Here is a 57,671-nt window from a genome sequence, read left to right on the forward strand (position 1 = left end):
CTTGGTGAAACACTGGCAACTGGGCTTTTTGCTGAAGAAGAGCATACCTTCACTTATGGCGCAGATTATGTGAAGCACGATACTCAGTACGATCTAGCTATTGCGTCAGGTGGTTCAAAGCACTCTGAAGAAAGTGCGAAAAATCTAGCCTTTTTCATTCAGGACAAAATTGATTTTGGTAATGGTTTGGCGGTTATTCCTGGTGTTAGGCACGATAGCTACGATATAGATTCAGGCACAGTGAACAATGATTATTCGGAATTTTCTTTATCATTGGCTGCTGAGTATCAATTTAATGAAAATTTAATGGTGAAGTTAAGTTCGACTGAGCTATTTAAAGGCCCAGAAATAAGTGAGGTATTTGTTGGTGCTGGTTTAGGTGATAACCGCAATCAAGACATTGAAGCGGAAACGGGCATTAATACCGAGTTTTCGATTGCTTATGATGGTGAAGTTGGGACCAACAAGACACTCCGTTTAGGCGCAACGATATTCAGAACGCAAATTGACGACTATATTTTTGATAATGCAGCATTACCTGGCGGTGCACCTCGTGAAACGTGGAAAGACAACGTCGGTGATATGACTGTAGATGGGTTTGAAGCTTATGCTGGTTTTGCGCTTGATGCGTTTTCTTTTCAGTTAACTTACTCTAACTCTGAGAGTGAACTTGATGCATTTACACAGTATGCCTCGTTAGATGGCGCGCGTTTAGAGCGAGAGCAGGGTGATACTATTTCAGCTGACTTTACTTACCAAATTACGGCGTATAACTTGACGCTGAATTGGGATTTTATGGTTGTTGATGATGTGGCACAAGGTACCGATCTCTATGGCGCCGATTTAGACAACAGTAAAGATGGCTTCACCGTGCATAATATCAGCGCACACTGGCAGCCTGAATCAGTACCTAGTTTGCATGTTCGTCTAGGTGTAGATAATTTGTTTGATGAGTTTTATTCTTCACAATCTTCTAAAAACGGGGTTTCTTTTCACCCAGTATTTGGTGAATTATTCTTAATGGACTATGAACCAGGAAGAAACATTAAAGCAAGTGTATCTTACCAGTTTTAACTGGGTTAGCACCTGCTGTTATAAACGTGTAATACCGCAGGTAAGTTAATTCCGAAAATTAAAATGCCCAGTAAAATGCTGGGCATTTTTATCGTTTTGCAGTTAAGCAGTTGCGCGCATCTTGATTTGGCTAAGTTGATGGTAAGCCTGATTGGATTCAAGCGCATTTAGCATAGTTGAAAGTTTTGCTTCGGTTTCTAGCCATTCGGCAGTCGGATCAGAAGCTGCGACAATACCAGCTCCCGCAAATAGTCTGGCATGATTCGCACTTATCTCACCACTGCGGATAACCACCACCCATTCACCATTTCCATGTTTGTCACACCAACCAACGATCCCTGAGAAAAAGTCACGACTTTCTCCCTCTAGTGAGTGGATCCAAGGATAGGCATCGGCAGTCGGTTTACCGCATAGTGCAGGCGTAGGGTGTAGACGATTGGCTAGTGCTAATACATGAGTGTTAGCGTCGGCGAGTTGACCTTCAACCTCTGTGGACAAGTGCCACATCGTTGCTGTGCTCAGCAATGAGGGCGAGCAGGGTATGGTAAGCTTTTGACACCAAGGTTGTAAAACCTGTGACATTTCTACCAATACAACAGCATGTTCATACCGATCTTTCTTTGATGCCATTAATGCTTGTTTGAGTTTAAACTCCATAGCCTTATCATTTGAACGTTTAGCTGAGCCAGCAAGGGGATTACTGAGAACCGCTTGCCCATGTTTGCGTAAGAGTAATTCTGGACTCACGCCCATCAAGGTGGAGTTTTGTTCCGTTGGAAAGGAGAAGTGAAAACCGCTAGGGCTTTGGGTTAATAGATTTGTCAGAATGGTTTCCGGTGAAAGTGGTGCATCAAAATAGAGGTCTACTTGTTTGCCAAGAACAATTTTTTCTAATTGTTCGTTGGCAAATAGCTTTTTGGCTTCACGTATCGCACTCTCATAGTGATGCTGTGATTGTCTATGCGAGATACGTTCAAGCGATGGCATAGTGTCCTGCTTAAGCGTGCCTTTGGCGGTTATCCATTGCTTGAAAGTTTCTTTATCATATTGGTGCGCTTGCTCAGTTACAATAAATTGAGCTTGTTGAGTTTTGCAAAATGGTAGCACACCGAATGCTATCGCATCATTGCTGCTGCACTTTGCTAGCTCTCGTTTTAACTGGCTCACTAATACATCGTGATCTTTTATCTGAGTGGTGAACCTATGATGTGGCCGTTGAGTTAAGAAGCACCGTGTGCCCGAAACAAAAAAAGCTTGTTGTGATAAGTCAATGGACTCAAGCGTTGTATTGGTGGATTGCAAAGCAGATATTTCACTCAACATGGTTTGTCCTCATTTCCCAGCGCTGCGGCGCAATTTTAGATACCTAGTTGACGAAGCTTGGCTGTAAATATTTAGTAAAAATGCAATAAGATGGTGCGTATTTTTAGCCTACGATTCAAAGGTAATTTGCGCTAAAAACCTCACATCCAACCCCGAGATCAGTTACTCTGTAGGGAATGCAAATCGGACGTATATACGAGCATGAAAGTATTCGAAAAAATTTATCATAGGGCTGCCGAGCGTAAAGGCTCTGAGGCGGCGCTAAAAGCTAAGCTTAGTCAACCATTGAGTACCGAATCGCTATTGGCATTAAGTGATGATCAATGGTTAGAAGAATTTACGCGCAAGATATTTCAAAGTGGGTTTTATTGGGCGGTGGTTGATAATAAATGGGACGGCTTTAGAGAAGTGTTTTGGCAATTCTCAATCGAGAAGTTGTTAATGATGTCTCCTGAAATGTACGAGCAACGTAGTCAGGATGAACGGATCATTCGTAATGCTAAAAAGGTAAAAAGTATCGCTGATAATTGCCATATGATTTTTGAAGTGCAACAACAGCATGGCCGCTTTAGTGAATTCGTCGCAAACTGGCCGGAAGACAATATTGTTGGTTTGTGGCTGTACTTGAAAAAGCATGGCTCGAGACTTGGGGGAATACTGGCCCTTACGCGCTTCGTGTGTTAGGTAAAGATACGTTTTTACTGAGTAAAGATGTCGAAACAGTACTACGTGCTGAGGAGATCATCGATGGTGGCTTGCAAAGTCAGAAGTCACTGCAAGCGGCGCAGCAATTTTTCAATGAAATGCGTCAATATAGCGGGCTTAGCTTACAAGAGTTAAGCCAAATTGTGTCAATGAGTGTTGGTGATAATATTCGCTAAAAATGGAGATGACTGCATGGTATTTTTTCAGCCCTATCAAGGCTCTGCTCTGCTCTTTAAGGAGCAACCAGCAAGATTTAATCAGCCCACATTACTATTATCCAATACGCAGTTGCTAGTTAAGCTTGAGCTAGAGAAATACGACACCACTGCGCTTGCTGAACTGTTAAGTGGTCAGCGCCCTTTAGACAATATTGAGCCTACGAGCTTAGCCTACAGTGGTCATCAGTTTGGGCAATTTAACCCGTTACTTGGTGATGGCCGAGCGCATTTAATTGGTGGAGTGAAACTTGATGACGGACGTCAATACGACCTGCACTTGAAAGGCTCTGGAGCGACGCGATTTTCTCGAGGCGGTGATGGTTTTTGTGCGCTAGGACCTGCGGTACGTGAGTTCATCATGAGCCAAGCTATGGTTGGCTTGGGTGTTCCAACTACGGAATGCCTGGCTGTTGTAACCACTGGACACCATGTTTATCGTCAAGGTGAAGTACCTGGCGCGGTTGTATGTCGTGTGGCAAAAAGTCATATCCGCATCGGCACCTTACAATATCTGGCTACTCAGCAAAATAAAGATGAGCTATGGAGCCTACTTAACTTGCTGGGCGAGCAATTATTTGAGGGATTTAAAGTTAAGACCGAACAGGATGTACTCGAATTGTTTCGTGAAGTGTGTGAACAGTTGGTTGACTTAGTCGTCGAGTGGATGCGGGTAGGCTTTATTCATGGCGTGATGAATACCGACAATATTTTGCTCAGTGGCGAAACGATAGACTTTGGCCCTTGTGCAATGATGGAAAAGTTTGATTTTAACGCCGTGTTTAGCTCTATCGACCGCCAAGGCCGTTATGCGTTTGGTAACCAGCCAAACATCATGAATTGGAACTGTGCTCGACTTGCCGAGGCCTTATTGGTGTTATGGCAGGATGAGCAAGCGGGAATTGAAGCGTTTAGTCAAATTTTGGCGGAGTTTTCTGAATCGTTTAATCGCAAGTACAAAGATATGTGGGCGGCCAAGCTTGGTATTGATGAATGGTGCGACGCAGACGACATTCTCCTTAGTGACTTACTCAAGTTGATGACGGAGCATGAACTAGACTTTACCAATACCTTTGCGGCACTCACCAATAGCTTGCTTGGTCATCCAAACAAAGCTTTATCCGTGCCAACGGAGTTGGAGAGCTGGCAGCGACAATGGGCGCAAAGGCGTGCTGCCGATGACGTTGCGGCTAACTTGATGAGTCAAGCTAATCCGATACTTATCCCCCGTAATGCGTTGGTGGAGGCTGAGATTGCACTATTTAATCGCCAAGGCATGAGTCAAACGCTAGAGGATTGGCTAACTGCGTTGACGTCGCCCTATGATTACAAAGACTATCCTGAATCGTGGACCAGCGCGTCTACACCGGCCCACTATCAAACTTTTTGTGGAACCTAAATGGCAGAACAGCAGCTTTCTTGGCAAGAAATTAAACGTAAAGTCCTTGAACACAAACGGCCACTTATTAAGGCGCATATCATCGCCCTGTTTGCCGCGTTGGTGAGTGTCCCTATCCCTTTGATGATGCCGTTGCTGGTCGATGAAGTCTTACTAGACACACCAGGCAGAGCAGTGGCTTGGATGAACTCAGTATTGCCCGAGCAATGGCATGGCCCCAGTGGCTATATCGTGGTTATTTTGTTGGCTGTAATAACCATGCGCTTGGCCAGTTTGGTGTTAGGGGTGATGCAGTCACGCCAGTTTACTATTATTGGCAAGGACATTAGTTATCAAATCCGTGAGCGCTTACTTACGCATTTACCTAAAGTTCAACTGAAGGAGTACGAAAGCCAAGGCGGTGCAGCAATTAGTTCTCGTTGTATTACCGATGTAGAAACCTTGGATAAATTTATCAGCCAAACCTTGTCACGCTTTTTAATCGGTTTACTCACAATCATTGGCACTGCGGCGATTTTGCTTTGGATTGATTGGATGTTGGGGCTGGTGATCTTGTTGCTCAATCCGGCGGTCATTTATTTTTCTCGGCAGTTTGGCAAACATGTTAAAGAGCTGAAAAAGGAAGAGAATGCTGCATTTGAGGCACTGCAAACTTCACTAGTCGAGACGCTAGATGCTATTTCTCAACTAAAAGCCGTTCGTCGAGAGGGTAACTACTTTGCACAAGTTAAAGTAGCCGCCAAAGATCTCAAACATTACGCGGTGCAGTCACAATGGAAAACGGATGCCGTTAACCGCTTAAGCTTTACCGTGTTTTTGGTCGGGTTCGAGTTTTTCCGTGCTGTCGCTATGTTTATGGTGGTGTTTTCTGATTTAACGGTCGGCCAGATATTTGCGGTATTTGGTTACCTTTGGTTCATGATGGGGCCTGTACAGGAAATTCTTGGTATTCAATATGCGTACTATGGTGCCTCGGCGGCGCTTAGTAGGTTAAATCAGGTTTTTAATTTTGCGACAGAAGCACAATATCCCGCTACGAAAACCGTCTTTGATTCATCTCAGGTTGATATCAAATTTGCCAATATAGACTTCGCTTACGTTGCAGAGCAACCCGTGCTCAAGCAGGTATCTTTGCATATTCCAGCAGGGAAAAAAGTAGCGTTAGTAGCGGTGTCTGGAGGTGGTAAATCTACTTTGGTGCAATTGCTTTTGGGATTGTATGAAAAGCAAAGTGGCGAGATTCATATAAATGACACGCCAGTAGAGCAAATTGGTTACGAAGCAGTGCGAGATAATATAGTGACCGTATTGCAGCAGCCGATACTCTTTAATACCAGCATCCGTGAAAATCTAGCAATGGGACGAGAGGTATCTGACCAAGTGCTGTGGCAGGCACTCCGAGTTGCAGAGCTAGCTGATACCGTACTTGCTCTGGCTGACAAATTAGATGCGCAAGTTGGTCGCAACGGGATTAAATTGTCCGGAGGACAGAAGCAAAGGTTAGCCATTGCTAGAATGGTTGTTGCCGATCCTAAAGTGGTGGTGCTGGATGAAGCAACCTCGGCACTTGATATTGAGACTGAGGCAAAAATTCATCGCAATTTGCAAGCGTTTTTGGCTGATAGAACGACTTTGATTATTGCGCATCGACTGAGCGCAATAAAACAAGCCGACTTAATTTATGTTTTAGATGATGGTGAAGTGTCCCAGTATGGAGAACATAAGGATTTGTTAAAGGAACAAGGCCTGTATCAAATCCTATTTGGTCATCAAAATTAATTCATAAATAGCAAAAATTCCTTATGTAACGTTAAGTAAACATTAATAGACGAGCTAATATTATCTATGCAACGTAATCGGTAGACGCATTTTTTGATAGACTATCCGAGTCGATACTCAATGCGTAAACTAACAGAGATGGGAAGGAATGATGAAAATTAAAACTTTGAGCTTACTAGTTGCGATGGCAGTGACAGCCAATGCAAATGCAAACACTACTGAGCCTACAGAAGGTGTATATCTTGGTGTGTTTGGTGATTACTATGATGCTGATTGGCAGAATCACCGTGATATGGCTGGTCTAGACGTAGAAGACTCTACAGGCTGGGGTGCTGAAATTGGCTACCGATTTGACAAGTTTTGGAGTGGTCGTATCGAATATGCAGATATGGACTTTGACCTTGGTGGTATCAGCAATGGTTCAATGGACGCCGAGCGTTACGGCATCGACGGTTTGTACCACTTTGATGGTGGTCCATTCTACGGTCTAGTGGGTATCAAAAAGATGAACCTAGATGTGATCTCAGATAACACCTTTGCTAACGTAGGTGCTGGTGTTCGTCATTACTTCACCGATCACTTATTTGTGAATGCAGAAGCGGCAGTTTATCAAGGTCTAGAAGCTGGCTTTACTGATGTTGGTGGTAAAATCGGTATCAACTACTCGTTCGGTAGCGCTGGTAAATCGGAAGAGATTGCGCCAGCCCCTGCTCCTGTAGTTGCAGAAGCACCGCAAGATAGTGACAAAGATGGTGTTGTGGATAGCGAAGACAAATGTGCTAACACACCAATGACGGATGCTGTTGATGCGTCTGGCTGTACTTTGTACGAGACGAAAGAAGACAAAGTAAGCCTGTTAGTCCGCTTCCCGCATGACGATGCAACTTTCTCACAGCAATATGTTGATGATATCAACGCGGTTGCTAAGTTCTTGAAAGAGCATAAAAATGCAGATGTTGTGATTGAAGGCCACGCGTCAGCTGTGGGTGATGCTGATTACAACCAAAAGCTTTCTGAGCGCCGCGCGAAAAACGTTGCTGAGAAACTCGTTGATATGGGTGTAGATTCAATGCGTATTACCACGGTTGGTTACGGTGAAGAGCGTTTGAAAAATCCAGCAAATACGCTGGAAGCACATGCTGAAAACCGTCGTGTAGAAGCGCACGTTTCTTCTAAAGAGAAAGTAAAAGTTAAGCGTTAATTTTCACTTAGCTTATGCAAAAAGGCTCCTGAAGGAGCCTTTTTTGATCCCTCCAAGCATACCTTCTCGCAAAATTAAAATGATTCTCGTTTGACTAATATTCATCAAAATATACTTGTTTCGGTATGCTTATTCATTGTATTTATAGTGACTATAAGGCGAGGTATCGCATGCAAGATTTTCATCTATACTCAAAGACCTTATAATTGTTCATTATATTTTATGGTCAAGGGAATGGTTCAGCCGATTGCATCAATAATCGCAGCCAGATCATTTACTTGTCTGTCCACGTCACCAAGAGGGCAATATTGTGCTTCAAGAATATCGTAAACACGTAGAAGAGCGTGCCGCGCAAGGTATCGTGCCTAAGCCGTTAGACGCGCAGCAAACTGCTGACCTTATCGAATTATTAAAAACTCCACCTGCAGGTGAAGAAGAGTTCATCGTTGATCTATTTATCAACCGTGTACCGCCAGGTGTAGATGATGCCGCTTACGTAAAAGCAGGCTTTTTGGCTGCAGTAGCGAAAGGCGAAGCGGAATCACCGCTTATTTCAAGAGAGTATGCAGCTGAACTACTTGGCACTATGCTTGGTGGTTACAACATCGCGCCGATGATCGACCTACTAGACGACGCAGCTCTTGCACCTATCGTTGCTAAAGGTTTGTCTCACACGCTACTGATGTTTGACGCATTCTACGATGTAGAAGAAAAAGCAAAAGCGGGCAATGAGTTTGCTAAGCAAGTGATTGAGTCATGGGCAAATGCAGAATGGTTCCTTGAGAAGCCAGCTGTTGCAGACAAGATTTCAGTGACTGTGTTTAAAGTAACTGGCGAAACAAATACAGACGACTTGTCTCCTGCACCAGATGCTTGGTCTCGTCCTGATATCCCATTACACGCGCTGGCTATGCTTAAAAACGAGCGTGATGGTATCAACCCTGATAAGCCAGGTGAAGTAGGTCCAATTGCACAACTTGAAGCGCTTAATGGTAAAGGTTTACCGCTAGCGTACGTAGGTGACGTTGTTGGTACAGGCTCATCTCGTAAATCTGCGACTAACTCTGTACTTTGGTTCATGGGTGATGACATTCCATTCGTACCAAACAAGCGCGTTGGTGGTGTGTGTCTAGGTGGCAAGATTGCGCCTATCTTCTTCAACACCATGGAAGATTCTGGTGCACTACCGATTGAGCTTCCAGTTGACGAACTAAACATGGGCGACCAAATCGACATCTTCCCTTACGAAGGTGTGGTTAAGCGTCACGGTACTGACGAAGTTATCTCAACGTTCTCACTGAAATCAGACGTAATTCTTGATGAAGTACGTGCAGGCGGCCGTATTCCTCTGATCATCGGTCGTGGCCTTACGGACAAAGCTCGTACGTCTCTTGGTCTTGAAGCTGAAGACATCTTCCGTAAGCCTAAGTTAGTGGCTGATTCTGGTAAAGGCTTTACGCTTGCACAGAAGATGGTTGGTAAAGCATGTAACATGACAGGTGTACGCCCAGGTCAATACTGTGAGCCAACAATGACAACGGTAGGTTCTCAGGATACTACGGGTCCAATGACGCGTGATGAGCTTAAAGACCTTGCTTGTCTAGGCTTCTCTGCTGACCTTACGATGCAGTCATTCTGTCATACCTCAGCTTATCCTAAGCCTATCGATGTAAACACACACCACACACTTCCTGATTTCATCATGAACCGTGGCGGTGTATCGCTACGCCCTGGTGACGGTGTTATCCACTCATGGCTAAACCGTATGCTACTGCCTGATACGGTAGGTACAGGTGGTGACTCGCATACTCGTTTCCCACTAGGTATTTCATTCCCAGCAGGTTCAGGTGCGGTAGCATTCGCAGCTGCAACGGGTGTAATGCCGTTGGATATGCCTGAGTCAATCCTTGTTCGTTTTAAAGGTGAAATGCAGCCGGGTATCACATTACGTGACCTAGTACACGCTATCCCTTACTATGCAATCCAGCAAGGCCTATTGACGGTTGAGAAAAAAGGTAAGATCAACGAATTCTCTGGCCGTATCCTTGAAATCGAAGGTGTTGAGCACCTAACGGTTGAGCAAGCGTTCGAACTATCTGACGCATCTGCAGAGCGTAGTGCGGCAGGTTGTACCGTTAAGCTTTCACAAGCGTCCATCGAAGAGTACCTAAACTCTAACATCGTGATGCTTAAGTGGATGATCTCTGAAGGCTATGGTGATGTACGTACTATTGAGCGTCGTATCACTAAGATGGAAGAGTGGCTAGCAAACCCTGAGCTAATGACTGCTGACGCGGATGCAGAATACGCGCACACCATTGAGATTGATCTTGCTGATATCAAAGAGCCAATCCTTTGTGCACCGAATGACCCTGATGACGCACGTCTACTTTCAGCGGTAACAGGTGAAAAGATCGATGAAGTATTCATTGGTTCTTGTATGACTAACATCGGTCACTTCCGTGCAGCTGGTAAACTACTGGATAACTTCGGTGGTCGTCTACCAACGCAACTATGGGTTGCTCCACCAACGAAGATGGACCGCGATCAGTTAACCGACGAAGGTTACTATGGTATTTACGGTCGTGTAGGTGCACGTATCGAAACTCCAGGATGTTCACTATGTATGGGTAACCAGGCACGTGTTGCTGATAAAGCAACGGTTGTTTCTACCTCGACTCGTAACTTCCCTAACCGTTTAGGTACAGGTGCAAACGTATTCCTTGCCTCAGCAGAGCTTGCAGCGGTAGCTGCTATTCTTGGCAAACTACCAACGCCTGCTGAATATCAAGAGTATGCAGAGAAGATCAATGCAACGGCTGCAGACACCTACCGTTACTTGAACTTCCACAAGATGCCTCAGTACACTAAAAAAGCAGACTCAGTGATCATTCAACAAGCGGTCTAATTACTCGCTCTAGAATTCATTGAAAGAAAAAAGCCAGCGCATGTTGGCTTTTTTTATGCACATAAAACGCTCATCTTAAATGGTGTTATCAAGCATTATTTTAAATCTAGATAAGTAATCCATTAAAGTGGTTTTAAGTGGGTTTTTATTGCGTTTTAGTTGTTAAAATCCCGTTTTTTTAAACAGTAATTTTCTCTGGTTTTATTAGAATTGTCGGCAAATTCTCATCAATGGGCGAGAGGATCATGACAACAGTAAACAACCAGAATTTATTACAACTACGCTTTTTACCGCAGTCACATATCGACGCAGTTAAGCCTTTTTTCAATCAACTTCCAGATAACCCTTATGCCGATGGTGCATTCAGAAAGCGCCGTTATTCTGTGGTTAAATTCACTGGCGGCGAAGTGACATTGCAGCCGACTAAGGCTTTCGTTCAAGACGATTCAATTAATACTTTCCAAGGTAATATTGAGCGTGTTTACGAAAACCTTGAGCTGGACATGTTAAACACCGATGGCTTTAAGCATATGCTTGCTGAATTTAAAGCCATGACGGGAATTGCAGACGATACCAGCATAGAAGTGCATCAGTTTCGCATGTTAGCGATTGAAAGCGATACCCCTCCTGCGCCAGAAGGTGTGCACCAAGATGGCTTTGACCATGTCTGTGTTTGTGGTGTTTCTCACGAAAATATCGCTGGCGGTGAGCTATTGGTATATGAGCACAAAGAAGCCGAACCTTGCTTCAAAATGGAAATCAAAGATGGTTTATTTGCATTGGTGAATGACCGTGAAGTGTGGCATAACGCAACACCGATGAACAAGCTAGATGCCGAGCAAGTCGGTTACCTAGACTGCTTCGTATTTACAGCCTAAGAGGGTAGTATGGATTTAAATCAAGTGCGTCGTCAGTTCCCTGCGCTTATGCAAAGTATCGGTGGAACCGCGCCAATTTTCCTTGATGGCCCGGGTGGCTCTCAAGTACCGCAATCCGTATTGAGCGCGATGTCTGCTTACCTTGGTTATTTTAACTCTAACTTAGGTGGTGCATTTTTCTCGAGCGATAAGACCGTCAGTTTGATGAGTGAAGCGCGCCAAGCGGTTGCGGACTTACTCAATGCGCCAAGTGCAGATCAAATTGTATTTGGTGCCAACATGACCAGCTTAACCTTTAGCTTTAGCCGTGCACTATCTCGCGAATGGCAAGCGGGTGATGAAGTCATTGTGACTAATGCCGATCACTATTCAAACGTTTCTTCATGGCGTCAAGCCGCTGAAGATAAAGGTGCGACGGTGCATGCGGTGCGTATTAATGAAACCGATTGCACGCTTGATCTTGCGCATTTTGAATCATTACTAAACGCCAATACTAAGTTGGTTGCGGTGACGTATGCTTCAAATACAACGGGTTCAATCAACGATATCAAACGCATTGTGGAGCTTGCGCACCAAGTTGGTGCATTGGTATATGTTGATGCTGTGCATTATGCACCTCATGAGCTAATCGATGTACAAGGTTTGGATTGCGACTTCCTTGCGTGCTCTGCTTATAAGTTCTTTGGTCCGCATGTCGGCATTGTGTATGGTAAGCGTGAGCATTTAGAAGGTTTTACTCCGTACAAGGTGGAGCCGGCAAAAGACATTATCCCAGGCCGCTGGGAAACTGGTACGCAGAGTTTCGAAGGGCTAGCGGGTGTTGTTGCAGCGATTGACTACATTGCTTCACTAAGCGAGATGAGTTCAGATACACCACGCCGTGAGAAACTGATTGAGGCATTTTCACGCACAAAAGCGCATGAGATGCAGCTTAGCCAGCACTTCTTAACGCGTTTAGCCGAATTTAAAAAGATTAAACTTTTTGGTATCGAGTCACGTGAGCGACTTGCTGAGCGTACACCAACTTTTGCTTTGACATTTGATGGCATCGAGCCACGTACCGTGTCGGAATTCTTAGGTAAAAAGCACATGTGCGTGTGGGATGGCAATTTCTACGCCCAAGGGCTTTGCGAGCAGCTAGGGGTGATGGATAAAGGTGGGGTTGTTCGCATCGGTTGTATGCATTACAACACCATAGAAGAACTAGATAGCTTGTTTGATGCATTCAGTGAGTTGTTAGCATAATACAAAGTGGGAGCTACGGCTCCCACTGCTCATTTAGGTTTCTTGCCCTTCAATAAATGCATTGAGCTTTGCAATGCGATGGCTCATACCTTCAATAAGCTTGTCTTTGATTTTTTCCCGGATCACATTGGGCAAGCGTGTTAGTGCATCTGGGGTTATTGCCAAGATGATGCTGTCTTTTAACGCTTGTGCGCTAGTACTGCGTTCTCGGTTAGTGATAAATGCGCCTTCACCTAAAAATTCACCAGGACCAACCTTACCTAAATCATGGGCCGCATCTTGTTTAAAAATCAAAAATTCACCGCTTAACACAATATACAAGCGATTGTCTTTTTCAAAACGTTTGAAGGCGTGACGCTCTTGCTGCACCAGATATAAGTGACCAAAAGACTCGAGTAACACCTGGCGCTCGGCAAGCGTAAACTCTTTAAAAAACGCTAAGCGATTGATGATCTCTAGTTGTTTAAACAGTGGGACATTTTCAAGCAGTTTCACAGGCTTACATAAGTTAGTACATTGTCTTTATTAAATAGTGGCGACTTTTTTTGATTAGAGCAATGATTTTTTATTGTCGCTTACACCAATCTACTTGATTATGTCGCCAACTATTTATGTGGATTGGTATATAACGATAAGCGACATGAGTTAAATCATTCTAGCAAGCAGAGTCGTACGGCGAAGTAGGGCACGTCATCCCCTGATAGCTGATACAGCCTTTATTGTGTGGGGAGGTAACATCATAACCACCAGCAGCTTGCGGTGTAAGCTCATTTGCTAGCTTCTTGCTGTTAGATAAATGTTTTAGTGGTTTTTTATTCAATGTAATTTTCATAGCGATTCCTTTACAAAATGTAAGTTATACCAGTTGTATTAAGTAAATGATCTATCTTGAAGCGGGAAAATAGCTTTAGTAGCAAGGCAAAAATTTTGCTATTTAGTTGTTCTAAATGAGAAATTTTTAACGAAGCTAATATACTATTTCACCCTTCAAATTGATTAGAGAATTAATTCAATTGGTATTATGCCGAGTAACAAGATACGGCATAGTCCAAGCTACTGGTTGTTTGTGTGATTTTCAATCAGATATTATTCATTTTGGGAACTGAAGTGGTGAGGAAAAAGCTGAGTCATAATACTCAGCTTGTCGTCTAATCTTGAATATTTCTCTCTTTTAGCTTTCTGGTCAACGTATTGCGTCCCCAACCTATCTTTAACGCCGCATCTTGCTTATGACCATGACAGGCATTGAGTGCGGATTTGATCAGTCGTGTTTCTAATTGTGCCTGTACATCGGGCCAAATATGGTCTTTTCCTTTACGTAACTCTGAGTCTAACCAAGTTTGGAATGCGTCCAGCCAATTGCCATGCTCTAAGGCGTCAATCTGTTGTGGCTTTTCTAGCTCTTCGGGAAGATCCGCAGGGGTGACAAGTTCACCCGGGGCCATTACCGTTAACCAACGGCAGGTGTTTTCCAATTGCCTCACGTTGCCAGGCCAATGATAGGCTTGCATTTTTTGCAGAGCATGTTTGGAGATGATTTTTGGCTCGGCTTTTAGTTCCTTTGCGCTTTTTGCAAGAAAGTGATCGCACAGGGCGGCGATATCTTCAGGGCGTTCACGTAAGGCTGGTAGTTTTAACCTGACGACATTTAGACGGTGAAACAAGTCTTCACGGAATTTACCTTGCTTGACCAGTGTCTCTAAGTCTTGATGGGTAGCCGCGACGATACGGACATCGACTTTCACGCTGTTATGGCCACCAACCCGATAAAACTCACCATCGGCGAGTACGCGCAATAGCCGAGTTTGTACGTCCAGTGGCATATCACCGATCTCATCTAAAAATAGGGTGCCGCCATCGGCTTGTTCAAAGCGACCACGGCGCATGCTGTCAGCACCGGTAAAAGCGCCTTTTTCATGGCCGAACAACTCAGACTCGACGAGATCTTTGGGGATGGCGGCCATATTGAGCGCGATAAAAGAAGCGTCTTTGCGCGGGCTGTGATTGTGCAGCGCGCCTGCCACAAGCTCTTTACCCGTACCAGATTCGCCGTTAATCAATACACTCATGCTTGAAGCGGAAAGTTTACCGATGGCGCGGAACACTTCCTGCATAGCTGGGGCTTCACCAATAATGTCGGGGCTATTGGCTTTTTCACTGTGGCGCTTTTGCTTTTTAGTTTGCTGGCCTGCGCGAAATGCACGTTGCACAAGGGAAACGGCCTCGTTTAAGTCGAAAGGTTTGGCGAGATATTCAAACGCCCCTTTTTTAAATGCGTTGACCGCAGAGTCTAAGTCCGAGTGGGCGGTCATAATGATCACTGGCAGGTTTGGGTAGAGCCCTGCAATTTTATCTAACAAGGCCATGCCATCGATACCTGGCATACGTACATCTGAGATCAGCACTGCGGGTTGCTCATATTCAAGCGCGGTCAATACATCTTGACCACTGGCGAAGCTCTCGGTTTCAAACTCAGCTCGCTTTAATGCCTTTTCTAAAACAAATCGGATTGAAGCGTCATCATCGACTAACCAAACTGATTTCATTGCACGTTTCCTGTTTCGGTGTTGTCAAAGGGAAGGTAGATACTGAACTCTGTGTGTCCTGGCCAACTATCGCATTCGATAAATCCTTGGTGTTGCTCTACCAAAGTTTGCGCGATAGAGAGCCCAAGTCCAGAGCCTCCTTCTTTATTCGTGATCATCGGAAAGAACAATGTCTCTTTTACCTCATCAGCGATCCCCGGACCGTTGTCGCTGATACGGATGAGCAATGCTTTTTTCAATAGTCGCTCACCATGATGAAGACGGTGTTTAATGCGCGTTGTGATGGTGATCGTACCGTCATGCTGTAGTGCTTGTTGAGCATTGCGCAGCATATTCAGCAGAACTTGCTGAATTTTGGCTTGATCTATCACGATAGCCGGAATACTGGGATCATAATCTTTTATCAAGGTGATATCGGCATCGCGCTCCAAGGTGGTTAACTTAATCACCGATTCTAACGCCTGATGGATATTACACGGCTCTTTTTGTGGTAACTGATTGGGTCCAAGCAATCTATCTACCAACTCGCGCAATCTATCTGCTTGCTCAATAATGAGTGTGGCACATTCTTCCCGTTCTTGTTGATCAGTTTCGTACTGCAATAATTGCGCCGCACCGCGGATCCCACCAAGTGGATTTTTTATTTCATGGGCAAGACCGCGAATGAGGTTTCGAGCTGCCTGAAATTGGTGCATTTGATTGGATGCTTGGTCATAACGCAGGGCATCATCAACACGGCGACATTCCACTAAAATATACGCCTTGTCTGCAAGATAAACTCGTCTGGCATGTATACTTAGTGTCGCAACTCGATTATCTACAAATACCACGTCTACCCTGTGTTGCTGGCAGTCTACGCCATCTTGTAGCACGTATTTAGAGAGCCGTGGCAGGTCTATATGATGATGATTAAACACACTATCAATCGCCAGTCCGACAAGCCGTTTTGTGCTGAGTCCCAGTAGTTCACTACTGCTGTAATTGGCATAGTGGATCATTAAATTTTGATCGAGCACTAAAATCGCGGTTGAGAGAGATTGCCAAACTTTATCCAAGTCAATCGAGTTATGTTGATCCATATATGTTCACCGTGCACCAATGTGGTGCAATGAGAATAGCATAGCTTTGCATCCATTGAAGTAAATTATTACCTAAGCTCAGAAACTAGGGGTTTTCGAACTCGTATCCTAAACTTGTTATTAATAAAGCATGCCAACTTTAAGGTGCTGAGATTATTAGTGCTTTGTGTCAAAAAATACATCTAGCTCGTGTTTGTGGGGGGAGCCTTTTTGTCACGTTCTGTATGAGCGGGTGTGACTTTCAAAGCGCTAAGTATGTTACCGAACAGATTAACTGCTTTCCTCCTCAAACCGCTAATTTACATCGGGCTACGAATGGCGAGAAAACCACCCTTACAGGTGTGGTGCGGGTCGTCCAACCTAACTGGCGAGATAAATATTTATTGCGAACAAAGGCTGAGGTCTACTATCAAGTTCAAGTTGGTGAGCAAAGGTTGTGGATTGAACACAATGAAATGTCGAATTTGGCTTTCTCAATACCAGAGGAAATGAGCGTGGTGTGTTTGCAACTACTGGTTGCAAGCCAGTGTAGGTAAGCAATATCGCTTTAATTATTTACGGTATTGCGGTGCAAAAAGAACTTATGAACATCACTTTGGGCGACTAACATACCTTTTTGATTAAACACTTTCATAACCACAGAATGCTCGCCGCGATCAATGCCACGCAAAGCAAACTGAGTATTGGTTTGCTTTGGCCCTGTGGCTGTTCCATTGAGAAAGAGTTGCACGCTTAAACCTTGGGTAAATCTAGGCTCAATGGTGCCTGTCACATATACGCTACCACTATTATCACGGATTGTTTGCTCATGCTCAGGAGAAGTGATTTTAGCTGTATATTGAATAGTTGGTGTCGTATCCGTTTGCTCGAGAATTTTAGTATCAACACTTGGCATGGTTAAGGCGCTGGCGTTGAGTTTTACTTCTTTCGAACCAGGCTGCGGGACATCCGAATAGACCCAATGACCGTTTTTGTCTTTCCAGCGATAGATTTTTGGATTGGACTCTGCTGCAGCATCAATGCTCGTTAGGGCTAGCGTCATGCTAACCGACATTATAAGAAACCACTGACGCACCACAAATCTCCAGAGCAAACTACTGTTCATACTGTAGTATAGAGCAGTTGGAATTGCGAGTTACAAATGAATAATTCCCATAATGACAACATAAAGGCGAATTTCTTTAAGCTTTTGAATTGCATTAAAAAAGCCCGTAACAACGGGCTTGAGAACACATATGATTAAGAGTGCCAGAAACGCATAATGAGTTTTGGCTCTACAAGCTCAATACGGCAGTATTGAGCGTAGTAGTCGGTTAGCGATTAAACGCTGTAGTACATTTCGAACTCAACTGGGTGAGTTGTCATGTTTAATTTTTCAACTTCTTTCGACTTAAGTGTGATATATGCATCGATTAGGTCGTCAGTGAATACGCCACCTTGAGTTAAGAACTCACGGTCAGCATCTAGAGAAGCAAGCGCTTCATCAAGTGATGCTGCAACAGTTGGGATTTCTGCTGCTTCTTCCGCAGGTAGGTCGTATAAATCTTTATCCATTGCATCACCAGGGTGGATCTTGTTGCGGATACCGTCAAGACCAGCCATCAACTGAGCTGCGAAAGCTAGGTATGGGTTCGCCGCAGGATCTGGGAAGCGTACTTCGATACGACGACCTTTCTCTGATGGGATCACAGGGATACGGATTGATGCTGAGCGGTTACGTGCTGAGTATGCAAGCATAACTGGCGCTTCAAACCCTGGTACTAGACGCTTATAAGAGTTTGTTGCTGGGTTAGTGAATGCATTGATTGCTTTAGCATGCTTAATGATACCACCAATGTAGTAAAGCGCTTCTTCAGATAGGCCGCCGTACTTGTCGCCTGCGAAGATGTTCTTGCCGTCTTTAGCAAGTGATTGGTGGCAGTGCATGCCTGAACCGTTATCACCAACAATTGGCTTAGGCATAAAGGTTGCCGTCTTACCGTATAGGTGAGCCATGTTGTGGATAACGTACTTCATCTCTTGGATTTCGTCTGCTTTAGTCACCATAGTATTAAAGCGAGTCGCAATCTCATTTTGACCAGCAGTTGCTACTTCGTGGTGGTGCGCTTCAACAACGTGGCCCATTTCTTCAAGTACTAAACAAGTAGCTGCACGCCAATCATTAGACGAATCTACCGGTGCTACTGGGAAGTAACCACCTTTTACGCCAGGACGGTGGCCTGTGTTGCCGCCTTCGTAGTCTTTATCTGAGTTCCAAGCTGCTTCTTCTGCATCGATTTTGTACATTGAGCCAGACATATCAGTTTTAAATTTAACATCGTCAAACAAGAAAAACTCTGGCTCTGGACCGAATAATACGGTGTCTGCTATACCCGTTGAACGCATGAACTCTTCAGCGCGCTTAGCTACTGAACGTGGGTCACGCTCATAACCTTGATGTGTGTTTGGCTCAACCACGTCACAACGAACGATAAGCGTTGTTTCTTCTGCAAATGGGTCTAGCTTAGCGCTTTCTGCGTCAGGCATAAGTACCATGTCAGATTCGTTGATGCCTTTCCAACCAGCGATAGATGAGCCGTCAAACATTTTGCCGTCTTCAAAGAAGTCTTCATCGGCTTGATGATGTGGGATCGATACGTGTTGTTCTTTACCTTTTGTATCTGTGAAACGTAAATCAACAAATTTTACGTCGTGCTCTTTAATAAAATCTAAAACCGATTGTGACATGTGTCCTCCGACTCGTTGGGTTATTTTTTGCTGCAATGTACTGCAATTGCACACAGATAAGCTTGATCTGTGCCATGTTTTTAAGTTTTTGATAAATAGTGACTTTTAACTTTCTGGAAATTTAGGAGTTAGCTTGGTGCACTAATTTGGTGCGTAAATGTTTCATTATGGTGCGCAATGTTGGTGCAAGCGATTCCCTGTGATAGCCGTTTTCGCTTAATGAGCATTGGTATAGTTTAAGAGTACAGATAAAGCAAAAACAACTTTTGGATCTGTGAAGTAAAAAGCCCAAAGTTACAGGGATCAAATTTGTCGACAGATGAAAATCCTCTTTTGGCGTTGAAACTCTTACATATATGGCGGGAATAACAAACCCTCTGCAAAAGCTTAAAAAGTAGTGCTAAAGCCACACTAGGTTGTTGATTTATGCGCGCACCAATAAGGATTATTGAAAAAAATGTTGGATAAACTTTCATCTGTCACATTAATAGTAGATAATACGCGACCTTTAATTCTCAATCGGGCAATCTCAACGCGCATTTTTGCGTAGATCGACTAGGATCACTGAGGGCCAACTTCACTGAGTAATAATATGAGCATCGAAAAGTTAAGAAATATCGCGATTATCGCGCACGTAGACCACGGTAAAACAACGCTTGTAGACAAGCTACTTGAGCAATCAGGTACACTACAGCAGCGCGGTGGTAATGAAGAGCGAGTGATGGACTCAAGCGATCTTGAAAGAGAGCGTGGTATCACCATCCTTGCAAAAAATACCGCAATCAAGTGGAACGACTACCGTATCAATATCGTAGATACTCCGGGACACGCCGACTTCGGTGGTGAAGTAGAACGTGTTCTTTCGATGGCTGACTCAGTATTACTACTAGTTGATGCACAAGAAGGTCCGATGCCACAAACGCGTTTCGTAACGCAAAAGGCGTTTGCTCAGGGTCTTAAGCCAATTGTTGTAATCAACAAAATCGACAAGCCGGGCGCTCGTCCTGATTGGGTAATGGACCAAGTTTTTGACCTATTCGATAACTTAGGTGCAACTGACGAACAGCTAGATTTTAAAGTGATCTACGCATCAGCAATCAACGGCTGGGCAACACTTGACCTAGATGAGCCGTCTGACAACATGGAACCAATGTTCCAAGCTATCGTAGACGAAGTTGAAGCGCCTAACGCGGATCCTGAAGGTCCGTTCCAGATGCAAATTTCTCAGCTTGATTACAACTCATATGTTGGTGTTATCGGTGTTGGCCGTGTCACACGTGGTTCAGTTAAACCTAACCAACAAGTGACTATCGTGGGTGCTGATGGTAAGACGCGTAACGGTAAAGTTGGCCAAGTACTGGGTTACTTAGGTCTTGACCGTCACGAAGTTGAGCTAGCAACGGCGGGTGATATCATCGCAATCACAGGTCTTGGTGAGCTGAAAATCTCTGACACTATCTGTTGTCAGAATAATGTTGAGGCATTACCGCCACTGTCAGTTGATGAACCAACAGTAACAATGACTTTCTCTGTAAACACGTCACCATTCTCAGGCCAAGAAGGTAAATACGTAACTTCTCGTAATATCCTTGAGCGTCTAGAAGCTGAGCTTGTGCACAACGTTGCATTACGTGTTGAAGAAACGGATAACCCTGATAGCTTCCGTGTATCTGGTCGTGGTGAACTTCACTTAGGTATTCTTATCGAGAACATGCGTCGTGAAGGCTACGAGATTGCTGTATCTCGTCCAGAAGTAATCTTGCGCCATGTTGATGGTCAGCTAGAAGAACCGTACGAAACAGTAACAATTGACTGTCAAGACGAGCACCAAGGTTCTATCATGGAGCAGCTTGGTTTGCGTAAAGCAGAAATGACTGACATGTCTCCAGACGGCAAAGGCCGTGTGCGTATGGACTTCATGATGCCTGCACGTGGTCTAATTGGTTTCCAAACTGAATTTATGACGTTAACGTCTGGTTCTGGTTTGATGTACCACACGTTCTCACATTACGGTCCACACAAAGGCGGTAACATCGGTCAGCGTAAGAACGGTGTACTAATCGCTAACGCAGCAGGTAAAGCGCTAACAAACGCACTATTTAACCTACAAGAGCGTGGTCGCCTATTTATCGGTCACGGTGTTGAAGTGTACGAAGGTATGGTTATTGGTATTCACAGCCGTGATAACGACCTAACGGTAAACGCGCTTAAAGGTAAGCAGTTAACCAACGTACGTGCATCTGGTACTGATGAAGCACAAAACCTTGTGCCACCTGTTGTTATGTCTTTAGAGCAAGCGCTTGAGTTCATCGATGACGACGAGCTTGTAGAAGTAACGCCTGAAAGCATCCGTATTCGTAAGAAATTATTGACTGAAAGCGAGCGTAAACGCGCAAGCCGCCAAGCTAAATAATAGTTGACCTGGACTTGAGATAACAACTTATCTCAAAGGCAGGTTATTTAGAATACAAAAAACGCCGCAATTTTTGCGGCGTTTTTTTGTGCTCCATTTGTTAACTCTAAAATAAGCCGTACTCTTCCGTTTCTTCTGGCTCATAGCTTTGTAAATGTTCAGGGCGGAAAATGGCGCTAGGGTCAATCAATACGCTGTGGCGTTTTCCCATCTTGACCAAGCCTTTCATCAGTTTTTTGGTTTGCGCATCTATTTCAAAACCAATACTGGTCATTTCCTGCAGTGATTTAATATCGCTTTCATCACAGTGAACGTTATCTTCTACCTTATCGACAAGCAAACCGATATGCGGACTTTGGCCATCTTGAGTGGTAAAGACGATGATAGGTTTATGGTCGAGCATGATCTGATCACGAGCGGATTCAAATAATCGCATGAGTTTATTAAAAGTGGTGCTCTTTTCGCGAGCGAGAGTATCTATAGCCTCTTGTTTGTGTCCCTGTGCACACATCACTAATAGTTTATCTGCTAATGAATGTAGTTTTGCATGCGGTTCTTCGAAGCGTTTTAGAAGCGCTTTGAGGTCGTCATTTTCAGTTTTGAAGCCGTAATACCACTGCCCGAAAGCACATTGTTTTGGATCTTTGGCTTTAGTGAAGGGGACATCGTTAAAAATGCTTGCTTCGAGTGCGACAAGCCATTCTTTATGATCTTGCTCTCGCTGCTTTAGCATGCTGACCAATTCTTGATTGGTTTCGTAGGACGAGCGCTTGTTCAATATGATCCCTAAATCAAAAATAGGGGTCGGTACGCCCATGTAATCTTTGACACCCAAAAAGCTGGGGTTGTCATTGGGTAAATCCGTTAAATTTTCTTCGTAGCGTTCAGTTAATAGAATATCGAGGATTTGCAGTGATATTGTTTTTTTCCCGACGCGAAAGTTAATTAAATCCATGTCAGCCTCGCATATGGTCAGTATCAACTAAGCATAGAACATTATTGGAAAAAGGAGCGGTAAACTGGCAATTTCTTTTGCGCTGGCTGGAGCATAAATACCTCTCGAATAACGGCGTTATGCTCCAACTCCTGTTGTAATGCGTTTAGCAGACAATCGCTATCAATGGGCAGCTCACATTGCTGGATAGCAGTCGTCAATAAGTAGGCATTGAGATAGCCCTCAAAAACCTGTTCGTTATGGGAAAGTGTGGTATTGCGAACTGCCTCGCGAAAAGTATCACAAAGCTTGCCCTTGCAAATCGCAGGGTCGGGTACAACTTCGGTGACTAAAACTTTGGGCTTACCTTTGAGTCTGGCAAACAACTCATTTGATGAAGCAAATGAAACCGTTGCGTATTGTGTTTCAAGGCCAACCTCCATGGCGCGATTAATAAACTTAGACAGTGGCGTGTAGGTGCCTACCATCGCGAAGCCTTCTATTTTATACTGCTGTGCTTGTTCAAGGGCTCGTTCAATATCATCGGTATTACGTCTAAAACGCGTTACCACAACGGGTTTTAATCCATGTTCCGCAAGCGCTCTGGTTAGGCTTTTTTCTACGGTTAGACCAAATTCATCGGCTTGAATGAGTAAACCCACCCGCTTTAGCTTTTGTTCATCGATAAAGTAGCGGATGATATCTTGTGCTTCTTTATTGTAGCTAGTGCGAAGATTGAAGACGTTAAATGTATGTGGTTCTTGAAGAAACTCAGCGCCAGTATATGGCATAAGAAAGGGAACCTTAGAGTGCTCTAAAATCGGCTTTATGGCATAAGATGTGGGGGTGCCCATTACGCCAAACAATGCATCGACCTTATTTTCGTATACCAGCTTACGCGCATTGGTTACGGTTTTGTGTGGCTCATAACCATCATCCAATACCTGCAACTCAATCGTCGCTGTGTCATCCGCTTTGTGCTGGTTATAAAAGTCAAAGTGTAGTTCGGCCCCCGCTTTAAGTTGTTGACCAATCTCTTTTGCGGGCCCTGAGAGGGCAGTAGACATGCCAATTTTTACCACAGGTTGAGCGGATACTGTAAAATTCAGTACAGCAGAAGCAAAAACGAATAGTAAAAACTTAACACCGAAAATACTCATATACTTGCTGCACTGTCTCTCTTAGCGTTGTGGTGAGGGCCTTTTTACCAGATAACCCAAGCAAATTAAGTACGACTTGGGTCGAATGTTGCTGTAATATTAGACGAATTACTAATGCTTTGGAAACTTTAGTTAAGTTTTTAAGTAATCGAGGATCGGTTGTGATCAGCTGCCATATAAAAGGACATACTTGTTGCTCAACCGGATTGCTGTTACGTAAATAGTGCAAATAATCCAGCTGCTCATTAGTTATATGTTCAAAGGGTAAGGTCGCTAATAGCGCGCTTACCACCTCAGTATCGAGTTGTTGATAGTGCGAGCGCAACTGATAGAAAAAAGCTTGTTTGAATACTCGAGTATAGGTGTTGCCTGTGTCGCCTCGGACTTTTTTGAACATCAAAACCGCATACTCACCACTGGCCTTATCTTGCTTAAAACCCAGTTTCATTGGCTGATAGTGACGTTGTGACCAAAACGAAAGCAGTGGCGCTGTGAGGCCAAAACTGGTTCCTATATAACTGATATCTCCTGGTAATGTGGTCTCAAAGAACGCCAGTAGGCGGCGGCCAATTCCGTGCTGTTGTACATCTGGGTGCACGGCTATTCTAACGACTCTTGCGCTTTTTTCGGTGACAAACCGACTATCACCAAAGCTTGTCGTTAGCTGCTGCGCCATGAGATGACCTGCGGGTCTTCGCTTTCCCGCTAGAATATCTTCTGCGAGATCTGAAGCGAGTCCGCCTTCGATGACAGCAAGGCAAATTCCTACTAGCTCGTTATTGCAAAATGCACCTCGTAAATGCAGATCGGGTGCATCTAATAGTTGCCTTAAATCATCCACGCTGGTTTGATAATGGGCTAATACGAGCAGTGAAAATACTTGCTCAAGTAACGAGCTACTTTTTATTAATTCACTCTGGGAAATAGCACGCATTGTGGTTGATGAAGTAAGTATAGGTGATGTCGCTTTACACTCGAGTACAAATAAATCCCTGATCTGCTGCTCCAGTGGATCATTCGATGCGTAACGAATAGGAGTCGATAAGGTGAAATCAAGATAACTTGGGTAATGTGATTCCAAGTAGCGTTTAAACCGTAAGGTGTAGCCTCTACCATTACCCTCATAACCAACTAAGGTGCTGGAAAAAATGCAGCGAAAGCCAAGTTGAGCGACTTGTATTAAAAATGGAACTGGCAGGGCGGCTGCCTCATCCACCAAAATAACCGTCTTGCTATCAAGCGTAGAGGCTTGTTGTAGTAACGCATCTGGTGCCACATAGCTGAGATTAGCCAGCTTCTTCGTTTTTACATCAACCTCGGTATTGCATGCTTGAGCAAGCATGCTAAAGCAACTATGCAGAGCATGAAGGTGACGGCTACAAATAACAAATTGTTGCGTAGGATGCTTTGATGCCAAGAGGCCTAATAGCGCACTCTTTCCCCTGCCTCTGTCAGCGCTTAGTAATACAGGTGCTAGCTGGTTTTCCAATGCTGTGGAGAGTTGTGCCAGTACGTTTTGTTGCTCCTCAACACCACAAACCGCTGAACTTGCAGCAAGATACGCTGAGGGCAGTTGAACCCCAAAGAGCTCACTGATATGCCAAGGAGGTTGTTGCTGCCAGAGTTGCTGCCACCTTTTTAAAAAGTAGCTATGTTTGGGCGTTTGTCCCTCTGAGCACCAGCGGGTAATTGCAGGGTCTAGCCAGTGGTCGAGTTCATCTAACTCGGGAAGTAACAACAGCAGTAAGCCGCCTGCCTTTACCGTGCCCGCAGCAGCTGCGATTTTGTTAGGCACAATACCGCTAAAGCCATCGTAGACTAGATTACTAAACTCTTGTCCGAGTATTTGGTGTAAATGCTCGGGCCAAACGGCATTTTCTAATGTCTTACTGCTACTTAGAATAAGATTATCGTTTGAGTTTGCTAGTAGCTGCTGACACTGCGCGTAACACCAAGCTTGGCTGCCGGTGATAAGCAAGAGTTGCCGATGGCGGGCATCGGCAAGCTGAGAACGTAATAGCGGCAGATTAGAGTGCTTGAAGTCTTGCATAGGCAGTTACTAACCACTTACTACCAACATCATCAAAGCTAACTTGGATGCGTGATTGAGCACCTGCACCTTCATAGTTAAGCACTGTGCCTGCACCAAATTTGGCATGCAGGACACGCTGGCCTAAATTAAAGCCGCTATCTTCAAAGGTCGCGTGACTGATTGATGGGCTGAATCGACCCGAGTTAGCCGGACGAGAGATTTGCGTTTTAATCCGAATTTCTTCCATGCAGTCTTCAGGAATTTCACGTAAGAACCTTGAAGGGCTGTGATGTTTTTCTTGACCATACAAGCGGCGACTTTCTGCGTGGCTAATGTAAAGCTTATCCATGGCACGCGTCATACCGACGTAGCACAAACGGCGCTCTTCTTCCAAGCGGCCCGACTCTTCATTACTTTGTTGCGATGGGAACATGCCTTCTTCGACCCCAACCATAAAGACCAATGGGAACTCGAGACCTTTGGCCGAGTGCAGCGTCATCATTTGTACCGCGTCTTCGTGCTCGTCAGCCTGACCTTCGCCTGCCTCCAAAGAGGTATAGGCTAAAAAGCCTTGTAATGGTGAAGTAAAATCTTCATCGATAGGCAGCTCATACTGACCACAAGCACTGATCAATTCTTCCAAGTTTTCCACTCGAGCGCGGCCTTTTTCGCCTTTTTCGGCTTGATACATTGCCATGAGACCTGACTGCTCAATGGCTGTCTGCGCTTGTTGTGCCAGTTCAAGCTCGGCAATTTTATCGTCGAGCTGCTCGACTAATTCAATAAATTTTGTCACCGCCGTAGCAGCTCTTCCAGCTAAATGCTTTTGCGCGAGCACGGCTTTGGCTGCATCCCAAAGTGAGAGTGATTCGTGACGCGCACAATCGCGGATATGACTTAACGTCTTATCACCAATACCACGGGTAGGCGTGTTTATCACACGCTCAAATGCCGCGTCGTCATTGCGATTGCTGATTATACGAAGATAAGACAGGGCATCTTTAATCTCTTGGCGTTCGAAGAAGCGCATACCGCCATAAATACGGTATTTTAACCCTTCTTGAAGTAGGGCTTCTTCTAACACCCGGGACTGTGCGTTGTTTCTGTAGAGTACCGCGCTGTCGCTGAGTGCATTGCCAGCCTGTAACCAAGATTTAATTTTGCCAACCACAAAGCGTGCTTCATCTAGTTCATTAAAAGCGGCGTAAATTGAGATCGGCTCGCCTTGGTTACCGTCGGTCCAGAGACTTTTACCCATTCGCTCGGCGTTGTTTTCAATGAGCGCATTGGATGCTTTTAGAATGGTTGCAGTAGAACGATAATTTTGTTCAAGTCGGATCGTTTCGGCGTTAAAGTCGTCCAGAAAACGTTTGATGTTTTCTATTTTTGCACCACGCCAGCCGTAAATACTCTGGTCGTCATCCCCTACGATCATGATATTGTTGTCACTACCTGCAAGCAGGCGTAGCCACAAATATTGAATGCTGTTGGTATCTTGGAACTCGTCCACTAGCATATGGCGGAAGCGTTGTTGATAGTGACGTAGCAAGGTAGGTTGTTGCTGTAATAGCTCGTAGCAGCGCAATAGGATCTCGGCAAAATCAACAAGACCGGCTCTATCACAGGCATCTTGGTAAGCACTATATACATTCAACATCAGCTGTTCATTGACATCGTACGCTTGAATATCTTTGGGTCTTAATCCTTCGTCTTTACGCGCGCTGATGTACCAGCTTAACTGCTTGGGTGGCCACTTTTTCTCATCGATATTCATGGCTTTGAGCAAACGGCGGATCATTCGTTGCTGATCATCGCTATCTAGAATTTGAAATGATTCTGGTAATTTAGCTTCACGGTGATGAGCGCGTAACATGCGGTGAGCAAGGCCGTGGAAAGTGCCTATCCACATACCTCCAACAGGGCCATTGAGCGTCGCTTCAACACGAGCACGCATTTCTTTGGCTGCCTTATTGGTAAAGGTTACCGCGAAAATACTAAATGGAGAGGCGTGCTCAACTTGCATAAGCCAAGCAATACGATGAACGAGTACTCGTGTTTTACCTGACCCCGCACCTGCGAGCACTAACATGTTTTGCAGAGGCGCGGCGACTGCATCGCGCTGTTTGTCGTTGAGGCCGTCGAGTAATTCTGATACGTCCATTGCTTTGCCTATTTGCTCAAATGATGGCAAGTATACCGAGTCGTTGCCGTAAATCCCAGCATATCGCAAAGCAAACCTAACCGAGTAAAGGTAACATTATGATTTATAAAGAAACATAAACTGGTTTTTTATACAGTGTTTATATTTATTTTTGCAAAACGTCCTTCAACCGATTTTGTACCTCTGTTACCAATAAATCGGGTTGGAATTTTGATAGAAACGCATTACAACCCACTTTTTCGACCATGGCATGATTAAAGCTGCCACTGAGTGAGGTATTGAGAATGACATAAAGGTCTTTCAGGCGACTGTCGTTGCGAATTTCATAGGTGAGTCGATAACCATCCATAACCGGCATTTCTGCATCGGTGATCACCGCAAGTAACTCTTTTTGTACGTCGATACCTTCGTCGGCCCAGTGCTTTAACACATTGAGCGCCTCTTGGCCGTCAGTCGCTGGGATGATTTCTATGCCCAATTGTGCCAAGGTATCGGCAACTTGACGACGAGCAGTCGGCGAGTCATCGGCATGTAGAATTTTACGGCCATGAAACTCGTTGATGATATCTTTATCTAGAATGTCTTGCGGGATCTCAACTTTGTACTCAACGATTTCGGCAAGTACCTTTTCTACATCGATAATTTCAACGATGTGCTCAACGCCGTCACGTTTGATTTTAGTCAGTGCGGTGAGGTAGTGATTGCGGCCAACAGACTTGGGGGTTGGCATAATATCGGACCACGTAGTATTGACGATTTGGTCAACTTTACCAACTAAGAAGGCCTGCACTGAGCGGTTGTATTCTGTGATCACTAGGTTGCAGTCTTTGTCTCGGTCGCATGGCGGCATGCATATCGCTTGTCGTAAATCGATAACCGGAATAGACTCGCCACGAATATTGGTTACGCCACATACTTTTGGGTGTGCATTGGGCATTTTATTGAGATGAGGGAGCTTAACAACTTCTTTTACCTTGAAGACGTTGAGCGCAAAAAAGTGGCGGCTATGAAGATGAAACAATAGCAACTCAAGGCGGTTTTCACCCACCAGTTGTGTGCGTTGATCTACTGAGGCCAATACGCCAGCCATGTTAACCCCTCATTACTTCTTGTAACCTTTTCTAAGACTATATCAAAGAAGTCGATATGTCGTGTTGTTTTTTGGCTAAAATCTGCAGTAAGGTAGCAGTATGTATTTGATAGGGAAGCAATATGCCTATAATTTTTAAGCGTTTAGTTGTTTTGATGCGGGCTCATGTGGATAAGGCCAGCTGGCAACTGTTATTTATGGCAACGCTCATTCATATGTCGGTGACTTGGGGGTTGTTATGGCTCAGCAATGAATCGGCATTATTGCCACTGAGCACGTTCTTTTATTACTACGTAGTGACGACTTCAACAGTTGGCTACGGAGACTTTAGTGCAACAACGGATTTTGGCCGTTTAGTCGTTGCCATTATACAGATCCCATTTGGCCTTGCGCTATTTGGTGTGTTATTGGGAAAAGCTGGACAATTTGTGACGTATTGGGTGAGAAGAGGCATGACAGGGGAAAAAGACTTTGCACATTTGCAAAACCACATCGTAATTTTTGGTTGGCATGATGTGAGAACGAAAAAAATGGTGGACTACATTTTAGGTGACAATAAACGCGAAGATAGAAAAATCGTATTAGCCGTCACCGAGGCCATGGAGCATCCGCTGTTGAGTTATCCGGAAGTCGCATTTGCGCGTTTAACCAGCTTTACTGATGACGAACAGCTAAGTCGGATTAACATCGAGCGGGCTGACAAAATCATCATTGATGGCGATGATGATAACCAGACATTTACCACCGCGCTAAAGCTTAGCCGGGTAGTAAAACTCGAAGCTCATATTAGCGCGCACTTCTTGGACGATAGCAAAGCACTGCTTTTAAGAGAGCATTGTAAAAATGTTGAATGCTCAGCATCTATGTCTGCGGAAATCTTAGTGCGAGCAATGCAAGACCCAGGCTCAAGCCGAGTACAAGAGGAATTGCTGTCGACGCTACACGGCGATACGCAATTCAGCTTAGCCTTACCAGCAGAGGTAAGCTGTTTAACCTTTGGTGATATTTTTGGTTATTTTAAACAGCATCATGATGCGACGTTGCTCGGTGTTGCGCACGATATAAATGCGCTAGACATGGATCTAAACCCACCTTTGGATTACAACATCACAGGGGGAGATATTTTGCACTATATTGCACCGCAACGGGTGCTAGCATCAGAGGTTGACTGGTCATCACTATGTTCGAAGAACTCTTCTTGATGATTGCTGTTGTGTGCGCTTACTTACTTCCTGTCGCTTTAGTTGCAGGAAGCAAGCGCAGCAAAGGGCATGAAAAAAACGGCTGGCTGATAGGAACGCTACTATTTTCTTGGGTCGCTTTACTGCTATATATCAGCATAGTGCCTAAACACGGGCGACAAAAAGGCAAAGCAAAACGTTAGCTTTGCCCCGACATCTCTAAAATAATCTGCCACTCAGGTTCGATGATGGGCATGATGGATAACCGTCCCCCTTTTTTTAAAGCCAGCTCGGTGAGCGCAGTGTTGGCTTTTATCGCCTGCAGGGTCACCGGGCGTAGGTGCTGCTCGTATGCTAGAGTGACGCCTACCCAGCGAGGGTTATCGGTGCTTGATTTGGCATCATAATAATCACTGCTTAAGTCAAATTGGTGTGGATCTGGCTCTGCTGCTTTCACCACTTTGGCAATACCGACAACCGCAGGCACTTTACAGCTTGAGTGGTAAATAAACACTGAGTCACCTACATTAACCTCGTCGCGCAGGAAGTTTCTTGCCTGATAATTACGAATTCCCTCCCAAAAAGTTTGCTGCTCAGGCGCGTTTTTTAAGTCATCAATGGAAAATGCATCGGGTTCTGTTTTAAACAGCCAATAAGCCATATGGGTTAGTCCAATAGTTTGAGTTATGATGTATTATACTCATTTGAGCAATGTACTTGGTTTGCTACCAGTCCGAGTCTTACTTGGATTTGGTAAAAGTATTATCTCATTATAACGACTATCGCCAGTTCTACTAGACGTTCGGAGTGCAACATGAGTCAAGTGTTACAAAATCTGTTGGATTTACTCAGCCTTGAAGAAATTGAGCAAGGGATATATCGAGGTCAAAGCCAAGACCTTGGTTTTCCTCAAGTGTTTGGAGGTCAGGTGATGGGGCAGGCGTTGTCCGCAGCAAAATACACCTTACCAGAAGGGCGCTTTGTTAACTCGCTGCACTCTTACTTTTTGCGTCCTGGTGATGCGAGCAAACCCATTGTCTACGATGTCGAAAACATTCGTGATGGTCGCAGTTTTAGCACTCGTAGGATCAGTGCCATTCAATATGGTAAACCGATATTTTACATGACTGCCTCTTTCCAAGGGGATGAGCCGGGCGTTTCTCATCAATCTTTGATGCCGGATGTGCCAGAGCCTGAAACGTTAAAGTCATCACTCCACTTTTATCAAGAACATGCGGACCTCATTCCAGAATCTCTTCGAGCGAAATTTACGCAAGAAATGCCGCTGGATATGCGCCCTGTAAACTTTCAAAATCCATTTAAACCTAAAAAACAGGACCCGGTGAGAAATGTTTGGTTTAAAGCCAATGGTGAGATGCCGGACGACAGAAGGATCCACAACTATTTGCTGGCTTATGCCTCAGATTTTGAATTTTTACCAACAGCACTACAACCACATGGTTTGTCGTTTATGCAGCCAAATATGCAAGTTGCGACAATAGACCATGCGATGTGGTTCCATCGTCCGTTTAGAATGGATGAATGGATTTTATATAGCGTTGATAGTCCGAGCGCGTCTAATGGCCGAGGCCTAGTACGAGGTCAATTTTTTAACCGCCAAGGGGAGTTAGTTGCGTCGACTATTCAAGAAGGTGTGATGCGCCAACGCTAATTTGTTGGAAAGTGTATGGCGCTTTTTAACAGTAATCTTGCTTGGTGCTTTGTGCAGCACTAAGCAAAGCACAAACTTATAAATTCATAACGCTTTGTTGTAGAAAGTTTTTTGTTTTTTTGATGGCCGTTTCTATAGTCGTCTGGACTACTTTTTCCGGTGCTGTATTCGGTTTGATTTTGCACTATCTTTAAAATTCTAACTAGATGTAGCGTTATTGCATTTTTCCCAAACAAAAATTAACACTAAAGTCAGCTAAATTTATCTACATTGTTATTAACAAAACGAATCGTCGCGTCACAGACAGACGCACATGACTCTAGGAGAATGATAATGAATAAACCGCTCGCCACAGTAATTGCATTGACGTTTGTCGGATTAACCGCGGGTTGCGCAACGGAAGCATCAAGAACGGTAGAAGCACCAAAAGTGGCCTCATATAATCAAGTTTACAATGGCCCAAAAAGCCAGTTAGCGGTTGGTAAATTGCAAAACCGTTCAGCTTTTCACAATGGGGTGTTTAGTTCAGGACCGGACCGCTTGGGCTCTCAGGCTAAAACTATTCTGACCACCCATTTACAGCAGAGTAATCGCTTTATTGTTTTAGATAGAGAAAACATGACAGAAATTGCCCAAGAAGCTGGATTTACTGGCGCAAAACAAAGTATTAAGGGTGCTAACTTTGTGATCACGGGAGATGTTTCTGAGTTTGGTCGAAAAGAAGTAGGTGATAAACAATTATTCGGCATTTTAGGTAAAGGAAAATCGCAAATTGCTTACGCTAAGGTAAATCTGAATATCGTTGATGTGACTAGTTCAGAAGTCGTGTACTCGGTGCAAGGTGCTGGAGAATACAGCTTATCTAATCGCGAAGTGGTTGGTTTTGGTGGCACTGCAGGGTATGACTCAACGCTAAACGGCAAGGTACTTGATTTAGCCATTCGTGAGGCTGTCAATAACTTGGTTAGCGGCATCGAGAAAGGCGATTGGAAGCCTTTATAGACAATTCCCACAGCTAATCTAAACCTCAGGTAAATTATGAAGCAAACGGTATTTGTGGCGACTTTACTATTGATATTGTCTGGGTGTCAGAGTACGACACCACAATATTATTACGGTTCTTACGAACGTAACCTCTATGAGTTCTTTCGAGGTGATGGGCAGTCGCTTGAGCAGCAGATCAGTCAGTTAGAGTCAAGCATAGCGCGCGCCGAAGTAAAGCAGATCAGTCCCGCACCAGGCATGTATGCGCATCTCGGTTACTTATATTTGATGCAAGGGGATGACAGCAAAGGTTTTGCGTATTTTGAACAGGAAAAACAACTGTATCCTGAGTCCGGGCAATATATCGACTTTTTACTAAAAAATGCACAGGGAGAATAAGATGAAATGGATTAAAGCGAGCTTGGTGCTTTTGACTTTTGCCTTATTGAATGGCTGTGCGACAGCACCTAAACAGGATTATAGTGCCTTTATCCAAAGCGATCCTAAGTCGATACTGGTGTTACCGCCTATCAATAATTCCAATGAAATTGTTGCACCTTTTGGGGTTATGGCAACGGTGGTGAAGCCACTTGCAGACTCTGGCTATTATGTTTTTCCAGTATCTTTGGTCAATGAGACTTTTAAAAATAACGGCTTAACTGTGGCTCATGATGTTCACAGTGTCGCGATAGACAAGCTCTATGAAATCTTTGCTGCTGACGCTGCTTTATACATAGAGATTCAAGATTATGGTACGTCATACGTTGTATTAGATAGTGACACTACCGTAGCGCTATCGGCAAGGTTGGTTGATTTAAAAACTGGCCAAGTAATTTGGCGTGGTAAGTCAAAAGCGTCAAGTAGTGAAGACAGAGATGACCGTGATAACAGTTTGGCTGGAGCATTGATTGGCGCGGTACTAAATCAGGTGATTGAAAGCACTTCAGATAAAGGATTCGAAGTTTCACAGAAAGCATCACAGAGATTATTATCAGCGGACTCAAGCAATGGTTTGCTTTATGGCGTGCGCTCACCTAAGTATGGGCAAATTGAAAAATAAGCCATATTTTGACTACGCTTTCTTATCGGCTGATTGCTGCTATATTCATTAGACTTTGATTGACAGGTGATCCCCATGGCAATAATTAGTGAATTTAGACCCGGTTATTTTTGTTGGATTGAATTGTGTTCAAGCGATTGGCAGTCAGCAAAACCCTTCTATAGCCAACTATTTGATTGGCAAATTCTTGACCAACCCATTGGTGAAGATTGTTATTACACCATGTTGCAAAAAGAAGTCGATGATGTCGCAGCGATGTATCAGATGACCGCTGAACAACAACAGGGAGGCATGCCTAGTCACTGGCTTGCTTATGTGGCGGTAGACAATGTCGATGAATGTCTAAACAAAGCCAACGAACTCGGTGCTGAAGTGCTTGCAGGCCCTCATGATGTCCCAGGGGCAGGGCGGATGGTAATGTTAAAGGAGCCAGGTGGAGCGGTGTTTGCGTTATGGCAAGAGGGTGGTCATATTGGGACGCAACGTCATCTTGAAGCGAATACTCCTTATTGGTTTGAGCTAGTGAGTAAAAACAGCGCCAAAAGTTGTGACTTTTATTCAGCATTATTTGGGTGGCAAGTCGAAGTCAAAGACATGGGAAATATGGACTACACCTTGTTCAAAGTAAATGAGCAACCTGTCGCTGGCATGTTAGAAATGACGGCTGAATGGGGTGAAGACATTCCTCCGCACTGGATGGTTTACATTGCGGTATTGGACTGCGATAGTAAAGCTGAATATGCCCAAAAGCTTGGCGGAGAAATTTGTGTACCGCCGACAGATATACCAGAAGTAGGTCGCTTTAGCGTGATAACAGATCCTCAAGGGGCGGTATTCTCTATCATAGAATCTGCCATGGATGATATTTCAACTTAATGCATTTCTAATTCAATCACTTTGCCATGGCAAGTGGCAAAGCTCTCAGAGAGCCGGCTTAGAATAGTATCGCGCTCTCCACTACTATTTAGCTGCTTGATAGACGCTGTTAATTTCGGCAGTAGGTCTTGGTGTTTACGATTGATATAGTGATAAATAGGATAACTCGCATCTCGTAGCCTACGCACATAAACTGCGGCGAGCCCTGACTGACATAGCGCACCAAGCGCAAATAAGTCATCAGCTAAAATTTGTTCTACATGACCTTTTTCAAGTGCTTGAAACGCAGAAACATCGTTAGAAACCGCGTTACAGGTCAACTTTTTACGCTGACAAACTTGCTCCGTTATTAAACTGCCTTGTATTACCACATAGTCTTGCCGGGTCGACAAAGTACAATGCTCCTTCTTGAGACAAAACACCGCCATTTGCACGGTTGCAAGTGGTTCGGGTATTTGCAGTAAGTTAGGATAGGCATTTGCAATAGCGCTAGTGCGTCCTGCTTCCGCATCATAAAACCCTTGATCTACATATTCTAATCCGCGCTCACTGGGTAACACGACAAGTGTGGGCGTGATATTCAAAGGTGCGTATATCTTTTGCATGAGTTGTGCGATTTGCTGTTGGCCAAGTTGATAAGCGACCAGCTCGCTGACATTGATTTGGTAGGCGAACGCCGCTTTGTGGATAAAGAAAAGCAAGAGGGTGCTAAGCGCGAGTTTCACAACATATCCTTACGGTTGTCAGAGTTATAACTGTAGCAAAGTTGTCAGAAAGTGAAAAAGTACATCATAAAAATGAATTCAGTCGAGATTGACCTTGAGTTTAGTAAACTCATACCAATTGTAATAGTTTGAGCATAGAAATCGTGAGGAGAAGGATATGACACTACATGTTTTGGTGACCGGTGCTAATCGTGGGATCGGATTAGAGTTTTGTAAACAATACTTATCTCTAGGCTGCAAAGTAACTGCGGTTGTTCGCAAAGCTTCGGCAGAACTAGAATCTCTAGGCGTGGATATCATTGAAGATATAGATGTTGCGACGGAAAATGGCGCGAAAAAGTTATTGGCGGCATTGGGCTCGGAGAAAATAGACATTCTTATTAATAACGCTGGAGTATTTCACAATGAAACGCTAGCGGAAATGGATTTTGAAAATATCGACCACCAATTTAACGTTAATGCGTTAGGGCCAATTCGAGTTACTCATGCACTGCTCGATAACCTCAAAGCTGGTAGTAAAGTTGCCATGATCACAAGTCGTATGGGTTCGATTGCAGATAATGGTTCTGGTGGTTACATTGGTTATAGAATGTCGAAAGCAGCATTAAACGCGGCGAGTGTGAGTATGGCTCACGAGCTGAAAAACCAAGATATCGCTGTTGGACTATTCCATCCTGGCTTTGTACAAACGCAGATGGTGGGATTTGCCGGTGATATTGGTCCAGATGTTGCGGCGGAACGTTTAATTAAGAGAATTGAACACCTAACTATCGAAAACAGTGGTGGTTTTTGGCACTCCAATGGCGACACGCTTCCTTGGTAATCAAGCAGGGCGCATCGTCGCCCCCTTTTCAGCCATCAGCCATCTAACTGTGCTAATATAAAGCAAATACTCAGATGGTAACCTTTGATGGAATTACAACAAGATACCCCATTATCACTGCCGCTTTTTTTGTTAGACGACAACATCGAGAATCGTGATATCGACTCTCCAGATGCTGAAGTATCAGTGATGTTGAGTGAGAACCTCCTTGCTCATTTGTGCCAAAACCCAAAAGAAGATGAGAATATTAGCTTGCATATTGATGACTATGCGCTCAACAACATTAGTTCGACAGTGACTGAGTTGATAGGGGCAGAGCATCAGTTGCAATTGCTCATTAATCGCGGGCCTATTCTCAGTGCTGTGCTGAGCACCAGTAGCGAGGCATTGTTTGTCTCGCCTCCAGTAGAAATGATGCCGACTTTTGATCTTGGGCTGGATGACGACGAGGACGAGTAAATGTCTAAACGTGCACTGTTTTGTGCGGTGATTGTCGCCGTGCTTTCTGGCTGTGTGGCTTTGGGCGTGTCTAAATATGATGATATGTTTGGACCGGAGCAACCCCAAGCACGAATCGAACAATATCACCAAGGCGGTGCACGTTACTTACAAAGCGTGAAGCCCATTTTGGAGTCGCGTTGTGTGGTTTGCCATGGTTGTTATGACGCACCCTGCCAGCTCAAATTGTCATCTCCAGAAGGAATAGATAGGGGATTGTCGAAGGAATTAGTGTATGACGGCACGCGGTTGTTAGCACAAACACCAACCCGACTGTTATTCGATGCCCAAACCACGACACAGTGGCGCGAGCGTGGTTTTACCCCAGTGCTGAATGAGCGCAATCAATCTGAATACGGCAACCTAGCTGGAAGTGTGCTTTATAATAGCTTGCTGTTAAAAATGTCTCATCGTTTTCCTGAGCAAGGCATCTTGGGTAAAGAGTTTGATTTCTCTTTAGATCGAACGCAGTCTTGCCCAACCATGGATGAATTTTCTACCCTTGCGAAACAGCAGCCTCATGCGGGTATGCCCTACGGCTTACCAGCGCTCACACATGATGAATTCAAAACCTTGGAAGCCTGGCTGCAAAGTGGCAGTAAAATGAGCCAGATTGCAAAGCCAAGTGTTGCAGCACAAAAAGAAGTGAAAAAGTGGGAACAATTTCTTAATCAGGACTCCAATAAGCACCGCCTTGCCGCGCGTTATATTTTTGAGCATTGGTATTTAGCTCATATCTACTTCCCTCACTTGGATGACCCTGCGTTTTTCCAATTGGTACGCTCAAGCACGCCGCCTGGCCAGCCAGTCGCGCTGGTGAGCTCGGTACGTCCGTTTGACGATCCTAAGATCGATAGAGTGTATTATCGATTGATGCAAGTGCGCAGTACCATTTTGTCAAAAACTCACATGCCACTGGCATTGAACGACGCTAAGCTATCACGGTTACATCAGCAATTTTATGCAGCGGATTATCACGTGGATGAACTGCCAGGTTATGAGCCAGAGCTTGCAGCAAATCCATTTAAAGTATTCAAAGATATTCCGGTCAATTCTCGTTATCAATTTATGCTGGATGAGGCCGAGTTAATTGTAAAAGGCTTTATCAAAGGCCCTGTATGTCGGGGTCAAATAGCGCTTAACGTCATTAACGACCATTTTTGGGTGGCGTTTGTTGATCCTGAAAAAAATAGCAATGAAGCGGTGAACCAGCTGCTGCTTAAACATGATGAAGATTTGGTGCTACCTGCGGCTGAGCAAAGTAATGCGTTACCGCTTTCCAGTTGGGCAAAATATGCCACTAAGCAGCAGGATTACTTACGTGCTAAAACAGAGCTTGCAGATAAGATGTTTGCCGATGGGCAGCGCCTCAATATGGACTTGATTTGGCGTGGAGAGGGGGAAAATCCGAATGCAGCATTAACTATCTTCCGTCATTTTGATAGCGCAACGGTGGTTAAAGGTTTTATTGGTCAGCCTCCCAAAACAGCTTGGGTATTAGACTATGCCTTATTCGAGCGCATTCACTACTTGCTGGTGGCGGGCTTTGACGTGTATGGCAACATTGGTCATCAGTTGATCACACGCTTATATATGGACTTTTTGAGGCTTGAAGGTGAGCAAAACTTTTTAAATTTACTGCCACTTAGTCATCGTCAGGAAATTAAACGCTATTGGTATCGTAAGTCACACTTGAGCTTAAGTGAGTTTATCAATCGCAAATCACTAATCGGTGCGCCAACGGGGATAAAATACGAAACGGACGATCCAAAGCAAGAGCTGTATGACAAATTGCATGCTGTGCTGAAGCCCGTTCTAAATAGGGATTATGACTATCAAGCCGTCGGCAAGCCATTGCAGGCACTCAATAGCATGTCCGTTAGGGCGATTAATTTGCTTCCTCAGGTCTCGTTTATTATTACTAAACAAAGTGACGGTTCACATCAAGCGTTCTCGCTATTACACCATAATGCCCACTACAACATCTCCAGTTTGTTAAATGAAGAAGGGCAAAGAGCGTATACCGAAGACACAGCGACGATTGTGCCAGGTTTTATCGGAGATTACCCAGAGGCAATTTGGTATTTAGAAAGCGAGGCAGCACAAGAGGACTTCGTCTCATCATTTAGCCAAATGAATAGTGAGTCTGATTACCGAGCGCTACGAGCGCAATATGGGATCCGCAGGACTCACCCAGAGTTTTGGCGTTACAGTGATTTAATCCACGATATTGCCAAGCAAACACGTGGCGTTGAATATGGTTTATTTGACTATAACAGGTTAGAAAACCGCTAAAAATGGAGTCTTCGGACTCCATTTTTTATGTGCTTTTTCTATAGTTGACTAGCTGCTTTTACCGCGGCTAGTAGCACGCTTTCATCCAGTCTCACTTTGTAATTTGGGTTTGCATATTGAAATTGGATCAAGCCTTTCTTATCTACTACAAATACCGCTGGCACCGGCAAGGCAACTTTATCGTTTCCCTCAAAATCAACAAAATTTACGCCCAACTTGTTGCGATAAGCAAGGGCTGTTTTATCATCTAGGAAATAGGCGAGACCTAACGCTTGGCTCATACGCATTTCGTTATCAGACAACAGTTGGTAGTGAGGGGATTCAATTGTACTTTTTGCCAGCGCCTCAGGTGAGTCTGGTGCGATTGCAATAATTTGTGCTCCCATTTTAACAAGCTGTGGTTCAATTTCTTGGATACCCGCGAGCTGTCTTGAACAGTATGGACACCAGCCACCACGATAAACCACCAGTACGGTGATATTTTCTTTATAGCGTGTCGCGAGGTCGACAGTTTTACCTGACTTATCTTTGAGTTGTAATGCAGGGGCATCAATGCCTGGAAGGAGTGGACTCACTTGCTCAGGTGCTGCGGCGATATTAGTGATTTCAGCTGCGCTGACAAAGGCTGAACAAGCCAAAGCGAGCGATAAAATAAAATGACGCATAAAAAGTTCCTAGGGTTTCAAGTTGATATCGACTCAGAAGACCTAAGCGCTGGCGAAAATCTTTCACTTCGGTATGATATCGCTCGTAATTGATTTCCATGAAGAGAGAGCACAATGTCTGCAAACATCACTAAGCTTGTGGTTATGCTAGAAATGCAACATGCCATGAACACCAAAGTACACCAACAATGGTTTGAACAAGGGTTTGAATGGTACCGCGCAATTTGGGTTGAGTGTGCAGAAATGCTAGATCACTACGGTTGGAAATGGTGGAAAAAGCAAACGCCAGATACTGAGCAAGTGATTTTAGAGCTAGTGGATATTTTTCATTTTGGCTTGTCTTTACGTATCGATGGCGAAACGTCATTTGAGCAACTAGCGACTCAATTAGAGGCTGAATTGGCAAAGCCAACTACCGCAGAAGACTTCAAAGAAACCCTTGAATTACTTGCAAGTGCGGCTGTAACCAAACGCGAGTTTGATGCTCATGCGTTTGCGGGTTGTATGCAGCAAATCGGGATGTCTATTGATGACCTATACCGTGGATATGTCGGTAAAAACACGCTTAACTTCTTCCGCCAAGATCATGGCTATAAAGATGGCTCTTACATCAAGGTATGGAATGGCCAAGAAGATAACGAACACCTAGTCGAAGTGGTGAAAAGTCTAGATACAGCGCACCCAGACTTTAAAACACACGTGTACGACGGCTTAAAAGCTCGCTACCCAGCTTAATCTATAATAGGTAGCAAGGTACGGTAATCGGAGACTGAGAGATATTCAGTGATCTCTCGTTCTGGTTGCCGACTATCAGGATTAGCAACGGCAAGCAAATGGCCAATACCAAACTCTTGCGCAGCATTTAACACGCTAATGCTATCGTCCACAAATAAAGTGCGGGACTTATCAAAGCCCAAATCACGCTCTACCTGTTGCCACAACATTTGACTTTCCTTACTTACGCCATATTCATGGGTTGAAACCAATTTGTCGAGATACTTATCGAATTGGGTACGCTCAATTTTCAAACTTAGACTGTTTGGGTGAGCGTTGGTCAACAAGATAAGCTGTTTTCCACTCTTTCTTAAGGCCTCTAAAAACGCAGGTACATCCTCACGAATTGAGATCAAGTGTTGCACTTCACGTTTAAGCTCCATAATGGGTAGCTGTAGTTGCTCCTGCCAATAATCTAGGCAATACCATTCTATCTGGCCCATTACCGCGTCATAACGGGCGAGGATGTCGGCCCTTGCAGCCTCAAGGGTTAAGCCTTGACGTTTTGCGTGTGCCTTAGGCACGACGTCGAGAAAAAAGTGATTATCAAAATGGAGGTCGAGTAATGTGCCATCCATATCTAACAAAACGGTATCGATATTTGACCAATTTAGCATAGGCATTTAACTTCAAAGGCTTTATGATTAGGTTATTCGCCATGATAGCAAATAATGATCTATGTCACATAAAAAGCATCCCACACCACCAGAAATTTTAGCTTGCGACGTCGTGGCTAAAAGCAAATTGTTCACGGTAGAAGCACTTTCGTTATCTTTTTCGAATGGCGAGCAACGAGAATACGAAAGAGTCCGTGGCGGTGGCCGTGGCGCAGTAATGATCGTGCCCATAACTGCTGATAATGAGCTATTATTAGTGAGAGAATACTGTGCAGGAACACATGACTATCAACTCGGCTTTCCCAAAGGGCTAATTGACCCTGGCGAAACCCCGGTGGAAGCGGGTAACCGAGAGCTAAAAGAAGAAGTGGGTTTTGGTGCAAATGCTTTCTCTGAACTCAAAGTAGTGTCACTGGCACCGAGTTACTTTAATGCCAAAATGCATATTTTGGTCGCTAGTGAACTTTACCCTGAACAGCTTGAAGGTGATGAACCAGAACCACTGGTAGTAGTGAAGTGGCCGCTAGATAAATTATATGATCTGTTACATCAAGAGGACTTTACTGAAGCAAGAAGTGTCGCGGCACTACTGTTATTAAAAGCACATTTGAATCTGGAGGCGTAAATTGCAGTCCTATTTAGAGCCTTGCATCGTACTGGCAAAACGTGCCGGTGAAGCCATTATGGCAATTTATCAAGCCGATGATATTGGTAAAAAAGAAAAGTCTGACCACACTCCTGTCACTGCCGCAGATTTGGCATCTAATGAGATCTTAATGGCGGGTCTTGCTGAAATAGCACCTGACATTCCGGTAATGTCTGAAGAAACACCAATTCCACCATTGAGTGAGCGACAAAGTTGGCAGCGCTACTGGTTACTCGATCCTATGGATGGCACAGGGGAGTTTATTCTTGAAAGCGGTGACTTTGCCGTCAATATTGCGCTCATTGAAAATAATCATCCTGTGTTAGGCGTCATTTACTGGCCATCTCAAGGGCTGACATATTACGCCAGCAAAGATGAAGGTGCGTTTAAACGTAGTGACTCGGGTGAAAGTCAACGTATTTTCGTCTCGCCAAGAGAAACGCTCACATTGGCTGTAAGCCGTAGACAAAAGCTTGAAGCGGTAAGTCAGTACTTAAATAGTCAGTTCGACACCGTGGCACTTGGGTCATGTTCATTAAAAGCCTGCATTATCGCAGAAGGTAAGGCGGATTGTTTTTTACGAGTAGGACCAACGGGTGAGTGGGATACTGGCGCGTCACAAATCATCGTCGAAGAAGCCGGGGGTTGTATTACCGATGCTGAGTTTAACCCGTTGACCTACAATCGACGAGAAACTACCGAAAACCCAGACTTTATTGTTATGGGGCATCCCGATTGGCAATGGCAAAAGTTGATCAGTCCACATCATCGAACGATAGAATAAATAACGGTTTAAGTTGAAGGCTGTGGGATTTTTGCGCACTTGAATTGTTTTAAGCGTTAAATCCCTTGCAATAAAATTTTAATCCATTATTATAGCGGCCTCTTGAAAAGGAAGTCCTTTTTAAGAATATACAGGCGCGGGATGGAGCAGAATGATAAATCATTCGTCGAGCTCGCTAAACCTGGAAAGAATCGAAGGTCGTCGGTCCCCGACGAAGCATAGATTCACAAAAATATACAGGCGCGGGATGGAGCAGCCTGGTAGCTCGTCGGGCTCATAACCCGAAGGTCGTCGGTTCAAATCCGGCTCCCGCAACCAACATCAGTTGGATGTATAAAGTCTAAAGTACAAGACTCAAAATTAAGTACAAATACAGGCGCGGGATGGAGCAGAATGATAAATCATTCGTCGGACTCGCTAAACCTGGAAAGAATCGAAGGTAGTCGGTCCCCGACGAAGAATAGATTCACAAAAATATACAGGCGCGGGATGGAGCAGCCTGGTAGCTCGTCGGGCTCATAACCCGAAGGTCGTCGGTTCAAATCCGGCTCCCGCAACCAACATCAGTTGGATGTATAAAGTCTCAAGTACAAGACTTAAAATTAAGTACAAATACAGGCGCGGGATGGAGCAGAATGATAAATCATTCGTCGGACTCGCTAAACCTGGAAAGAATCGAAGGTCGTCGGTCCCCGACGAAGAATAGATTCACAAAAATATACAGGCGCGGGATGGAGCAGCCTGGTAGCTCGTCGGGCTCATAACCCGAAGGTCGTCGGTTCAAATCCGGCTCCCGCAACCAATTTTTAATTGGACTGCACAATCTAAAGAATTACTCCAAAACTCGTCGGTTCACTCTTCATAAATTAATAGCTCCCGCAACCAATTTTTAATTGGACTGCACAATCTAAAGAATTACTCCGAAACTCGTCGGTTCACTCTTCATAAGCTAATGGCTCCCGCAACCAATTCTTAATTGGACTGCACAATCTAAAGAACTCGTACAAAAGTCGTCGGTTCACTTTTCATAAATTAATGGCTCCCGCAACCAATTTTATTGGTGCTGAAGTTTTATAGTTAGCCTACTTTTCCTACACAATCTAAAACTTCATACTATTGATTCTGAAGCTGAGTATTTACTCTCTAGGTCATCGCCTCAATTTTCATCTTTTCAGCATTAAACTCGGTAGCTATATGCTGCGAATATTTGTCTATAAATCTTTATATGGTCTAGGCTTTTACTATCTCTTATTTGAGGTGTATGAAGATGGATTTACATAGTATTCGAGTCAAAAGTTCATTGCCTACGGCTATGTTGACGATCGTGCTGCTATTTGTGTTTTTTGGTTTTTCGGTGTTGCTCAATAAGGTGCAATCGGCACTTGAGATCCAAACTGAAAACTATTTAAAAGCGGTGTCAGTGGTACTCAATGCGGATAGAGACTTTTATCAAGCTCAAGAAGCCTACCTCAAATTATTAGCTGGTGAAGATAAGTGGGCGGATTTTGAAGAAAACGCCGAGCAGGTGAAACAGCGCTATAAAAAGTATCTTCAGTTTATGTCACTCCACCAGAGTGAGCTGGGTAGTTTTGCAACTTTTGATGCGGACTTTCAAAGTTGGTATCGCGTGACGGTGACGAGTATTAAAACCCCAACAGATAAAGCGCTTCAAACTGAGTCGGCTAAGTTATTTGGTGCAGTTCGTGATGTGCTTGATAAAGCCGGTGAATTAGCCGATGAAAAATCTGCTGCAAGTCGCGCGTTAGTCGTTGCTGAGGTTACTCAGATAAAGTGGGGTCTTGGTGTTGGTGCCTTGCTCCTACTTGGTATTGCTTGTTGGATTGCTTATCGGATCCCTCGTCAGCTAGCAAAGCAGATAAACTTTGTGTCAGATAGGATCTCTGAAATTGCCTCTGGAGACGGAGACTTAACTGGTCGCATTGAAATCAAAGGAAATGATGAGTTTGCAAAGCTATCGCTAAACTTTAATCATTTTCTCGAGAGTTTACAGGCGATGGTTACAGCGCTTGTGAAAGATGGTGGCGAGCTGTCGAGTTTGTCGTCAAAACTCAGTCATTATGCCACACAGTGCCATAACTTAATCGACTCGCTTGGTAAGTCATCACATACCATTGTTAGCGCGGTGAATCAGCTAAGTCACTCAAGTCAAGAAGTCTCGTCGGTGGCAGAAAACTCATTGAAAGAAGCTGAAGCTTCACATCGCTACGCAGCACAAGGTAAAACGGTGTTGGCTGATTCAAAACAAAAAATCACTCATCTTGCTGATAATATGGAAGCGGCACTCTCCAGTTCGTTAGCTTTACAAAAAAACTCTGAAAACATTACGCAAGTGCTCGATGTTATTCGCGGGATCGCTGAGCAAACCAATTTATTAGCGCTCAACGCGGCAATTGAAGCGGCAAGAGCGGGTGAACAAGGTCGTGGGTTTGCTGTGGTAGCTGACGAGGTTAGGTCACTGGCCACTCGAACACAAGACAGTACTAATGATATTCAGAAGATGTTAGAAGCATTCTCACATAGCGTAGAGGACTCACAAAAAACCATTGAAGATGGTAAGCAGTATGTTGATGTTGCAGTAGAAAGTTTTACGAAGGCAACGGAGCTATTGGAGTTAATTGCACAAAGTGCGGTGAAAGTGACTGGGCTTTCAGAGCAAACCGCTCATGCGACTCAGCAGCAAAATGCAGTGTCTACTGAGATTAGCAGTAATCTAACTGATTTAAATGACAAAACATTGGATGGCGAGCGGTTGTCTGGAGAAACGCATCAAATTTCGGATGATGTGCTGCGAGTCACCAGTAAATTGGTGGATGAATTATCCCAGTTTAAAGTCTAAGGTCTTGTAAGGTGTGCCGTGCGGCACACCTGATGAAATCAGTCTTTTGAACAGCTATTTAGCAAATTTCTTTGCGTAAGCCTCAGCTTGTTTCCACACGCGTAGGGTATTGCCACCTAAAATCTTTTTGATATCAGCGTCACTGTAGCCTCTATCCAAAAGACCTTGCACAAGATTTGGATACGTTGACACGTCTTTCAAGCCAACCGGTAGTGAGTCACCCACACCATCGTAATCTGAACCAATGCCTACATGATCTATCCCTATCAACTTAACGACGTGGTCAATGTGATCTAGCACTTGATCAAGTGTGGCAAATGGGAACGGATTTTTTGCTCTAAACGCCGCTCTAAAATCGGTGCGATCTTTGTCTTTGGCTTCTTTTTGTGCTTCGTCACGCTTGTCATACCAAGCCCCAGCTTTTGCTGTCACAAAGCTCGAACCAAAGTTAATTTGGATCACACCACCATTTTTTGCCAAGGCTTTGAGCATTTCGTCATCCATATTGCGCTCGAATCCTGGGGTGTATTTGCGCAGGGATGAATGTGAAGCAACGACCGGCACTTTTGAAATGTCCATAACCTGATAAAAGGCGTCATCGGAAATATGTGATACATCAATGAGCATACCAATCTTGTTCATTTCAACCACAAGCTCTTTACCAAATGGGCTTAAGCCTTTCCATTTACGGCGTACGTCATAAGAAGAGTCAGCAATATGGTTGCTTTGCGAGTGTGCTAAGGTGATATAGCGTACGCCACGGTCATAAAAATGCTTAAGGTTTTCCATCTCACCTTCAATGGGCGAGCCATTTTCCATGCCCATCGCGATAGACATAATACCACTGTCAAATTGCGCATAAATGTCGTCGGTATTGTAAGCCATTGCAAATTTATCTGGTGCGCGATGTGCTAAGGCTTCCATACCGTCAATCAGTTGATTGGCGAGTTGATAGCTTTTACCTTTACCTTCAAATTCTAAATTAGCAGGAATATAAATAGACATAAATGGCGCATTAAGACCGCCTTTTACCGCGCGAGGGTAATCAAAATCACCGCCTTCGGTTGCTTGGCTAACATCATCCCATTTACTTTGGATGCGATATGGAACGTCGATGTGTGTATCAATTAGGATGTTATCGTGAGCGAGTTTAACTGCGCGCTCAGAGGCTTTGTATTCAGTTGCATAAGCGGTAGAAACAGCCAGCGCGAGGGCGCAAAGAGCAGTGCCGAGCTTCATAAAATTGCCTTTCCTTTATAGTTATAGAAATTTGATTGTAACAACTCCTGTCACTTCGACAACTGTTTACGATTAGCGCTAAATACAAAGAAAGCTGAAGGTTTTTTAATATTCGTAATCTTCTTGTGCTTGCATTGCTTGAAATTGTTGTTTGCTAACAATATTCACCGACTCATGTAATTCCGAGAAAACGATCAGTGCTTCTCCGGATTTTAGCTGTGCTTTCACTTGCGCGACTTTGCTCTCGGTGCTGACTTCAGTATCGCCATAGTCTGTTCCTTCACGCAGCACATAGTGCTCAATAAGGTTGTCCAGCGTCTCTTGCGGAAGTTGTTGATAGGGAATGAGCATACTACTTAGCCTTACTATAAATTTGCTGTAAATATTGTGGAATAACGCTTTCTAGCCAAAACCTAGGTTTAAAGGGATTACTTCCCGAAATAAATCCTACGTGACCACCGTGCGGACTCACTGCGAGCGTCACCGGTGAGTTAACCTGAGCGGCTGTAGGCACGGCTTGTGGTGATAGCATGGGGTCATCTTCGGCGTGGATCAGGAGTGTTGGTGTCGTGATCTGGGTTAAGTAGGGCTGCGAACTTGCTTGTGCGTAATAGTCTTCCGCGCCGTTAAAACCATGCAGCGGTGCCGTTATCTTATCATCAAATTGCCATAGGTCATCAATGGCATAAAGGGCGGGCTTGTCTATCCTAATTTGCGACTGGATGGTGTCTAGCTTACGTGAAAAAGACTTCTTCATCCTGTCTAGCAAGTATTTTTGATAGAGTTTAAAGCAGCTCTTTCTGATCACCTGACAAGAGGAAGAAAGGTGATAAGGCGCTGAGACGACAACGCCAGCCTCAAGACCGCTTTGCGATTTGGTTTCTCCCAAGTATTTGGCAAGTACATTGCCACCGAGCGAAAAGCCAACCGCAAATAATGGCCGTTTAGGAAAACGGGCTTTTAGCGTATCTATAAAAAAGCCAAGATCTGAGGTTTCGCCGCTATGATAAGCCCTGGCTTGGCGGTTCACTTCACGTGAGCAGTTGCGAAAGTGCATCAGTACGGCATCAAAACCATGGTGTACCAACGCTTTTAATAGGCCTTTTGCATAAAAGCTGTTGATATTGCCTTCTAGTCCATGCAATACCACAACCAAAGGTGCTGATTTATCGCCGTGTTTTGCCCATGCAAGTTCTAAAAAGTCATCGTCTGGTGTGTCTAGTGTTTCATAGTCGACGGGCACATGTAATCTCGGCCTAAAGAATCGCGGAAGTATGGTTTGGGCATGGCGGTTGCGCATCCACCAAGCGGGTTTAAATTCGTAATTATCGGCTGTTATTGTTTTCATGGCTTGATTCATAATAGAAACTGCGTCTTTTTGACGGTTGCTCGCAAAGCAAAGAAAGGAAGCTATCCAGTTGCAAAACACTTTTTAGCCAGTTTAACGTATTATCAGTTGAGGGTTAAGCAAATAAAAAGCACCCGACCAGTAAACTGATAAGGTGCTTTGTGCGTCGTGCTTAATTCTGCAAGTTGGGGAACTACGTCGAGCCGATCTTCTACTACTTATTCTTCAATCGCCCCAAGGTAATACATTTAAATCTGTTCTATTGTTCGTTAGGTACTTCAGCGTCCATGACTTTTTTAATGAAAAAGTAGACGTAATAACAGCACAGCAAAATTACAATCCCTAAAAAGCCAAAAGACAGAAACAACACAGGGTCGGAAAAAAAGTCTCTAAAGAATACGTTCATGGCTGTGCCTCCTAATTTGTCGATGAGTAAATAGTAGTGGAGGTCTGGGGGGCTTGATATGATCAAGATCAAGTTTCAATCCTGAGTGAAATTAAACCTAGGCAAAGGCTTGATCTCGATCAGGTTTTATATCTAAGTTGGGTAAATAACAGAGCTTATATTGATTTAATGGCTTAGAAGTCAGTCGTATTGAATAAAGCGTCGTACTCACTCTGACTCAAATAGAGCAGCACATTGCTACTTGATTGCAGTGGCGCAGACGAAAAGCGCTTTAATGTCTCCAGCAATAGCGCTTGTTGACGCTTTTCAAGCTCAAGCTCTGCAGTCAGCATCGCAGCTCGTAACTTTTGATAGTCTTGGTAGTCTTGATGATGTGTTTTTAGGGTATGGCGGATCGCGCGTTGGGGTTGTAGCACCGCTTGGTCAAATTGCTTAGCAGTCTTTACCAGTGCGGCTAGGGTGTCGGGGGTAATCGTCAGTGCTAAAGTGTCTAGGTAACAAAGTAACAGGCACAGGTTGATATTTTTGCCTGCAACATCTTGCAAATTCAGCAGCCGCGATTGCATTTGCGGGCGGCTGTAGAATTCACAGGCAAACTGCCAAAAGTCTTCACGACTTAGCATATCTCTCCAGTTTCATCGAAATGGTTTTGCTTTTCTTCTAACTCTTCCAGTGCCATCAATAAGTTTTCTTCTGTGTCATTAAGCTCAGGGGTTATCTTGGCTTGTTTTGCCAGTAAGTCACTTAATTTTGCTTTGTTCTCGTCCGTGTATAGGCTGTTGTCAGCCAAAGCTTGCTCAATTTCGTCAGCTTGCTCAGTGAGCTTGTCGAGCTGTTTTTCGAGTTTTTCAATCGACTTTTTCAACGGCTGAATGGTTTTTCTGAATTCGGCTTCAAGACGCTTTTGCTCTTTACGATTGGCATTAGAGTTTTGCTTTGGTTCAGCCTCTGAGCCACTTGGTTTCGCTTGCTCTTTATTGGCATTCATGAGCCATTGGTAATAAGCATCTAAGTCGTAGCCGAACTGAGAAACGGTTCCATTATCAACTAAATAGTACTCGTCAGCGGTATTTTTCAGCATGTGGCGATCATGGGAAACCGTGACCATTGCACCCTCAAAACCTTGTAAGGCCATCACAAGTGCGTGTCGCATTTCTAAATCTAGGTGGTTGGTCGGCTCATCGAGTAACAGCAAGTTCGGTTTTTGATATACCAACATTGCAAGTACGAGTCGTGCTTTTTCGCCACCAGAAAACGGCGCAACGGGTTCGAGGGCCTTATCACCATGAAAAGCAAAACCGCCCAAGAAATCACGAATAAGCTGCTCTGGTACTTTAGGGTCTAGACGTTGAATATGGGTAACCGCACTGGCCTCAAGATCGAGAGACTCAAGCTGATGCTGAGCAAAATAGCCTACATTTAATCCTTGGTGTTGGAACACTTCACCAGCTTGTGGGGTTAAATCGCCGGCAAGTAACTTGATTAGGGTCGATTTACCAGCGCCGTTACGGCCAAGTAACGCAATACGGCTACCTGGGACCAGATTAAGCTTGATGTCATGCAAAATGGTAACGTCACCATAGCCCGCTTTGGCTTGCTCTAGTGTCATCAATGGATTAGGCAAGCTCGTTGGATCTGCAAATTCAAAATTAAATGGTGAATCTGCATGAGCGGGCGCGAGCATTTCCATGCGTTCAAGGGCCTTCACACGACTTTGCGCTTGTTTTGCTTTACTCGCTTTCGCTTTAAAGCGGGTAATAAACTTCTCTAAATGTGCAATCGTTTCTTGTTGCTTCTCGTAAAGCGCTTGGTGCTGTGCCATGCGCTCTGCTTTTTGACGCTCAAACTGAGAATAGTGACCTTTATAAACGTTGATCTGCTGTTGGTCGATATGCCAAATCTCGCTAACAACCGCATCTAAAAATTCGCGGTCGTGAGAAATAAGCACTAATGTACCCTGATAGGCGCGCAAAAAGCGTTCTAGCCAATAAACAGCGTCCAAGTCCAAGTGGTTGGTTGGCTCATCCAGAAGCAATAAATCGGCATCGCGGATCAGCGCTTGCGCAAGGTTCAAGCGCATGCGCCAGCCACCAGAAAAGTCGCTAACGGCAAACTCAATCTGTTCATTGCTAAAACCAAGGCCATGGAGTAGTTCACCCGCTTTGGCTTCAATACTATACCCTTTGATGTTCTCTAGCTGTTGGTGTGCTTTTGCTTGTAGTTCCCCATCACCGTCCCGCTCCGCTTGTTGTAGCTGCGTTCTCAATACATAGTATTCAGGGTGTCCCTGTAGTACATACTCGAGGGCGCTAATGGAGAGTGCTGGGGTTTCTTGTTTTACCGATGCAATAGACCAATCTTTTGGAATAGAAAAATCACCCGAATCGAGTTGCAGCTCACCTTTTAGCAGCGCAAAGAGAGATGATTTACCACAGCCATTGGCACCGACAAGGCCCGCCTTATGTTGTGGATAAAGCGTTGCATTAGCTTGTTTTAGCAGTGTTTTACTGCCACGAAGTAGCTCGATATCAGAAAGTTGGATCATAATTCTAAAAGTCTGTCTAAATTGCGCGCATCATAGCATGGATCCAATCCCTTACTCCAAGCGTATCATGACAAATAAAATTAGGATAAAATGACAAACCTTAAACTCGGTGTTCATTAGAGGTGTAGAGTTGAAAGTTAAGAAGCGTTTTATTGCAGGGGCAAGTTGTCCAGAATGCCAAAAAATCGACGTAATGATGCTCTACAAAGAGCATGATGTTGAAAAAGTTGAATGTGTTGAGTGTGGCCACGTAATGTCACAGCCGAAAGACGCGGTACAGGCTTCTACACGCCAGTTTGAGCAAGTTATTGGGGTGTTCAAACCGGAGTGAGTGCTCACCCCGGTTTTCAATTTATTTGTTAGTAGTGCGGTGGTGGTGGCTCTTGATGTTGAGGCATTAAACCCGGATCGCGGCCTTCTTTCATTTTCTCTGCCAATAGCTCAATTTGTCGTTGCATTTTAGCCAAGCGCTGCTGATGTGCCTTTAGCTCTTCATTTAAGGTTTCGATTGTATCTTCTTGAAAGGCAAGCTTAGCCTCAAGCTCAGTAATTCTGTTTTCGATTTCATTCATGGCTTTTTCACCTGCGCAAATTTTTCCAGTAGTCCGCTGGAGCTTTCGGTTAACAATGCAGTGTCTCGGTCTTGAAAAGCAACGTCAAAGACAACCGCAGACTTAGGGCGGCTGCCTTCTCGGGGTTGTACACGCCAAGTTTGCAATCGTTCACCATCACTCACTTGCCATAAAATAAGCTCGCGGTTAGGTGAGCCGGTAGCCAAGAGCGTTGCGTCTTGATTAAAGCGCACTGCACTGAAAATTTTCTGGCGAGCAATATACTGTAATTGTGCTTTGAGATCACCAGAAGTTAATTGCCAAATGCTCGCTTTTTTCATGCTATCTGCGGTAAAAGCAAATCTTCCTTGGTCATCTAACGCAACTTTGGTCACGCGACTTGGGTGGTTAAAGCGATGGATCACTTGCCCCGTTCTAGTATCCCAAAAGTAAGCGGTATAGTCGTTGCCTCCGGTTAAGGCAAAGTGACCATTGGGAGACATGGCAATAGAGTTGATATTTTCTTGATGTCCAAGGAACTCTATCCGCCTTCCGCTCTCTAAGTCGAGGTGAACGACAACGTTATCACTGCGGGCATAGAGTAAATATCGGCCCGCATTGCTAATTGCGATATCTCGAATAGTGCCAGACTCGATCTCAAAATATCCTAGGTTTTGACCGTTTTCGACGCTCCAGATGGCGAATGTTTTATCAGTGGCAGTGACGGCCGTGGAGTTGTCATTAGCTAAAGCCAGTGAGTGAATGAGATCATCGGGGGCATCAGAGTGACGCCATTGAAATTTGAGGCCTTGCTCTTGATTATCCCAAAGTACGGCCCCATGCTCTATGGAAGAAACAAGGCTGTAGTGACCATCCGCAGAGATAGCTGCAGAAAATGCGCCTCTGCTGGCATGTTCTACGGTCATAACGGCTTTTGAAGTGTCAGGGCCACAGCCGGTTAAGGTGAAGCAACTGAGCATCGCGCATGCAAAGAGGAGGCTTGTCCACTTAATGTTGACGAGTTTGACCATAGATTAGGTAAATCCTCCTTAACTCCGAAGTCTGCAACAGGTAGACTAAAGGCACTAAAAACAAGATATTATTTTGATATTAGCGTATTAAAAGCGTAATGTCGTTACGCGATAATGGCAAGCAAATGCATATTGGCATTCTGATCAGAGAATGTTAATGTGGCTAGCACCTTTTCTTATTAATATAAAATTAACAATGGCACCGCATATCAAGCTCTCTTGCGCGAGCATTGGTGTTTTGATAGTAGGGACTGTCGGAGAGTTGAGAATGAAACAGACGATTAAACTGTCACTCGTTGCTGCTTCAGTGTTAGCACTAGTAGCGTGTAATAAAAAGGCTGAAGAGCAGAAGCCTGCTGAAGTTAAGCTAGATACAGAGGTACAACAGCAAGCATACGGTATCGGTGCTTCAGTTGGTAACTTCTTGCAAAAAGACTTAGCGGATAAAAAAGAGCTAGGCATTGAACTTGATCAAGAGTTACTCATGCGTGGTTTTAAAGACGCACTGGCTGGTGAAGCTAAGCTGGATGAAGCAAAAATCCGTGAAGTACTCACTTCACTAGATTCTTCTGTTCGTGAAAAGCAAGCAGCTAAAATTGAAGCTGACGCGAAGAAGAATAAAGAGGAAGGTGATAAGTACCTAGCTGAGAATGCGAAGAAAGAAGGCGTTCAGGTGACTGAGTCAGGTCTTCAGTATGAAGTGCTAAGCGAAGGTGATGGTAAAAAGCCAGTCGCAACCGACAAGGTGACAGTACATTATAAAGGTACTTTGTTAGATGGTTCTGAGTTCGATAGCTCTTACGCACGTAATGAGCCTGCCACTTTCAACCTAAATCAAGTTATTGCAGGTTGGACTGAAGGTCTGCAGTTAATGAACACTGGCGCTAAGTATAAGTTTACTATTCCTGCGGAGCTTGCATACGGCACTCGTAACCTTGGTAAAATTCCAGCTAATTCAACACTGGTATTTGAAGTTGAGCTGCTAGGTATCGAAGACGAAGCTGAAGAAGCTGCTGAATAACTTGGCAGTGTCCGTAAAGAAAAAGGTGAGATAGCTATCTCACCTTTTTTATATTTTGGTGCCCGCAAATTTAGACTATTCAGTGTGATTAGAATAAAGGTTATCGATAAGTTCATCTTCCAATTGGAAGCGCAACTCAAGCGTTTCACCTAACACAGACAAGTCGTTATCGAAGTCTGCTAATTCTTGTGTTTCTTGATTTACTTCAGCGTATTTGTCGTTGAAATCAAGTGCGGTATCAGTTGTATCTGTGATCCGAGGGTACAGTGACTGAGCCAATTTTGCGCTTTCTGGGCCTTTTTCTTGGCAGGCCTCAACAATGTTGTCATAAATTTCAAAATGACCAGCTGAAAGATAGTCCATCAAAATCTGGCAGAATGACTGAATGTCAACTTGCTCAGGAAGTGCTTTACCATTTCGAGTTGGTGAGCATCCTGCAACTTTATAATATAAAACCAATAGTTCCTGACGCTCTGCTAACCATGCATCAATTACACTATGGCTGCCTCCCCATTTCTGTTGGGCTTGTTCTAACTGCGAAAGCATAGTGATTCTCCTTAAGCGGGTTACCTACCCCTATGGAAAGGGAAACGGGGCAAAAGGTCAACCAATTTTTTCTGTAAAAGCGTAAAAAGATCAAAAGATTATTGGTTTGATTATCGGGAATGTTAACAAATTCAGGAGGATAAAAATAAAAAAACCACCGAGAGAAACTCAAGGTGGTTCAAAATAGCAGTTTAGCTTGTTGCGTAATGTTGTTATTTTTCTAATTGAAGGTGTTTTGTTGTTATTTTTCTAACGCGGTAATTTTATACCAACCTTTTAATCGTGTTGCAAACAGTTTAATTGCTTGTTTCGGTGTTTTTTACACAAGCTTATGAATTTGTTCCTAATAAAGTGAGGTTTAATCTAGATCATAACGAGGCGCTGGCAAGGATAGTTTAGATAGTGCCCATGTGCACTTAGTGATACAATCCGCACAATTGAATTTAAGTATTGGAATAGAGACGCTATGAGCGAATTAAAAAACGATCGTTATTTACGAGCGCTATTAAAACAACCAGTTGACGTCACACCAGTATGGATGATGCGCCAAGCTGGTCGTTATCTACCAGAGTATCGTGCCACCAGAGCACAAGCTGGTGACTTTATGAGCCTTTGTAAAAATGCAGAACTGGCATGTGAAGTGACATTACAGCCGCTTCGTCGTTATCCACTAGATGCGGCGATTCTGTTTAGCGATATTTTGACTATTCCAGATGCAATGGGACTTGGGCTTTACTTTGAAACTGGTGAAGGTCCAAAGTTTGAGCGTCCTATCCAATCGTTAGACGATGTTAAAAAGCTACCAAAATTAGATCCAACCGATGAGCTTGGTTATGTAATGAATGCGGTGAGCACAATTCGTCGTGAGCTTAAAGGTGAAGTACCACTTATTGGTTTCTCCGGCTCACCATGGACGCTAGCGACTTACATGATTGAAGGCGGTAGCAGCAAAACATTCGGTAAGATTAAAAAGATGGCGTTTGCAGAGCCGCAGACACTCCACCTACTGCTAGATAAAGTGGCTGATTCGGTTATCGACTACCTAAATGCGCAAGTAAAAGCGGGTGCTCAGTCTCTAATGATCTTCGACTCTTGGGGCGGGGTGTTAAGCCCGCGTGACTACAAAGAGTTTTCACTACAGTATATGCACAAAATTGTAGATGGCCTGATCCGTGAAAATGACGGTCGTAAAGTACCCGTGACATTATTCACGAAGAATGGCGGTCAATGGATTGAAGCGATTGCAGCCACTGGATGTGATGCAGTTGGTCTAGATTGGACGATTGATATTGCCGATGCAAAACGTCGTGTAGGCGATAAAGTTGCACTACAAGGTAATATGGATCCTTCAATGCTACACGGTACCCATGAGCGTATTCGTGAAGAAGTTCAGCATATATTAGCCGGCTTTGGCGAAGGTAATGGTCATGTGTTTAACTTAGGCCATGGCATTACACCTGATGTTGACCCTGAAAATGCAGGTGTTTTCATCAATGCGGTTCACGAATTTAGCCGTCAATACCACAAGTAATTTAAGTTTGAACTTAAACTTAAAATAGAAAAGAGCGCTTATTGAAGCGCTCTTTTTGTTTTTGAAATGTATTATACCAATTGCACTAGGTCTCCAATCAATTTGAAGGGTGAAATACCATATTAGCGTCGTTAAAAATTTCTCATTTAGAACAACTAAATAGCAAAATTTTTGCCTAGCTACTAAAGCTATTTCTCCGATTCAAATAGCTCATTTACCTAATACAATTAGTATTATTCAAATAAGGCGTCGATGGTGCCTTGAGCAAGTGGGTGGTATCCCGGACGTGCTTGCTGGTAAACACGGTAAGCCCAGTCACGTTTGCCATGCTTAATGAGAGACTTGTATAAATTCACAATAAGCTTACGACGACCAATACTTACCAAGTGCTTTTCAAGGTCTGGGTAAATAGCTTGGTAGCCGTTACCTACTGCTAGCATATACCAAGCAAATGCGCGTTCAGCGTTGGTCGATTGCGTCAGCTTAAATGCCTTGTCCAATGCTTCCATACGCTCGATGGCGAGATCTCTTGGTAAGTTATTAATAAAGTGCAGCCATTCATGTACTGTCCAAGCGTCGGTCGGTAAATCTGCAAGTGTTTTCTCGTCTTTTAGCCAAGCTTGGGTTAGCGCATCCACTTTTTCAAAGGCATCAGAAGTTGGGTTCGGTGCATCGCTTGGCAAGCCTGGCTCATAAATCCACTCTTTGGCTTTTTCTAAGCTCACGATACCAGGATATTGCTGTAGTAAGTTTTTGTCTAAGTACGCGACGAATTCATCAGTAGTCAGAGATTTAAAAGAAAAAGTGTTAAAGTAGGTTTTAACAAACTTGTCGAACTTGTCACGACCAAACTTTTCTTCTAGATAAATAAGGAATAATTGACCTTTAGTGTAAGGTACAGAGCTAAACGCATCGTCAGGATCGCGGCCATTAAGCTCTAAATTCATGCGTGTATCAGGGGCGGCGATAGTTTTAAGTTGTGCGCGTAGGCCTGCAGCGTCAAGTGCTTGTTCCATCACCGCGCGGTCACGACCAAACACTTCTTCCATAATACGGTTTTCAACGTAAGAGGTGAAACCCTCATTTAGCCATAGGTCTTCCCACGTCGCGTTGGTCACTAAGTTGCCAGACCAAGAGTGCGCTAACTCATGGGCGATTAGGTTTACTAAACTTTTGTCACCGGCAACTACAGTTGGCGTGATAAATGACAGGCGTGGATTTTCCATACCACCAAACGGGAAGCTAGGCGGCAACATGAGCAGGTCGTATCTACCCCAAGCGTATTCACCATACATGGCATTGGTTTTATCGATCATCGCTTGCGTATCATTAAACTCTGCAACAGAGGCATCAAGGATTTGCGGTTCTGCAAAAATCGCAGTTTGGTGCGACATCTCTTTATATTCAAGGTTACCTGCACCAATTGCAATTAGGTACGGTGGGATAGCTTGCGGCATATCAAACCAATAATCGCCATCTTTGATCAATGCGCCGGTATTGTCCGCACTCATTACCGCACGTACATCTTTAGGCGTATGTACGCGAGCAGAGTAAGTCACACGCATTGCTGGCGTATCCTGCACAGGGATCCAACTACGAGCATGAATAGCTTGAGATTGGCTATACATAAATGGGTGAGATTTACTTGCGGTTTGCTGCGGTGTTAACCACTGTAGACCTGATGCTACTGGCAAGCTGTTGTAATAAATACGTGCTTTTTTTGCTTGCTCTTTAAAGTGAATAGTTAACTTAGCACCTTTCACATCATCGCGCTTGGCAAGATCAAACTTGGCGGTATGCCATTTATCATCTTTACCTTGATACATCACTTTATCGATTTCGAGGTCACGCGTATCTAGTACCAACGTTCTTGCTTGGCGATTCTGCCAATCTAGTGTGTGTTCAACAAAACCTTCTAGCTGCTTATCTTCAAAGTCAACGTCTAGGTCTAGATGCAAGTGTGTGGTAATAACATCGTTAAGATTGGCGTAAGTGTGTTGGTCAACGGCTGCGTTTACATCAGCAGTGTGGGCAAGGCCAGCCATGGCAAGGCTGAGCGAAAGTGCCGAAAGTTTCATCATAATGCTGCTCTTATAAAAAGAATATTCCCAATTAGAGCGGCTAACA

General features: G+C 44.2%; 51 protein-coding genes, 3 tRNA genes and 1 pseudogene (1 of these 55 cut by a window edge). 29 read left to right on the top strand and 26 right to left on the bottom strand.

Going from position 1 to position 57,671, the window contains the following annotated elements:
* Nucleotides 1-1,074, top strand: partial view of a TonB-dependent receptor gene (locus tag GSF04_RS05870; RefSeq protein WP_039494760.1) — the 3' portion only. It extends 1,071 nt beyond the left edge of the window; 1,074 of the gene's 2,145 nt are visible here — the last part of the coding sequence; the start codon falls outside the window, past its left edge; the stop codon is at nt 1,072-1,074.
* Between the two features lie 102 nt (nt 1,075-1,176).
* Here GSF04_RS05870 and GSF04_RS05875 read toward each other — a convergent pair whose 3' ends face one another.
* Complete coding sequence (locus tag GSF04_RS05875) at nt 1,177-2,397, bottom strand: isochorismate synthase (RefSeq protein WP_211859017.1); 1,221 nt, start codon at nt 2,395-2,397, stop codon at nt 1,177-1,179.
* A 201-nt stretch (nt 2,398-2,598) separates the two neighbouring features.
* On the opposite strand from GSF04_RS05875, the pseudogene GSF04_RS05880 reads away from it, so the two are divergent.
* From GSF04_RS05880 to GSF04_RS05910, 7 genes and pseudogenes are all read left to right on the top strand, one after another.
* Nucleotides 2,599-3,278: pseudogene (locus GSF04_RS05880) on the top strand (DNA-3-methyladenine glycosylase I).
* 16 nt (nt 3,279-3,294) lie between these two features.
* Nucleotides 3,295-4,716, top strand: a complete 1,422-nt coding sequence (locus GSF04_RS05885; protein WP_211859018.1) for a protein adenylyltransferase SelO family protein — start codon at nt 3,295-3,297, stop codon at nt 4,714-4,716.
* The gene (locus GSF04_RS05890) at nt 4,717-6,495 is read left to right on the top strand and encodes an ABC transporter ATP-binding protein (protein WP_211859019.1); all 1,779 of its coding nucleotides are present in this window, start codon (nt 4,717-4,719) and stop codon (nt 6,493-6,495) included.
* 151 nt (nt 6,496-6,646) lie between these two features.
* On the top strand, nt 6,647-7,696 hold the full coding sequence (locus GSF04_RS05895; RefSeq protein ID WP_211859878.1) for an OmpA family protein: 1,050 nt from the start codon (nt 6,647-6,649) through the stop codon (nt 7,694-7,696).
* Between the two features lie 310 nt (nt 7,697-8,006).
* Nucleotides 8,007-10,604, top strand: a complete 2,598-nt coding sequence (gene acnB / locus GSF04_RS05900) for a bifunctional aconitate hydratase 2/2-methylisocitrate dehydratase (RefSeq protein WP_211859020.1) — start codon at nt 8,007-8,009, stop codon at nt 10,602-10,604.
* 245 nt (nt 10,605-10,849) lie between these two features.
* On the top strand, nt 10,850-11,482 hold the full coding sequence (locus GSF04_RS05905; protein WP_010374441.1) for a 2OG-Fe dioxygenase family protein: 633 nt from the start codon (nt 10,850-10,852) through the stop codon (nt 11,480-11,482).
* A 9-nt stretch (nt 11,483-11,491) separates the two neighbouring features.
* Complete coding sequence (locus GSF04_RS05910) at nt 11,492-12,727, top strand: cysteine desulfurase-like protein (RefSeq protein ID WP_211859021.1); 1,236 nt, start codon at nt 11,492-11,494, stop codon at nt 12,725-12,727.
* A gap of 33 nt (nt 12,728-12,760) precedes the next feature.
* Here the strand turns inward: GSF04_RS05910 and GSF04_RS05915 are convergent, their stop codons facing one another.
* The 6 genes from GSF04_RS05915 to glnA form a co-directional block, all read right to left on the bottom strand.
* Nucleotides 12,761-13,222 (bottom strand): cyclic nucleotide-binding domain-containing protein, encoded by a 462-nt coding sequence (locus GSF04_RS05915; RefSeq protein WP_010374445.1) that lies wholly within the window; start codon nt 13,220-13,222, stop codon nt 12,761-12,763.
* A gap of 160 nt (nt 13,223-13,382) precedes the next feature.
* Nucleotides 13,383-13,559 (bottom strand): hypothetical protein, encoded by a 177-nt coding sequence (locus tag GSF04_RS05920; RefSeq protein ID WP_211859022.1) that lies wholly within the window; start codon nt 13,557-13,559, stop codon nt 13,383-13,385.
* 316 nt (nt 13,560-13,875) lie between these two features.
* Nucleotides 13,876-15,273, bottom strand: a complete 1,398-nt coding sequence (ntrC, locus tag GSF04_RS05925; protein ID WP_099031482.1) for a nitrogen regulation protein NR(I) — start codon at nt 15,271-15,273, stop codon at nt 13,876-13,878.
* A complete protein-coding gene (glnL, locus tag GSF04_RS05930; RefSeq protein ID WP_211859023.1) occupies nt 15,270-16,352 on the bottom strand; it encodes a nitrogen regulation protein NR(II) in 1,083 nt (360 codons plus the stop codon). The genes ntrC and glnL overlap by 4 nt, the downstream gene beginning before the upstream one ends.
* Before the next feature lie 547 nt (nt 16,353-16,899).
* Complete coding sequence (locus GSF04_RS05935; protein ID WP_130125716.1) at nt 16,900-17,406, bottom strand: DUF4124 domain-containing protein; 507 nt, start codon at nt 17,404-17,406, stop codon at nt 16,900-16,902.
* A gap of 266 nt (nt 17,407-17,672) precedes the next feature.
* Nucleotides 17,673-19,079, bottom strand: a complete 1,407-nt coding sequence (glnA, locus tag GSF04_RS05940) for a glutamate--ammonia ligase (protein ID WP_010604329.1) — start codon at nt 19,077-19,079, stop codon at nt 17,673-17,675.
* A 592-nt stretch (nt 19,080-19,671) separates the two neighbouring features.
* Between glnA and typA the strand changes: the two genes are divergently transcribed.
* On the top strand, nt 19,672-21,492 hold the full coding sequence (gene typA, locus GSF04_RS05945) for a translational GTPase TypA (RefSeq protein ID WP_211859024.1): 1,821 nt from the start codon (nt 19,672-19,674) through the stop codon (nt 21,490-21,492).
* Between the two features lie 106 nt (nt 21,493-21,598).
* On the opposite strand, the gene GSF04_RS05950 is transcribed toward typA, so the two are convergent.
* From GSF04_RS05950 to GSF04_RS05970, 5 genes are all read right to left on the bottom strand, one after another.
* Nucleotides 21,599-22,447: a CZB domain-containing protein gene (locus GSF04_RS05950; protein WP_211859025.1), complete on the bottom strand. Its 849-nt coding sequence runs from the start codon at nt 22,445-22,447 to the stop codon at nt 21,599-21,601.
* 41 nt (nt 22,448-22,488) lie between these two features.
* Complete coding sequence (locus GSF04_RS05955; RefSeq protein ID WP_211859026.1) at nt 22,489-23,586, bottom strand: ABC transporter substrate-binding protein; 1,098 nt, start codon at nt 23,584-23,586, stop codon at nt 22,489-22,491.
* The gene (locus GSF04_RS05960) at nt 23,567-25,636 is read right to left on the bottom strand and encodes a GNAT family N-acetyltransferase (RefSeq protein WP_211859027.1); all 2,070 of its coding nucleotides are present in this window, start codon (nt 25,634-25,636) and stop codon (nt 23,567-23,569) included. Before GSF04_RS05960 ends, GSF04_RS05955 begins: the two co-directional genes overlap by 20 nt.
* The gene (gene uvrD, locus GSF04_RS05965) at nt 25,614-27,779 is read right to left on the bottom strand and encodes a DNA helicase II (protein ID WP_211859028.1); all 2,166 of its coding nucleotides are present in this window, start codon (nt 27,777-27,779) and stop codon (nt 25,614-25,616) included. Before uvrD ends, GSF04_RS05960 begins: the two co-directional genes overlap by 23 nt.
* Before the next feature lie 145 nt (nt 27,780-27,924).
* Entirely contained in the window at nt 27,925-28,869 is a 945-nt protein-coding gene (locus GSF04_RS05970; RefSeq protein ID WP_039494733.1) for a chemotaxis protein CheV, read from the bottom strand.
* Nucleotides 28,870-28,991: 122 nt separating this feature from the next.
* Here GSF04_RS05970 and GSF04_RS05975 point away from each other — a divergent pair, with 122 nt between their 5' ends.
* Nucleotides 28,992-30,071, top strand: a complete 1,080-nt coding sequence (locus GSF04_RS05975; protein WP_211859029.1) for a potassium channel family protein — start codon at nt 28,992-28,994, stop codon at nt 30,069-30,071.
* Complete coding sequence (locus tag GSF04_RS05980) at nt 30,071-30,253, top strand: hypothetical protein (RefSeq protein WP_010374482.1); 183 nt, start codon at nt 30,071-30,073, stop codon at nt 30,251-30,253. Before GSF04_RS05975 ends, GSF04_RS05980 begins: the two co-directional genes overlap by 1 nt.
* Here the strand turns inward: GSF04_RS05980 and GSF04_RS05985 are convergent.
* Nucleotides 30,250-30,711 (bottom strand): EVE domain-containing protein, encoded by a 462-nt coding sequence (locus tag GSF04_RS05985; protein ID WP_211859030.1) that lies wholly within the window; start codon nt 30,709-30,711, stop codon nt 30,250-30,252. The two genes, GSF04_RS05980 and GSF04_RS05985, sit on opposite strands and share 4 nt — an antisense overlap.
* Before the next feature lie 153 nt (nt 30,712-30,864).
* On the opposite strand from GSF04_RS05985, the gene tesB reads away from it, so the two are divergent.
* The 5 genes from tesB to GSF04_RS06010 all read left to right on the top strand — a co-directional run bounded on the left by tesB (nt 30,865) and on the right by GSF04_RS06010 (nt 34,642).
* Nucleotides 30,865-31,722, top strand: a complete 858-nt coding sequence (gene tesB / locus GSF04_RS05990; RefSeq protein WP_045989393.1) for an acyl-CoA thioesterase II — start codon at nt 30,865-30,867, stop codon at nt 31,720-31,722.
* A gap of 333 nt (nt 31,723-32,055) precedes the next feature.
* Entirely contained in the window at nt 32,056-32,724 is a 669-nt protein-coding gene (locus GSF04_RS05995; protein ID WP_211859031.1) for a CsgG/HfaB family protein, read from the top strand.
* Nucleotides 32,725-32,760: 36 nt separating this feature from the next.
* The gene (locus tag GSF04_RS06000) at nt 32,761-33,105 is read left to right on the top strand and encodes a DUF4810 domain-containing protein (RefSeq protein WP_211859032.1); all 345 of its coding nucleotides are present in this window, start codon (nt 32,761-32,763) and stop codon (nt 33,103-33,105) included.
* Between the two features lies 1 nt (nt 33,106).
* On the top strand, nt 33,107-33,766 hold the full coding sequence (locus GSF04_RS06005) for a DUF799 domain-containing protein (RefSeq protein ID WP_211859033.1): 660 nt from the start codon (nt 33,107-33,109) through the stop codon (nt 33,764-33,766).
* A gap of 75 nt (nt 33,767-33,841) precedes the next feature.
* Complete coding sequence (locus tag GSF04_RS06010; RefSeq protein WP_211859034.1) at nt 33,842-34,642, top strand: VOC family protein; 801 nt, start codon at nt 33,842-33,844, stop codon at nt 34,640-34,642.
* Here the strand turns inward: GSF04_RS06010 and GSF04_RS06015 are convergent.
* Entirely contained in the window at nt 34,639-35,367 is a 729-nt protein-coding gene (locus GSF04_RS06015) for a transporter substrate-binding domain-containing protein (RefSeq protein ID WP_211859035.1), read from the bottom strand. The two genes, GSF04_RS06010 and GSF04_RS06015, sit on opposite strands and share 4 nt — an antisense overlap.
* Nucleotides 35,368-35,524: 157 nt before the next feature.
* On the opposite strand from GSF04_RS06015, the gene GSF04_RS06020 reads away from it, so the two are divergent.
* From GSF04_RS06020 to GSF04_RS06030, 3 genes are all read left to right on the top strand, one after another.
* Complete coding sequence (locus tag GSF04_RS06020) at nt 35,525-36,190, top strand: SDR family oxidoreductase (RefSeq protein ID WP_010607904.1); 666 nt, start codon at nt 35,525-35,527, stop codon at nt 36,188-36,190.
* 87 nt (nt 36,191-36,277) lie between these two features.
* A complete protein-coding gene (locus GSF04_RS06025; protein ID WP_211859036.1) occupies nt 36,278-36,649 on the top strand; it encodes a hypothetical protein in 372 nt (123 codons plus the stop codon).
* Nucleotides 36,650-38,983, top strand: coding sequence for a fatty acid cis/trans isomerase (locus tag GSF04_RS06030; protein ID WP_211859037.1), 2,334 nt, complete (start codon nt 36,650-36,652; stop codon nt 38,981-38,983). It begins immediately after the preceding gene.
* Between the two features lie 38 nt (nt 38,984-39,021).
* Here GSF04_RS06030 and GSF04_RS06035 read toward each other — a convergent pair whose 3' ends face one another.
* A complete protein-coding gene (locus tag GSF04_RS06035; RefSeq protein WP_069023437.1) occupies nt 39,022-39,648 on the bottom strand; it encodes a peroxiredoxin-like family protein in 627 nt (208 codons plus the stop codon).
* Nucleotides 39,649-39,762: 114 nt separating this feature from the next.
* On the opposite strand from GSF04_RS06035, the gene GSF04_RS06040 reads away from it, so the two are divergent.
* Nucleotides 39,763-40,383 carry a dUTP diphosphatase gene (locus GSF04_RS06040; protein ID WP_017219351.1) on the top strand — a complete coding sequence of 207 codons (621 nt, stop codon included), beginning with the start codon at nt 39,763-39,765 and terminating at the stop codon, nt 40,381-40,383.
* Here GSF04_RS06040 and yrfG read toward each other — a convergent pair.
* Entirely contained in the window at nt 40,380-41,039 is a 660-nt protein-coding gene (gene yrfG / locus GSF04_RS06045; RefSeq protein WP_039494826.1) for a GMP/IMP nucleotidase, read from the bottom strand. The two genes, GSF04_RS06040 and yrfG, sit on opposite strands and share 4 nt — an antisense overlap.
* Nucleotides 41,040-41,100: 61 nt before the next feature.
* Here yrfG and nudE point away from each other — a divergent pair, with 61 nt between their 5' ends.
* The 6 genes from nudE (at nt 41,101) to GSF04_RS06075 (ending at nt 45,326) form a co-directional block, all read left to right on the top strand.
* Nucleotides 41,101-41,664 carry an ADP compounds hydrolase NudE gene (gene nudE / locus GSF04_RS06050; RefSeq protein WP_017219353.1) on the top strand — a complete coding sequence of 188 codons (564 nt, stop codon included), beginning with the start codon at nt 41,101-41,103 and terminating at the stop codon, nt 41,662-41,664.
* 1 nt (nt 41,665) lies between these two features.
* On the top strand, nt 41,666-42,469 hold the full coding sequence (gene cysQ / locus GSF04_RS06055) for a 3'(2'),5'-bisphosphate nucleotidase CysQ (RefSeq protein WP_211859038.1): 804 nt from the start codon (nt 41,666-41,668) through the stop codon (nt 42,467-42,469).
* A gap of 241 nt (nt 42,470-42,710) precedes the next feature.
* A tRNA-Met gene (locus tag GSF04_RS06060) sits at nt 42,711-42,787 on the top strand.
* Nucleotides 42,788-42,952: 165 nt separating this feature from the next.
* Nucleotides 42,953-43,029: transfer RNA gene (locus GSF04_RS06065), tRNA-Met, on the top strand.
* 165 nt (nt 43,030-43,194) lie between these two features.
* A tRNA-Met gene (locus tag GSF04_RS06070) sits at nt 43,195-43,271 on the top strand.
* A gap of 465 nt (nt 43,272-43,736) precedes the next feature.
* Nucleotides 43,737-45,326 (top strand): methyl-accepting chemotaxis protein, encoded by a 1,590-nt coding sequence (locus GSF04_RS06075; RefSeq protein WP_211859039.1) that lies wholly within the window; start codon nt 43,737-43,739, stop codon nt 45,324-45,326.
* Between the two features lie 54 nt (nt 45,327-45,380).
* Here the strand turns inward: GSF04_RS06075 and GSF04_RS06080 are convergent, their stop codons facing one another.
* The 6 genes from GSF04_RS06080 to GSF04_RS06105 all read right to left on the bottom strand — a co-directional run bounded on the left by GSF04_RS06080 (nt 45,381) and on the right by GSF04_RS06105 (nt 50,864).
* A complete protein-coding gene (locus GSF04_RS06080) occupies nt 45,381-46,565 on the bottom strand; it encodes a dipeptidase (protein WP_211859040.1) in 1,185 nt (394 codons plus the stop codon).
* A gap of 105 nt (nt 46,566-46,670) precedes the next feature.
* Entirely contained in the window at nt 46,671-46,916 is a 246-nt protein-coding gene (locus GSF04_RS06085) for a YheU family protein (RefSeq protein WP_010607914.1), read from the bottom strand.
* A gap of 1 nt (nt 46,917) precedes the next feature.
* Nucleotides 46,918-47,925, bottom strand: coding sequence for a hydrolase (locus GSF04_RS06090; RefSeq protein ID WP_211859041.1), 1,008 nt, complete (start codon nt 47,923-47,925; stop codon nt 46,918-46,920).
* 247 nt (nt 47,926-48,172) lie between these two features.
* The gene (locus tag GSF04_RS06095; protein ID WP_010374526.1) at nt 48,173-48,319 is read right to left on the bottom strand and encodes a hypothetical protein; all 147 of its coding nucleotides are present in this window, start codon (nt 48,317-48,319) and stop codon (nt 48,173-48,175) included.
* 173 nt (nt 48,320-48,492) lie between these two features.
* Complete coding sequence (locus GSF04_RS06100) at nt 48,493-48,942, bottom strand: TIGR02444 family protein (RefSeq protein ID WP_211859042.1); 450 nt, start codon at nt 48,940-48,942, stop codon at nt 48,493-48,495.
* Nucleotides 48,936-50,864, bottom strand: coding sequence for an ATP-binding cassette domain-containing protein (locus GSF04_RS06105; RefSeq protein ID WP_211859043.1), 1,929 nt, complete (start codon nt 50,862-50,864; stop codon nt 48,936-48,938). Before GSF04_RS06105 ends, GSF04_RS06100 begins: the two co-directional genes overlap by 7 nt.
* Before the next feature lie 130 nt (nt 50,865-50,994).
* On the opposite strand from GSF04_RS06105, the gene GSF04_RS06110 reads away from it, so the two are divergent.
* A complete protein-coding gene (locus tag GSF04_RS06110; protein ID WP_010374531.1) occupies nt 50,995-51,195 on the top strand; it encodes a YheV family putative zinc ribbon protein in 201 nt (66 codons plus the stop codon).
* Nucleotides 51,196-51,223: 28 nt separating this feature from the next.
* On the opposite strand, the gene GSF04_RS06115 is transcribed toward GSF04_RS06110, so the two are convergent.
* Nucleotides 51,224-51,436: a SlyX family protein gene (locus GSF04_RS06115; protein WP_010374533.1), complete on the bottom strand. Its 213-nt coding sequence runs from the start codon at nt 51,434-51,436 to the stop codon at nt 51,224-51,226.
* Nucleotides 51,433-52,446, bottom strand: coding sequence for a hypothetical protein (locus tag GSF04_RS06120; protein ID WP_211859044.1), 1,014 nt, complete (start codon nt 52,444-52,446; stop codon nt 51,433-51,435). Before GSF04_RS06120 ends, GSF04_RS06115 begins: the two co-directional genes overlap by 4 nt.
* A gap of 268 nt (nt 52,447-52,714) precedes the next feature.
* On the opposite strand from GSF04_RS06120, the gene fkpA reads away from it, so the two are divergent.
* Complete coding sequence (gene fkpA / locus GSF04_RS06125; RefSeq protein ID WP_211859045.1) at nt 52,715-53,467, top strand: FKBP-type peptidyl-prolyl cis-trans isomerase; 753 nt, start codon at nt 52,715-52,717, stop codon at nt 53,465-53,467.
* 75 nt (nt 53,468-53,542) lie between these two features.
* On the opposite strand, the gene GSF04_RS06130 is transcribed toward fkpA, so the two are convergent.
* On the bottom strand, nt 53,543-54,013 hold the full coding sequence (locus GSF04_RS06130; protein WP_010607921.1) for an Rsd/AlgQ family anti-sigma factor: 471 nt from the start codon (nt 54,011-54,013) through the stop codon (nt 53,543-53,545).
* A gap of 466 nt (nt 54,014-54,479) precedes the next feature.
* Here GSF04_RS06130 and hemE point away from each other — a divergent pair, with 466 nt between their 5' ends.
* On the top strand, nt 54,480-55,544 hold the full coding sequence (gene hemE, locus GSF04_RS06135) for a uroporphyrinogen decarboxylase (protein ID WP_010374544.1): 1,065 nt from the start codon (nt 54,480-54,482) through the stop codon (nt 55,542-55,544).
* Nucleotides 55,545-55,777: 233 nt separating this feature from the next.
* On the opposite strand, the gene GSF04_RS06140 is transcribed toward hemE, so the two are convergent.
* Nucleotides 55,778-57,622, bottom strand: coding sequence for a M1 family metallopeptidase (locus tag GSF04_RS06140; RefSeq protein ID WP_211859880.1), 1,845 nt, complete (start codon nt 57,620-57,622; stop codon nt 55,778-55,780).
* Nucleotides 57,623-57,671 lie beyond the last annotated feature (49 nt).

Source organism: Pseudoalteromonas sp. A22, from assembly GCF_018141345.1.
In the GTDB taxonomy this organism is placed as follows: Bacteria; Pseudomonadota; Gammaproteobacteria; order Enterobacterales; family Alteromonadaceae; genus Pseudoalteromonas; species Pseudoalteromonas maricaloris.

What these genes read in the sequence shown, in the direction of transcription:
- GSF04_RS05875 (WP_211859017.1), bottom strand. Translation starts at nt 2,397, where the DNA reads ATGTTGAGTGAAATATCTGCTTTGCAATCCACCAATACAACGCTTGAG.
- GSF04_RS05885 (WP_211859018.1), top strand. Translation starts at nt 3,295, where the DNA reads ATGGTATTTTTTCAGCCCTATCAAGGCTCTGCTCTGCTCTTTAAGGAG.
- GSF04_RS05890 (WP_211859019.1), top strand. Translation starts at nt 4,717, where the DNA reads ATGGCAGAACAGCAGCTTTCTTGGCAAGAAATTAAACGTAAAGTCCTT.
- GSF04_RS05895 (WP_211859878.1), top strand. Translation starts at nt 6,647, where the DNA reads ATGAAAATTAAAACTTTGAGCTTACTAGTTGCGATGGCAGTGACAGCC.
- GSF04_RS05905 (WP_010374441.1), top strand. Translation starts at nt 10,850, where the DNA reads ATGACAACAGTAAACAACCAGAATTTATTACAACTACGCTTTTTACCG.
- GSF04_RS05910 (WP_211859021.1), top strand. Translation starts at nt 11,492, where the DNA reads ATGGATTTAAATCAAGTGCGTCGTCAGTTCCCTGCGCTTATGCAAAGT.
- GSF04_RS05920 (WP_211859022.1), bottom strand. Translation starts at nt 13,559, where the DNA reads ATGAAAATTACATTGAATAAAAAACCACTAAAACATTTATCTAACAGC.
- ntrC (WP_099031482.1), bottom strand. Translation starts at nt 15,273, where the DNA reads ATGAAATCAGTTTGGTTAGTCGATGATGACGCTTCAATCCGATTTGTT.
- glnL (WP_211859023.1), bottom strand. Translation starts at nt 16,352, where the DNA reads ATGGATCAACATAACTCGATTGACTTGGATAAAGTTTGGCAATCTCTC.
- GSF04_RS05935 (WP_130125716.1), bottom strand. Translation starts at nt 17,406, where the DNA reads ATGTCGGTTAGCATGACGCTAGCCCTAACGAGCATTGATGCTGCAGCA.
- glnA (WP_010604329.1), bottom strand. Translation starts at nt 19,079, where the DNA reads ATGTCACAATCGGTTTTAGATTTTATTAAAGAGCACGACGTAAAATTT.
- typA (WP_211859024.1), top strand. Translation starts at nt 19,672, where the DNA reads ATGAGCATCGAAAAGTTAAGAAATATCGCGATTATCGCGCACGTAGAC.
- GSF04_RS05950 (WP_211859025.1), bottom strand. Translation starts at nt 22,447, where the DNA reads ATGGATTTAATTAACTTTCGCGTCGGGAAAAAAACAATATCACTGCAA.
- GSF04_RS05955 (WP_211859026.1), bottom strand. Translation starts at nt 23,586, where the DNA reads ATGAGTATTTTCGGTGTTAAGTTTTTACTATTCGTTTTTGCTTCTGCT.
- GSF04_RS05960 (WP_211859027.1), bottom strand. Translation starts at nt 25,636, where the DNA reads ATGCAAGACTTCAAGCACTCTAATCTGCCGCTATTACGTTCTCAGCTT.
- uvrD (WP_211859028.1), bottom strand. Translation starts at nt 27,779, where the DNA reads ATGGACGTATCAGAATTACTCGACGGCCTCAACGACAAACAGCGCGAT.
- GSF04_RS05970 (WP_039494733.1), bottom strand. Translation starts at nt 28,869, where the DNA reads ATGGCTGGCGTATTGGCCTCAGTAGATCAACGCACACAACTGGTGGGT.
- GSF04_RS05975 (WP_211859029.1), top strand. Translation starts at nt 28,992, where the DNA reads ATGCCTATAATTTTTAAGCGTTTAGTTGTTTTGATGCGGGCTCATGTG.
- GSF04_RS05980 (WP_010374482.1), top strand. Translation starts at nt 30,071, where the DNA reads ATGATTGCTGTTGTGTGCGCTTACTTACTTCCTGTCGCTTTAGTTGCA.
- GSF04_RS05985 (WP_211859030.1), bottom strand. Translation starts at nt 30,711, where the DNA reads ATGGCTTATTGGCTGTTTAAAACAGAACCCGATGCATTTTCCATTGAT.
- tesB (WP_045989393.1), top strand. Translation starts at nt 30,865, where the DNA reads ATGAGTCAAGTGTTACAAAATCTGTTGGATTTACTCAGCCTTGAAGAA.
- GSF04_RS05995 (WP_211859031.1), top strand. Translation starts at nt 32,056, where the DNA reads ATGAATAAACCGCTCGCCACAGTAATTGCATTGACGTTTGTCGGATTA.
- GSF04_RS06000 (WP_211859032.1), top strand. Translation starts at nt 32,761, where the DNA reads ATGAAGCAAACGGTATTTGTGGCGACTTTACTATTGATATTGTCTGGG.
- GSF04_RS06005 (WP_211859033.1), top strand. Translation starts at nt 33,107, where the DNA reads ATGAAATGGATTAAAGCGAGCTTGGTGCTTTTGACTTTTGCCTTATTG.
- GSF04_RS06010 (WP_211859034.1), top strand. Translation starts at nt 33,842, where the DNA reads ATGGCAATAATTAGTGAATTTAGACCCGGTTATTTTTGTTGGATTGAA.
- GSF04_RS06020 (WP_010607904.1), top strand. Translation starts at nt 35,525, where the DNA reads ATGACACTACATGTTTTGGTGACCGGTGCTAATCGTGGGATCGGATTA.
- GSF04_RS06025 (WP_211859036.1), top strand. Translation starts at nt 36,278, where the DNA reads ATGGAATTACAACAAGATACCCCATTATCACTGCCGCTTTTTTTGTTA.
- GSF04_RS06030 (WP_211859037.1), top strand. Translation starts at nt 36,650, where the DNA reads ATGTCTAAACGTGCACTGTTTTGTGCGGTGATTGTCGCCGTGCTTTCT.
- GSF04_RS06035 (WP_069023437.1), bottom strand. Translation starts at nt 39,648, where the DNA reads ATGCGTCATTTTATTTTATCGCTCGCTTTGGCTTGTTCAGCCTTTGTC.
- GSF04_RS06040 (WP_017219351.1), top strand. Translation starts at nt 39,763, where the DNA reads ATGTCTGCAAACATCACTAAGCTTGTGGTTATGCTAGAAATGCAACAT.
- yrfG (WP_039494826.1), bottom strand. Translation starts at nt 41,039, where the DNA reads ATGCTAAATTGGTCAAATATCGATACCGTTTTGTTAGATATGGATGGC.
- nudE (WP_017219353.1), top strand. Translation starts at nt 41,101, where the DNA reads ATGTCACATAAAAAGCATCCCACACCACCAGAAATTTTAGCTTGCGAC.
- GSF04_RS06075 (WP_211859039.1), top strand. Translation starts at nt 43,737, where the DNA reads ATGGATTTACATAGTATTCGAGTCAAAAGTTCATTGCCTACGGCTATG.
- GSF04_RS06080 (WP_211859040.1), bottom strand. Translation starts at nt 46,565, where the DNA reads ATGAAGCTCGGCACTGCTCTTTGCGCCCTCGCGCTGGCTGTTTCTACC.
- GSF04_RS06085 (WP_010607914.1), bottom strand. Translation starts at nt 46,916, where the DNA reads ATGCTCATTCCCTATCAACAACTTCCGCAAGAGACGCTGGACAACCTT.
- GSF04_RS06090 (WP_211859041.1), bottom strand. Translation starts at nt 47,925, where the DNA reads ATGAATCAAGCCATGAAAACAATAACAGCCGATAATTACGAATTTAAA.
- GSF04_RS06095 (WP_010374526.1), bottom strand. Translation starts at nt 48,319, where the DNA reads ATGAACGTATTCTTTAGAGACTTTTTTTCCGACCCTGTGTTGTTTCTG.
- GSF04_RS06100 (WP_211859042.1), bottom strand. Translation starts at nt 48,942, where the DNA reads ATGCTAAGTCGTGAAGACTTTTGGCAGTTTGCCTGTGAATTCTACAGC.
- GSF04_RS06105 (WP_211859043.1), bottom strand. Translation starts at nt 50,864, where the DNA reads ATGATCCAACTTTCTGATATCGAGCTACTTCGTGGCAGTAAAACACTG.
- GSF04_RS06115 (WP_010374533.1), bottom strand. Translation starts at nt 51,436, where the DNA reads ATGAATGAAATCGAAAACAGAATTACTGAGCTTGAGGCTAAGCTTGCC.
- GSF04_RS06120 (WP_211859044.1), bottom strand. Translation starts at nt 52,446, where the DNA reads ATGGTCAAACTCGTCAACATTAAGTGGACAAGCCTCCTCTTTGCATGC.
- fkpA (WP_211859045.1), top strand. Translation starts at nt 52,715, where the DNA reads ATGAAACAGACGATTAAACTGTCACTCGTTGCTGCTTCAGTGTTAGCA.
- GSF04_RS06130 (WP_010607921.1), bottom strand. Translation starts at nt 54,013, where the DNA reads ATGCTTTCGCAGTTAGAACAAGCCCAACAGAAATGGGGAGGCAGCCAT.
- hemE (WP_010374544.1), top strand. Translation starts at nt 54,480, where the DNA reads ATGAGCGAATTAAAAAACGATCGTTATTTACGAGCGCTATTAAAACAA.
- GSF04_RS06140 (WP_211859880.1), bottom strand. Translation starts at nt 57,622, where the DNA reads ATGAAACTTTCGGCACTTTCGCTCAGCCTTGCCATGGCTGGCCTTGCC.